The organism is Paenibacillus sp. SN-8-1, assembly GCF_050995535.1.
Taxonomy (GTDB): domain Bacteria; phylum Bacillota; class Bacilli; order Paenibacillales; family Paenibacillaceae; genus Fontibacillus.
The window spans coordinates 3798358-3855749 of record NZ_CP194782.1; the positions used below are offsets into that span (position 1 = coordinate 3798358).

Annotated in this window: 58 protein-coding genes and 2 pseudogenes (2 of these 60 only partly in view); 17 read left to right on the forward strand and 43 right to left on the reverse strand. The window is 47.9% G+C overall.

What is annotated here, in order from left to right; all coding sequences use genetic code 11:
- From ACRRNK_RS18650 to ACRRNK_RS18665, 4 genes are all read left to right on the forward strand, one after another.
- A protein-coding gene (locus ACRRNK_RS18650; RefSeq protein WP_433944145.1) for an ABC transporter permease crosses the window boundary here: on the forward strand, window positions 1-362 show its final stretch. The gene continues 379 nt to the left of window position 1, outside the view; 362 of the gene's 741 nt are visible here — the last part of the coding sequence; the start codon falls outside the window, past its left edge; it ends in the stop codon at window positions 360-362.
- A complete protein-coding gene (locus tag ACRRNK_RS18655) occupies window positions 363-1508 on the forward strand; it encodes a sensor histidine kinase (RefSeq protein WP_433944146.1) in 1146 nt (381 codons plus the stop codon).
- Window positions 1502-2107, forward strand: coding sequence for a response regulator transcription factor (locus tag ACRRNK_RS18660; protein ID WP_433946947.1), 606 nt, complete (start codon window positions 1502-1504; stop codon window positions 2105-2107). Before ACRRNK_RS18655 ends, ACRRNK_RS18660 begins: the two co-directional genes overlap by 7 nt.
- Window positions 2108-2245: 138 nt before the next feature.
- Window positions 2246-3145, forward strand: a complete 900-nt coding sequence (locus ACRRNK_RS18665; protein WP_433944147.1) for an NAD(P)/FAD-dependent oxidoreductase — start codon at window positions 2246-2248, stop codon at window positions 3143-3145.
- An 87-nt stretch (window positions 3146-3232) separates the two neighbouring features.
- Here ACRRNK_RS18665 and def read toward each other — a convergent pair whose 3' ends face one another.
- A complete protein-coding gene (gene def / locus ACRRNK_RS18670; RefSeq protein ID WP_433944148.1) occupies window positions 3233-3814 on the reverse strand; it encodes a peptide deformylase in 582 nt (193 codons plus the stop codon).
- 256 nt (window positions 3815-4070) lie between these two features.
- Between def and ACRRNK_RS18675 the strand changes: the two genes are divergently transcribed.
- A complete protein-coding gene (locus ACRRNK_RS18675; protein ID WP_433944149.1) occupies window positions 4071-4697 on the forward strand; it encodes a LysE family transporter in 627 nt (208 codons plus the stop codon).
- A gap of 11 nt (window positions 4698-4708) precedes the next feature.
- On the opposite strand, the gene ACRRNK_RS18680 is transcribed toward ACRRNK_RS18675, so the two are convergent.
- A complete protein-coding gene (locus ACRRNK_RS18680; protein ID WP_433944150.1) occupies window positions 4709-6082 on the reverse strand; it encodes an amino acid permease in 1374 nt (457 codons plus the stop codon).
- A 296-nt stretch (window positions 6083-6378) separates the two neighbouring features.
- On the opposite strand from ACRRNK_RS18680, the gene ACRRNK_RS18685 reads away from it, so the two are divergent.
- Window positions 6379-6942 carry a type II toxin-antitoxin system PemK/MazF family toxin gene (locus tag ACRRNK_RS18685; protein WP_433944151.1) on the forward strand — a complete coding sequence of 188 codons (564 nt, stop codon included), beginning with the start codon at window positions 6379-6381 and terminating at the stop codon, window positions 6940-6942.
- Between the two features lie 397 nt (window positions 6943-7339).
- Here the strand turns inward: ACRRNK_RS18685 and ACRRNK_RS18690 are convergent, their stop codons facing one another.
- The 5 genes from ACRRNK_RS18690 to ACRRNK_RS18710 all read right to left on the reverse strand — a co-directional run bounded on the left by ACRRNK_RS18690 (window position 7340) and on the right by ACRRNK_RS18710 (window position 11670).
- On the reverse strand, window positions 7340-7906 hold the full coding sequence (locus tag ACRRNK_RS18690; RefSeq protein WP_433944152.1) for a TetR-like C-terminal domain-containing protein: 567 nt from the start codon (window positions 7904-7906) through the stop codon (window positions 7340-7342).
- Entirely contained in the window at window positions 7899-8636 is a 738-nt protein-coding gene (locus ACRRNK_RS18695; RefSeq protein WP_433944153.1) for an MBL fold metallo-hydrolase, read from the reverse strand. Before ACRRNK_RS18695 ends, ACRRNK_RS18690 begins: the two co-directional genes overlap by 8 nt.
- Before the next feature lie 498 nt (window positions 8637-9134).
- A complete protein-coding gene (locus ACRRNK_RS18700) occupies window positions 9135-10115 on the reverse strand; it encodes a sensor domain-containing diguanylate cyclase (RefSeq protein WP_433944154.1) in 981 nt (326 codons plus the stop codon).
- 416 nt (window positions 10116-10531) lie between these two features.
- Window positions 10532-11167, reverse strand: a complete 636-nt coding sequence (locus tag ACRRNK_RS18705; protein WP_433944155.1) for an NAD(P)-dependent oxidoreductase — start codon at window positions 11165-11167, stop codon at window positions 10532-10534.
- A 245-nt stretch (window positions 11168-11412) separates the two neighbouring features.
- Window positions 11413-11670: a YqkE family protein gene (locus ACRRNK_RS18710; RefSeq protein ID WP_433944156.1), complete on the reverse strand. Its 258-nt coding sequence runs from the start codon at window positions 11668-11670 to the stop codon at window positions 11413-11415.
- A gap of 141 nt (window positions 11671-11811) precedes the next feature.
- On the opposite strand from ACRRNK_RS18710, the gene ACRRNK_RS18715 reads away from it, so the two are divergent.
- Window positions 11812-12552 (forward strand): YwaF family protein, encoded by a 741-nt coding sequence (locus tag ACRRNK_RS18715; RefSeq protein ID WP_433944157.1) that lies wholly within the window; start codon window positions 11812-11814, stop codon window positions 12550-12552.
- On the opposite strand, the gene ACRRNK_RS18720 is transcribed toward ACRRNK_RS18715, so the two are convergent.
- Window positions 12549-13319: an MBL fold metallo-hydrolase gene (locus tag ACRRNK_RS18720; protein ID WP_433944158.1), complete on the reverse strand. Its 771-nt coding sequence runs from the start codon at window positions 13317-13319 to the stop codon at window positions 12549-12551. The two genes, ACRRNK_RS18715 and ACRRNK_RS18720, sit on opposite strands and share 4 nt — an antisense overlap.
- A 141-nt stretch (window positions 13320-13460) precedes the next feature.
- Between ACRRNK_RS18720 and ACRRNK_RS18725 the strand changes: the two genes are divergently transcribed.
- On the forward strand, window positions 13461-13889 hold the full coding sequence (locus tag ACRRNK_RS18725; RefSeq protein WP_433944159.1) for an Lrp/AsnC family transcriptional regulator: 429 nt from the start codon (window positions 13461-13463) through the stop codon (window positions 13887-13889).
- Between the two features lie 23 nt (window positions 13890-13912).
- Here ACRRNK_RS18725 and ACRRNK_RS18730 read toward each other — a convergent pair whose 3' ends face one another.
- The 3 genes from ACRRNK_RS18730 to ACRRNK_RS18740 all read right to left on the reverse strand — a co-directional run bounded on the left by ACRRNK_RS18730 (window position 13913) and on the right by ACRRNK_RS18740 (window position 18029).
- The gene (locus ACRRNK_RS18730) at window positions 13913-15127 is read right to left on the reverse strand and encodes an MFS transporter (protein WP_433946948.1); all 1215 of its coding nucleotides are present in this window, start codon (window positions 15125-15127) and stop codon (window positions 13913-13915) included.
- Between the two features lie 12 nt (window positions 15128-15139).
- Window positions 15140-15592 (reverse strand): MarR family winged helix-turn-helix transcriptional regulator, encoded by a 453-nt coding sequence (locus ACRRNK_RS18735; RefSeq protein WP_433944160.1) that lies wholly within the window; start codon window positions 15590-15592, stop codon window positions 15140-15142.
- Between the two features lie 148 nt (window positions 15593-15740).
- Window positions 15741-18029: a PAS domain S-box protein gene (locus ACRRNK_RS18740; RefSeq protein ID WP_433944161.1), complete on the reverse strand. Its 2289-nt coding sequence runs from the start codon at window positions 18027-18029 to the stop codon at window positions 15741-15743.
- 216 nt (window positions 18030-18245) lie between these two features.
- On the opposite strand from ACRRNK_RS18740, the gene ytxJ reads away from it, so the two are divergent.
- Window positions 18246-18584 (forward strand): bacillithiol system redox-active protein YtxJ, encoded by a 339-nt coding sequence (gene ytxJ, locus ACRRNK_RS18745; protein ID WP_433944162.1) that lies wholly within the window; start codon window positions 18246-18248, stop codon window positions 18582-18584.
- Between the two features lie 213 nt (window positions 18585-18797).
- Here the strand turns inward: ytxJ and ACRRNK_RS18750 are convergent, their stop codons facing one another.
- The 13 genes and pseudogenes from ACRRNK_RS18750 to urtA form a co-directional block, all read right to left on the reverse strand.
- The gene (locus tag ACRRNK_RS18750) at window positions 18798-20681 is read right to left on the reverse strand and encodes an LTA synthase family protein (protein WP_433944163.1); all 1884 of its coding nucleotides are present in this window, start codon (window positions 20679-20681) and stop codon (window positions 18798-18800) included.
- A gap of 101 nt (window positions 20682-20782) precedes the next feature.
- On the reverse strand, window positions 20783-21607 hold the full coding sequence (locus ACRRNK_RS18755; RefSeq protein ID WP_433944164.1) for an urease accessory protein UreD: 825 nt from the start codon (window positions 21605-21607) through the stop codon (window positions 20783-20785).
- Window positions 21600-22220, reverse strand: coding sequence for an urease accessory protein UreG (ureG, locus tag ACRRNK_RS18760; RefSeq protein WP_433944165.1), 621 nt, complete (start codon window positions 22218-22220; stop codon window positions 21600-21602). The genes ACRRNK_RS18755 and ureG overlap by 8 nt, the downstream gene beginning before the upstream one ends.
- A gap of 28 nt (window positions 22221-22248) precedes the next feature.
- A complete protein-coding gene (locus ACRRNK_RS18765; RefSeq protein WP_433944166.1) occupies window positions 22249-22947 on the reverse strand; it encodes an urease accessory protein UreF in 699 nt (232 codons plus the stop codon).
- A gap of 226 nt (window positions 22948-23173) precedes the next feature.
- Window positions 23174-23617 (reverse strand): annotated as a pseudogene (locus ACRRNK_RS18770) (urease accessory protein UreE); the annotation flags it as partial.
- A gap of 31 nt (window positions 23618-23648) precedes the next feature.
- On the reverse strand, window positions 23649-25361 hold the full coding sequence (gene ureC, locus ACRRNK_RS18775; RefSeq protein WP_433944167.1) for an urease subunit alpha: 1713 nt from the start codon (window positions 25359-25361) through the stop codon (window positions 23649-23651).
- Between the two features lie 5 nt (window positions 25362-25366).
- Window positions 25367-25681 (reverse strand): urease subunit beta, encoded by a 315-nt coding sequence (locus ACRRNK_RS18780; protein ID WP_433944168.1) that lies wholly within the window; start codon window positions 25679-25681, stop codon window positions 25367-25369.
- Window positions 25682-25712: 31 nt separating this feature from the next.
- The gene (locus tag ACRRNK_RS18785; protein ID WP_433944169.1) at window positions 25713-26015 is read right to left on the reverse strand and encodes an urease subunit gamma; all 303 of its coding nucleotides are present in this window, start codon (window positions 26013-26015) and stop codon (window positions 25713-25715) included.
- Window positions 26016-26039: 24 nt separating this feature from the next.
- Window positions 26040-26738, reverse strand: coding sequence for an urea ABC transporter ATP-binding subunit UrtE (urtE, locus tag ACRRNK_RS18790; RefSeq protein ID WP_433944170.1), 699 nt, complete (start codon window positions 26736-26738; stop codon window positions 26040-26042).
- Entirely contained in the window at window positions 26716-27501 is a 786-nt protein-coding gene (urtD, locus tag ACRRNK_RS18795) for an urea ABC transporter ATP-binding protein UrtD (protein WP_433944171.1), read from the reverse strand. Before urtD ends, urtE begins: the two co-directional genes overlap by 23 nt.
- Complete coding sequence (urtC, locus tag ACRRNK_RS18800) at window positions 27449-28558, reverse strand: urea ABC transporter permease subunit UrtC (RefSeq protein WP_433944172.1); 1110 nt, start codon at window positions 28556-28558, stop codon at window positions 27449-27451. The genes urtD and urtC overlap by 53 nt, the downstream gene beginning before the upstream one ends.
- 15 nt (window positions 28559-28573) lie before the next feature.
- On the reverse strand, window positions 28574-29476 hold the full coding sequence (gene urtB, locus ACRRNK_RS18805; protein WP_433944173.1) for an urea ABC transporter permease subunit UrtB: 903 nt from the start codon (window positions 29474-29476) through the stop codon (window positions 28574-28576).
- A 72-nt stretch (window positions 29477-29548) separates the two neighbouring features.
- Complete coding sequence (urtA, locus tag ACRRNK_RS18810) at window positions 29549-30799, reverse strand: urea ABC transporter substrate-binding protein (protein WP_433944174.1); 1251 nt, start codon at window positions 30797-30799, stop codon at window positions 29549-29551.
- A gap of 282 nt (window positions 30800-31081) precedes the next feature.
- Between urtA and ACRRNK_RS18815 the strand changes: the two genes are divergently transcribed.
- Window positions 31082-32107: a HoxN/HupN/NixA family nickel/cobalt transporter gene (locus tag ACRRNK_RS18815; RefSeq protein ID WP_433944175.1), complete on the forward strand. Its 1026-nt coding sequence runs from the start codon at window positions 31082-31084 to the stop codon at window positions 32105-32107.
- 125 nt (window positions 32108-32232) lie between these two features.
- On the opposite strand, the gene ACRRNK_RS18820 is transcribed toward ACRRNK_RS18815, so the two are convergent.
- Together ACRRNK_RS18820 and ACRRNK_RS18825 are read right to left on the reverse strand one after the other, a co-directional pair.
- Entirely contained in the window at window positions 32233-33162 is a 930-nt protein-coding gene (locus tag ACRRNK_RS18820) for a manganese-dependent inorganic pyrophosphatase (protein WP_433944176.1), read from the reverse strand.
- A 108-nt stretch (window positions 33163-33270) separates the two neighbouring features.
- Window positions 33271-33741: a GNAT family N-acetyltransferase gene (locus ACRRNK_RS18825; RefSeq protein WP_433944177.1), complete on the reverse strand. Its 471-nt coding sequence runs from the start codon at window positions 33739-33741 to the stop codon at window positions 33271-33273.
- A gap of 477 nt (window positions 33742-34218) precedes the next feature.
- Here ACRRNK_RS18825 and thrS point away from each other — a divergent pair, with 477 nt between their 5' ends.
- A complete protein-coding gene (gene thrS / locus ACRRNK_RS18830) occupies window positions 34219-36141 on the forward strand; it encodes a threonine--tRNA ligase (RefSeq protein ID WP_433944178.1) in 1923 nt (640 codons plus the stop codon).
- Window positions 36142-36219: 78 nt separating this feature from the next.
- Here the strand turns inward: thrS and ACRRNK_RS18835 are convergent, their stop codons facing one another.
- Both ACRRNK_RS18835 and ACRRNK_RS18840 read right to left on the reverse strand, forming a co-directional pair.
- Window positions 36220-37080 carry a VOC family protein gene (locus tag ACRRNK_RS18835; RefSeq protein ID WP_433944179.1) on the reverse strand — a complete coding sequence of 287 codons (861 nt, stop codon included), beginning with the start codon at window positions 37078-37080 and terminating at the stop codon, window positions 36220-36222.
- 49 nt (window positions 37081-37129) lie between these two features.
- On the reverse strand, window positions 37130-37525 hold the full coding sequence (locus ACRRNK_RS18840) for a DoxX family protein (RefSeq protein ID WP_433946949.1): 396 nt from the start codon (window positions 37523-37525) through the stop codon (window positions 37130-37132).
- Window positions 37526-37744: 219 nt separating this feature from the next.
- Here ACRRNK_RS18840 and ACRRNK_RS18845 point away from each other — a divergent pair, with 219 nt between their 5' ends.
- Window positions 37745-38284 (forward strand): helix-turn-helix domain-containing protein, encoded by a 540-nt coding sequence (locus tag ACRRNK_RS18845; protein ID WP_433946950.1) that lies wholly within the window; start codon window positions 37745-37747, stop codon window positions 38282-38284.
- A gap of 658 nt (window positions 38285-38942) precedes the next feature.
- Here ACRRNK_RS18845 and ACRRNK_RS18850 read toward each other — a convergent pair.
- The 9 genes from ACRRNK_RS18850 to ACRRNK_RS18890 form a co-directional block, all read right to left on the reverse strand.
- Window positions 38943-39170 carry a hypothetical protein gene (locus ACRRNK_RS18850; protein WP_433944180.1) on the reverse strand — a complete coding sequence of 76 codons (228 nt, stop codon included), beginning with the start codon at window positions 39168-39170 and terminating at the stop codon, window positions 38943-38945.
- The gene (locus ACRRNK_RS18855) at window positions 39171-39491 is read right to left on the reverse strand and encodes a YbjQ family protein (RefSeq protein WP_433944181.1); all 321 of its coding nucleotides are present in this window, start codon (window positions 39489-39491) and stop codon (window positions 39171-39173) included.
- Between the two features lie 649 nt (window positions 39492-40140).
- Entirely contained in the window at window positions 40141-41115 is a 975-nt protein-coding gene (locus tag ACRRNK_RS18860; RefSeq protein ID WP_433944182.1) for a ring-cleaving dioxygenase, read from the reverse strand.
- 185 nt (window positions 41116-41300) lie between these two features.
- The gene (locus tag ACRRNK_RS18865) at window positions 41301-41888 is read right to left on the reverse strand and encodes an AAA family ATPase (protein WP_433944183.1); all 588 of its coding nucleotides are present in this window, start codon (window positions 41886-41888) and stop codon (window positions 41301-41303) included.
- Window positions 41889-41973: 85 nt separating this feature from the next.
- Window positions 41974-42726, reverse strand: coding sequence for a YheC/YheD family protein (locus ACRRNK_RS18870; protein ID WP_433944184.1), 753 nt, complete (start codon window positions 42724-42726; stop codon window positions 41974-41976).
- Window positions 42727-42838: 112 nt separating this feature from the next.
- Complete coding sequence (locus ACRRNK_RS18875; protein WP_433944185.1) at window positions 42839-44008, reverse strand: aminotransferase class I/II-fold pyridoxal phosphate-dependent enzyme; 1170 nt, start codon at window positions 44006-44008, stop codon at window positions 42839-42841.
- A gap of 72 nt (window positions 44009-44080) precedes the next feature.
- Window positions 44081-44638: a glutathione peroxidase gene (locus ACRRNK_RS18880; protein ID WP_433944186.1), complete on the reverse strand. Its 558-nt coding sequence runs from the start codon at window positions 44636-44638 to the stop codon at window positions 44081-44083.
- A gap of 182 nt (window positions 44639-44820) precedes the next feature.
- Window positions 44821-47253 (reverse strand): heavy metal translocating P-type ATPase, encoded by a 2433-nt coding sequence (locus ACRRNK_RS18885; protein ID WP_433944187.1) that lies wholly within the window; start codon window positions 47251-47253, stop codon window positions 44821-44823.
- 27 nt (window positions 47254-47280) lie between these two features.
- Window positions 47281-47481: a cation transporter gene (locus ACRRNK_RS18890; protein WP_433944188.1), complete on the reverse strand. Its 201-nt coding sequence runs from the start codon at window positions 47479-47481 to the stop codon at window positions 47281-47283.
- A gap of 283 nt (window positions 47482-47764) precedes the next feature.
- Between ACRRNK_RS18890 and ACRRNK_RS18895 the strand changes: the two genes are divergently transcribed.
- Window positions 47765-49141, forward strand: coding sequence for an alkaline phosphatase (locus tag ACRRNK_RS18895; RefSeq protein WP_433944189.1), 1377 nt, complete (start codon window positions 47765-47767; stop codon window positions 49139-49141).
- Window positions 49142-49342: 201 nt separating this feature from the next.
- On the opposite strand, the gene ACRRNK_RS18900 is transcribed toward ACRRNK_RS18895, so the two are convergent.
- Both ACRRNK_RS18900 and ACRRNK_RS18905 read right to left on the reverse strand, forming a co-directional pair.
- Window positions 49343-51028, reverse strand: a complete 1686-nt coding sequence (locus tag ACRRNK_RS18900; RefSeq protein ID WP_433944190.1) for a methyl-accepting chemotaxis protein — start codon at window positions 51026-51028, stop codon at window positions 49343-49345.
- 357 nt (window positions 51029-51385) lie between these two features.
- On the reverse strand, window positions 51386-51817 hold the full coding sequence (locus tag ACRRNK_RS18905; RefSeq protein ID WP_433944191.1) for a MarR family winged helix-turn-helix transcriptional regulator: 432 nt from the start codon (window positions 51815-51817) through the stop codon (window positions 51386-51388).
- Window positions 51818-51942: 125 nt separating this feature from the next.
- Here ACRRNK_RS18905 and ACRRNK_RS18910 point away from each other — a divergent pair, with 125 nt between their 5' ends.
- From ACRRNK_RS18910 to tnpB, 4 genes and pseudogenes are all read left to right on the forward strand, one after another.
- Window positions 51943-52530, forward strand: coding sequence for an NAD(P)H-dependent oxidoreductase (locus ACRRNK_RS18910; RefSeq protein ID WP_433944192.1), 588 nt, complete (start codon window positions 51943-51945; stop codon window positions 52528-52530).
- A 19-nt stretch (window positions 52531-52549) separates the two neighbouring features.
- Entirely contained in the window at window positions 52550-53113 is a 564-nt protein-coding gene (locus ACRRNK_RS18915) for a hypothetical protein (RefSeq protein WP_433944193.1), read from the forward strand.
- A gap of 137 nt (window positions 53114-53250) precedes the next feature.
- Window positions 53251-53655 (forward strand): annotated as a pseudogene (gene tnpA / locus ACRRNK_RS18920) (IS200/IS605 family transposase).
- A gap of 3 nt (window positions 53656-53658) precedes the next feature.
- Window positions 53659-54732, forward strand: coding sequence for an IS200/IS605 family element RNA-guided endonuclease TnpB (gene tnpB, locus ACRRNK_RS18925; RefSeq protein ID WP_433944194.1), 1074 nt, complete (start codon window positions 53659-53661; stop codon window positions 54730-54732).
- Window positions 54733-54924: 192 nt separating this feature from the next.
- Here the strand turns inward: tnpB and ACRRNK_RS18930 are convergent, their stop codons facing one another.
- The 4 genes from ACRRNK_RS18930 to ACRRNK_RS18945 all read right to left on the reverse strand — a co-directional run.
- A complete protein-coding gene (locus tag ACRRNK_RS18930; RefSeq protein WP_433944195.1) occupies window positions 54925-55923 on the reverse strand; it encodes an S-layer homology domain-containing protein in 999 nt (332 codons plus the stop codon).
- A gap of 77 nt (window positions 55924-56000) precedes the next feature.
- On the reverse strand, window positions 56001-56579 hold the full coding sequence (locus ACRRNK_RS18935; RefSeq protein ID WP_433944196.1) for an HAD hydrolase-like protein: 579 nt from the start codon (window positions 56577-56579) through the stop codon (window positions 56001-56003).
- Window positions 56580-56730: 151 nt separating this feature from the next.
- On the reverse strand, window positions 56731-57144 hold the full coding sequence (locus tag ACRRNK_RS18940; protein WP_433944197.1) for a cupin domain-containing protein: 414 nt from the start codon (window positions 57142-57144) through the stop codon (window positions 56731-56733).
- 21 nt (window positions 57145-57165) lie between these two features.
- Window positions 57166-57392, reverse strand: partial view of an aldo/keto reductase gene (locus ACRRNK_RS18945; RefSeq protein ID WP_433946951.1) — the 3' portion only. The gene runs 370 nt beyond the window's last position; 227 of the gene's 597 nt are visible here — the last part of the coding sequence; the start codon falls outside the window, past its right edge; the stop codon is at window positions 57166-57168.

The following is a 57392-nucleotide window of genomic DNA, read 5'->3' on the forward strand; positions in this document are numbered from 1 at the left end:
TTGATCTTAGCCTTGGAGAATGGATCACTTGCGGTCTGTGGATTTGGATCGGTGTACTGCCTTTCATGGCTCTCGGCACGCTCCTTGGCACTTTCAAAAGCGTTGAAGTTGTTCAGGTTGCGGCCAATATTGTCTACATGGCCCTCTCCGTCCTCGGAGGATTGTGGATGCCGCTGACTACGATGCCAAAAATTATGCAGGATATTGCCCAGTACCTCCCCTCCTACCGCTTCGGTCAAGGAGCATGGAACGTGCTTGGCGGGGTTGGGCCCGACTGGACCGGAATTGCCATCCTGGCTGCTTACGCCCTGATCTTTATGCTATTATCAACTTATATTCTAAAGCGACAGGAAGCGGTATAAATGTCCAACCCATGGGGATCATCTATTCCCAAAAGATTAAATTATTTCCCTCTGATCTGGCTGGTCTATCTCATCTATCCGGCCGTGAGCCTGGCTGATGAACCGCCCAGGGATATGCTCATTGGCTACGCTGTATTAGCCCTGTTCATCGCCAGCTATCTCAGAAGCTTCTGGTACGAACGCGGCAGACTGGCCTTCGCCATATTGAACATGATCCTCACAGGTTATTTCTGTATCTTGTTCAGTAGTCCCGGGTTCCTGACCATGAATTTCTTCACTACCGCTATGCTCAGCATGCTTCCATCCTCCAGACAGTTCTGGTCTGGAATGGGAGTCCTGATTGTCACCTCGGCCATCACGCTCTGGATCAGCGGCAGTCATACCGGTGCTTCTGAATGGGTGAACATCCTGCCTCCATTAATTGTCCTGTTCGTCTTCCCATTCTTCCTGCGGATGTTCCAGAATACGAGAAATCTGAAATCCGAGCTGAATGTAGCCCAGGAAGAAATCGCCCGGCTGAGCAAAAACGAAGAGCGCCAGCGTATTGCCAGGGACCTGCATGATACCCTGGGTCACACGCTCTCTCTTATTACACTCAAGAGCGAGCTCGCCGAGAAGCTCGTCGCGAAGAAGCCTGAACTGGCGATACAGGAAGTTAAGGATATCCAGGCTACCTCACGGGCTGCACTTAAGCAGGTAAGGGAGCTTGTCTCCGGCATGAATGCCTTATCCATTCAGGAAGAGCTGAATAACACCGAAGCTATTCTGACAGCAGCCGGGATAAGGTTATCCGTATCCGGCAAGCCTCAGCAGTTGGAGGCTCCGCCCTTGGTACAGAACATTCTGGGGCTATGTCTTCGGGAAGCCATTAATAATGTGGTCAAGCACAGCAAAGCAGACGCTTGCTCCATCTTTCTCAGTGAGGATACACATGAACTAACGCTATCGGTTACGGATAATGGACCTGGGGCGGAGATAGACAGACCCGCAGGGGTATCCTCGGGACGCGGTCTCCTCGGCATGAAGGAAAGGCTTGAGCTAATTCAAGGTACTTTAACCTATAGCTCCGTACCGGGTAAAGGAACAACCCTAAGTGTGAAGGTGCCTAAAGTCGTGAGGAATCAACAGCTAGGAGGTGTATCATGAAGGTAATTATTGCGGAAGATCAAAGTATGCTGCGCGGAGCACTGAGCGCCCTGCTTGATCTTGAAGACGATATTGAGGTCATTGGACAGGCCGAGAATGGCTCGAAGGCGCTCGATTTAATCCTGCAGCTATCTCCAGATCTATGCCTGCTGGATATAGAAATGCCGGAGATGACGGGGCTTGATGTGGCTGAGAAGCTTCAGGAACTGAAGCATCCGTGCCGGGTGATCATCCTGACCACTTTCTCCAGAGCCGGTTATTTCCAAAGGGCTATCCGTGCTGGAGCCTATGGGTACTTACTCAAGGATGCTCCGGTGAGCGAGCTTGGTGAGGCTCTTCGCCGGGTTAACGAAGGCGGTAGAGCGATCAGTCCCGAGCTGTCCATGAGTTTCTGGCAGACTGCCAACCCTCTTACGGACCGTGAGCAGGAGGTGCTCGGCCGCCTGGCCAGGGGTCTCTCCGTCAAGGAAATTGCCTCCGAGCTGTTCCTCTCGTACGGGACCGTGCGAAATTATGTATCTGAAATTATTCAAAAGCTCGAAGCCAAGAATCGGATCGATGCCATAAGTATTGCTGAAAAGATGGGCTGGCTGGGGTAATTCCTGCCGGCCCTTTCTGTTTGGCTCCGAAATCATCGTACTTATGACAGGAAAGCCCCGCTTCATCTTGTTGTCATCTTCTTCCCCGAAACCACATATGGAAGAAAGAATCTGTTCTTCGGAAAGGATGCTGATGACATGCTGGATTGTATGATTATTGGCGGTGGACCTGCAGGGCTGAGCGCCGCCCTCGTCTTAGGCAGAGCCAAGCGGAGGATTATTCTGCTTGATGATAACCGCCCAAGAAATGCCGTTACGCGGGAATCGCACGGATTCATTACAAGAGACGGAACGACTCCTGCTGAATTCAGGCGATTGGCCCATCAGGACATCCAAAAATATTCATCGGTAGAGTTCCGTACCGAGCGGGTCACAGATGCCGTCAGGCATACGGATTTTCTGGAGGTTACCACCGCTGCGGGGGCAGTGTACCACACGAAAAAGCTGCTTCTCGCCACAGGGCTCAAGGAAGTGCTGCCGGATATTCCCGGAATTCAGGAATACTACGGCAGGAGCATATTCAGCTGCCCTTACTGTGATGGCTGGGAGCTGCGCGATCAGCCGCTTGCCATCATCTCGAATGATGAGGTTCATGCCCGTCATCTGCTGGTGGTCCTATGGAATTGGAGCCATCAGCTTCTAGTCTGCACGAATGGCAAGTATGCTCTCTCTCTGGAATTCAAGGAAGACCTACAGAGGAAGAATATTTCCTTCAATGAGCATCCGATTATAAATTTGGCAGGCCATGGCGGACAATTGGAGCGGATTACTTTCAGCAATCATGAAGAGGCTACTCTAACGGGCGGATTCATTACACCTGATTGGTTCCAGTCCTCCGAACTCGGGGAAGCACTTGGCTGCGCCAAGAGTCATTCCGGCGGTATTCTTATCGATGAATTCGGCAGAACGAGTATCCCCCACGTTTATGCGGCTGGCGATACCTCGGCCATCGCCCCCTCCCAGGTCATCATTGCCGCCGGGGAAGGCAGCCGGGCGGCCATCGGTGTAAATACAGATTTAGCGCACGAGGAATTCTGAGTTCAACCGGCATGAAAAAGGGGCTATCCACGACAGATCTGGCCTTGGATAGCCCCTTTGCTCATGTTGCTATTACAGACGTATCACTTAATAAAGACTTGAGATTTGCACATTGGCCGGCAGCTTGAACGGATTGTCCGGGTTGATCCGATCATAGAACATGATGCCGTCGAGATGATCTAGCTCATGCTGCATGACTATAGCAGGAAAGCCCTTAAAGCGAAGCTTCAATTCATTGCCCTCTTCATCATAGGCCTTGAGCTGGATCTTCTCATAGCGGGGAACAAATCCCTGAATCATGCGATCCACGGACAAGCAGCCTTCGCTTTCAGGCAGATATGTCATCGCTGCAGAATGACTGATGACTTTAGGGTTGAACAAGGCATACTCCTTCGCTTGCCCCTTCTCGTCCGTTAAATAAGCGGCGAACATACGCTTGTTCAGGCCAATCTGGTTAGCCGACAAGCCAACTCCCGCCCGAAGCTTATATTTCTTCGCAATCTCCTCATCCTGACTGTTCTTCAGGAACTGCATCATAGCCGCCATCTCAGCGCGGTCCTCTTCACTTGGAGGTATACTGACCGGTTCTGTCTTCACGCGAAGAATCGGATCACCCTCACGTACAATATCATCCATTAATATGAAATAATCGCGGGTAAATTTACTCATAGAAACGACCTTCATCCACCTTTTCCTACTGTTTTTGTGCGGCAGCCGTATCATTCCAACAGCATCTAACGCCGCGTCTAAAGTATTTTAAACCTATCACTTCAAGCTGCCCATGTCAAAATATGCGGTTTGCCGGCAGCAGTGGGACGAATACTTTAATATATTCATTCGGGCTTTGTCCTATTTCTCTCTTGTCTTGAATAAGCTGTACAAGCACATTTAAGTTCATGTTCATGGCAGGAGGAATTATAACCATATGGATATTTTCAGCTGTTTGTTATTGGGACTGTCTTTATCAGCACCGATCGGGCCTATTAATGCGGCCCAGCTCGACCGCGGGATTCGCGGAGGCTTCTGGCCCGCCTGGCTGCTCGGTCTCGGAGCCGTTATGGCTGATATCGTCTACATCCTACTGGTCTATTTCGGGGTCGTGCATTTCGTGAATACCCCGTTCGTGAAATCCTTTCTCTGGCTCTTCGGGTTCTTCGTCCTCCTGTATATCGGGATTGAGAGCCTGCTTACCGCGCAAAAAATAACGCTTCAGGAAACCCGAAGCGCTGAGTCTTTATCCAAATCTTTTGCCGCCGGGTTCTTCATGTCCCTCTCGAATCCGATCTCCATCCTGTTCTGGCTGGGCATTTATGGCTCTATTCTTGCAGAGACGGCTGCCACCTACGCACCTAAGGAACTCATCATATTCAGCGCGGCTGTCTTATCCGGTGTCCTTATGTGGGATATCACTATGGCTTCGCTGGCCAGCGCATTCCGCAGATGGCTGACCGTTCCGCTTCTAAAGGCGATCTCGATCATCTCCGGTCTATCCCTGATCGGATTTGGTCTTTACTTCGGGTTCGAAGCGGCCAAGGTTCTATTCTTCCGGTGACACCCCGGAATTTAGTGGGCTCCGCCGCGCTTTCTCTTCAACATGACTCTGCGAGAATACCGCTTCTGCTTCTTCCAGACAGCAGCCTGCATGATCAGCGTTACGCAGCCGATTACCCCCACAAAGATAAGACTGCCCCAGAACCCGGGGCGGCTCGTCTCATGCAGCAGGGTTCCACATACAGCAAGCCCGATTAGAGCCATGCCTAAGAACCGTTTGATCTGTCCGAATGCTGTTAATTTCAACAGGTTACCGGATGTGATAAGGATGAATAACCAATTGTACAGCAGCAGCAGCCCTGCTGCTGTTGTTACGTATTCATAGATTTTGCCCGGCATGACCAGAGCCAGTATAATTGAAGCAACCAGACCTGCCGCTGTTAGAGAGATGGCATACAGCGGGTGCTTCTCTTTTACTTTCCTCGCGAACAGGGGCGGCGCATCCTTGTCTTCAGCGAGTGTGACCAGCATGGTTGTGACCGCGAATAGTGAAGCGACCATTGTGGAGAAGCCCGCAATAATCAGCACCGCATTGAACAGGTGTGGGATGAAGGGTAGCGGATAATTAGCCAGTGCCGTAATGAATGGACTTTTCTTGGGTGTGAATGCTTCCCAGGAGACGATTGTGACTGCGAGCCCGAGCGACAGAATGTAGAGAGTAGTGAGCAGCAGAAGCATGACTCTCCCTGCCTTCGGGGCATCCTCCAGATTTTTCAGCCGAACAGCCATCAGACCAAGCACCTCGATACCGCCGTAGGCATAGAACGCAAATATAAATGCCGACCAAAGACCTCTGAAGCCGTGTGGAAGAAAGCTCTGCATCGTATGCGGGAAGACTGGAGCTCTGCCTGTTCCCTTGATCCAGCCCATCAAAGCTATGACCGCTATCACGATGAACATGACAATTGCCGCGATCTTAATGACCGACAGCGTATTCTCGAGTGAATCAAAGCCTTTATTGCCAAGCATGATAACAATGAGTCCGAGTACCGCATAGACTGAGGCGAAGACCCACATTGGGACGGCTGGGAACCAGAATCTTGTGAAAATGGAGAGCGCCGTAAGCTGACTGCCCATGATGAGCAGTTCTGAACCCCAGTAGACCCAGCCGCTGCTGAACCCGGCCCACCTTCCAAACGCCTTTTTGGCATAAGAACGGAAGGAGCCCTTCTCGGGTTGTTCCGCCGTCATCTTGGCAAGCACATCATATACCGTGAACGTTCCAATAGCGGCCAGGACGAACACGATGAGAACCGAGGGCCCTCCCATATGCAGCGCCAGACTTGATCCCAGAAAATAACCGGTCCCTATCGTGCAGGCCACGCCGAGCAAAGAGAGCTGCCACCACTTTAGAGTGGCTTCTTCATTCGAACTTTGTTTAGTCATAATTACCTCTCAGTTCGTTTTATTTAATCTTTCGTAATCTGTAGTGTTGTGTAACTTGGGTATTTTTATGTACAGATCAGGGCTATTTCCGGACCAAGCTAAGTACAGAAGGTGAGGCGAAAGCCCCCCCATCGTCCGTGTACTTTCCTCCTATTTTGTCTATGCGTTAACCGTTTTATGATAAGAAAAGAAGGAATTTACAGATTTCTTGTTTAATAGCCCCATAAAGAAGTGTAAATCATATAGAAAAGCTCAAATATTCAGTCATTAACTAGATCGTACCAGGAGAGGATTAAATGAACACAGAACGGGAGAACAAAGCTACCCATGTCATATCTAAGTCTGCAGAGAACCGGATCCTCGCTGAGAAGGCGCTAAAGGAACAGCTAATCTTGGCCTGGATGCCAATCAAAGTGAAGATGGCCCATCATTGGATAGAGAATGAGAAGAAACAGCTGAGCCGCAAAATGGTTCGGGGAGCGATTCATTTCTGTCATTTCGGGGAAAATGTAGGATGTGAGCAGAATGAGGAACGTCCTGTAGTCATCATTTCCAATAACACTGTTAATTCGACTTCCGGCAATGTAATTGTCGTACCATTGACCAAAAATCTGAAAGCCAAAACAAACTTCAAAACCAAGCAGCCTGTCCTTACCCGCGATGGCAAGCCGGTGCCCAGATTTCAAAGTCATTACTTCTTATTCACCAGTAAATATGACTTTCTTGCCTTTGACTCGGCCGCCAAGACGGAAGAAACGACTTCGGTCAGTAAGGTTAGACTTAAAGAACATCTTGGAAATTTGGACGAAGAAGACATTAATCGGTTGGAGACTCGTATGAAATGGACGCTCGGACTTTAAAAAAAAACGTGAAAATTGTATTGACAATAACTTACGTATTAGGTTACTATAAGTGCAGTGATTGAGTTGTGACCACAGTAAATTATGTCATCCACCTCGTCGTGGATAAATTCACACGTTTCACGTGTCTTGAGTCTGAAAGAGGAGCCTTACGCGCTCCTCTTTCCCTTTTGCATGATTAAATAGACCTACTATCTGAACATAATTCAAGCAATGATCATTACATATAACTGGCATAAATTTCGAACCCATAGATAGGATAATAATATGTCGCCCACCCTGTCGTGGGCAAATTCACCCCGTCCGGGCTCCGGCCGGGGGTTATTTTTGTTCAAGGTCCAAACTAATATATTTCACGTAGATGCTGTTGCAATCTTTTTACCCGCTGGGTGGAGATTTAATCAGGTTTCGTAGGAAGTCCTTGCAAATAGGCGTGTAAAATATAACGCAGGCTGTCCTCAAGCGATGTTGGCAGACCAAAGGCCCCCTTCTGCTCCAGCGAGCAGAAGCCGTGCAGGATGCTTCGCAGCCCTCTCACCGCATGTGTCTGCTCCTCCTCATCCAATCCCCTTCCATTCAACAGTCCCACAATTAATTCCACCATCTCATGGCCGGCCTTCTGCAGCTCCATATCCTGCGGATCAGGCGCACGTAATGTGCTCTCATACAGGCCCGGGTGCAGGTGGGCAAAATCAACATAGGCCCGGCTGTAGGCAAGCAGTGCTGCATCCCCGGTCAGGTCTCCAGCTGCAGCTTCCAGCTTGGACTGAAGCAGCCTTAAAGAGTAGACGGCCAGTCTGTTCCGCAGCCCTGGCAGGCCGTCCACGTGATTGTACAGCGATGGCGAGCGAATGCCCAGCTTCTGAGCCACAGACGCCAGCGTCACGGCCTCCAGCCCGTGACGATCGGCAATCTCTGCGGCCGCCTGTGTGACGGCCGCTGCATCCAGGCCGGCCCTAGGCATGACGGCCGCCCCCTTCCTGGCCGCCCGGAAGCTTCCGGGCGGCGTCCCGGATGGCCCGGTCCATAGCTGGGACCGGGCTTTCAATCATCTCGCCGTGGCCCACGGCCAGCAGCGACGGTGCCAGGTCCCGCAGCTTCTGCGCGGACCCGAGCGAGGTGCTGCTGCTCCAGGTGCCCCAGGCGGGGAAAGGGAACAGCGGGCGAATCTGCCCGCTGACGGCCATGCCGCCGCGCACCTGGAGGGCATCGCCGGCGATAAGCGCGCCGCTGCGCGAATCCAGCAGCGCGATGGAGCCGGGCGTATGGCCCGGCGAAGCGATGACGCGCAGGGAGCCGACCGTATCTCCTTCGTTCAGCAGCATATCCGGACGCGTCTTCAGCTTGGAGGGTACACTACCGCGTATTTTCTCCTTGCTTTCACCCGGATCAAGGCTGCGGTCCCCCGCGAGGAGCCGCGCATCCCGGTTAGAGATGAGAACCTTGGCCTCTGGGAGAGCCTCCTTCAGCTTATCCAGCGCTCCGACATGGTCGTCATGCGCATGGGTGAGCACAATTCGGGTTATAGGCTTACCGATCCGCTGTGCGGCTTCCAGTATCCCCTTCGCACTATAGGGAAGCGCCGCATCAATTAAGGTAAGGCTCTCCTCCTCTTCAACAAGATAACAATTCACCGGGAACATTCGGGGCAGGAACGTTAATTGATATAAATATTGATTGCGCTTTGTACGCATAATATCACTCCATTCACAAAAGCTAATATCGTTAGTTTTATTATAACTAATGGTATTAGTTTTTCAATAGTCTCGTTCAATATTTTTTATTCTATATAAGCCCAGTTAAAATGTTCACATTTGTGGGTACAGTCGTAACTACGGGAAATGCTTGGACTTTCGGTCGCTGCCCGCATATGCTTCCGACGTAGCTTTCTTTCAGAAAGCCAAAGTATATGCTTCCGATGTAGCTTTCTTTCAGAAAGCCAAAGTATAAGGCTTCCGATGTAGCTTTCTTTCAGAAAGCCAAAGTATATGCTTCCGATGTAGCTTTCTTTCAGAAAGCTTTTAGGCGATCGCTTTCGCTCCTACAGTTCCAAGCTTCCCCTCCGTTACGCCTTACCCTCAAGTCAATTTTTAACTGCGTCTTATATATACACTCATCTCCCTGTCTATTTGAGTCTAACTTATGATTTAAGTTCATCTTATCCAGATACCAAAAAAAACTCGCAGTACCCATTAGGTTCTCGCGAGTCTCTTGGCATTCTTGGAGCGGTACATTTCCCGGTCCGCCTCAAGGAACAGATAATCCATCTGCTGAAGGGAATGCTCACTGTAGGCATATCCTAGGGAGATGTCCATATTCAGATCCGGACGCTCCCTCCGAAAAAGAACCACTCTCTGCTTCAGATCCTGAACCAGCTTGTTCACTTCATAGAGCGTCCTGCCAACAACTAATATGGCGAACTCATCCCCGCCCACCCGGCAGACCATAACATCTTCTGATATGAATTCATTGAGCAGGCCTGCAGCCTCCTTGATATATAAGTCACCCATGATATGACCAAAATTATCGTTAACATATTTCAGGTTATCCATGTCACAGACGATGATTGCCGCCTGGATATCTACCTTAACATCATAATGGGAGACCAGAATTTCAAAGTGCTCCCGGTTGAAGAGTCCGGTCATGGAGTCGTGGGCAATCCGATATTCCAGATGCTGCTGATAGTCAAGCCTGTCTTGAGCAGGTCTGACAATTCCCTGAATAGCCGAAAGCTTCCCCTGGTCATAGATCGGGGTTGCAAGCTCCTCATACCACACATACTGCCCATGGCAGTCCCTGATTCTATACAGAATGGGCTGTTCAAAATCCAATTCCCCATTCATCTTCTGATAGAACTGATTCAAATCCTCAGGATGTATCCTGAGAAACACCAGCTCCGGGGTATCCATATTTGAAATTAGATGCTCCGGCTCCATCAAGCGGTCCAGCGGGGCATATACATATCTGTATCTTCGTACAGGCTCAAGCTCCAAATAGTACACAATATCCCGGGTGCCTTCAACAAGTTCAACCGTTCTTTTATCACAAGCAGAATGGGCCAAGCTTCTTCCTGCCCGAATCCGCATCCCGATAATCATCAGCAGGACACTAATGAACATACCTGATAAAAAAGAGATCCACCACATTTCTTCACCTTCTGCAATCGATTTCACTTTTCACTTTCTCAAAGAACAATTCGCATATGACCGTGTCAGAGAATAAAGGTCATCTCATAAGACATCTTCTGCGGTTCCAACGTTGAAGTAACTGATCTGCATGAACTCGGCGGGTTATAATATTCAAACTTGTTCAACGAGGAGAATGAAATAGGTCTTTCAGAGGACTAAACGTCGTTCGTTAGGCATTACTTTTCGGCTTATTTTATAAAACTTTTGAACTAATTTATGGTTCTAATACTATATTCGACCTATAATCCTATAAACCCTTGTCCTTTTATCGCAAAAATAGGAAAAATATTAATTTTTTTAACTTTTCATCATTTTAGAATACAAACACAACAAAAAGAGGCTCTCCCGATGCGATCTGACGCAGGCGGGAGAGCCCCTCGATTGGCTGTGGCTTAAGAGAACTACAGATCGGATACCACAGTAAATCGCTCTTTAATATGCTGTGGATTCTCAATTTCGTCCACTACGGCAACGGCATAGTCCTCATAGGAGACGTAGCTGCGGCCAGCGGAGTTAACAAGAAGGTTATCCTTCCCTTTCTGATAAGAACCTGATCTTGATCCGATAGCAAAGTCCGCAGACGGGCTGATGAAGGTCCATTTCAGCGCCTCAGTTCCTTGAAGAATGCCGAGATTCTTAGCTTGGTTAAGGGCTGTGGGTTTAACGAAATCAGGGAAGTCCGGTGTATCTACAACCTTGATTGTCTGAGCTTCATCCACATACAAGCTGCCTGCTCCCCCTACAACTATCAAGCGAATATCCGTGCCTTTCAATGCTTCTATAAGAACGTTGCCGGCTTCCACATGAAGATGCTCTTCTCCCATAGATGCCCCAAAGGCATTAACAACGACATCAAATGGACTAAGGTCCTCCCTACTCAGTTCAAAAATATCCTTCTCCAACACAGCTCCACCGTGCTGATCCAGCTTGGATGAATCCCTAACAATCGCAGTTACTTCATGGCCACGATCTGCCGCCTCCTTGAGAATCCGGCTGCCTGCTTTACCGCTTGCTCCAATTACACCAATCTTAGCCAATGTATATTCCTCCTCATAAATTTACTTCAATCAAACCACTTGTAACAATAATAGTTACATCTTATACAAAAGTCAACACTGCCTGCATCCTTAGCTGTTTGAATCCATAGACGCCTTGCTTGGATTACAAAAAGAAAGACTGCCCTCCGGTGGAATTCATACTTACCGGATGACAGTCATTTCATTTATATCTATTATCTTCAACCCTAGTAATCCTTAATGGCATTAACAATACCAGTCCCAAGCTACTTGAATTTCTTCCAATCCATACTGCTGCTGCTCAGCAAATGCTCAAAGTCATTCTCCAAGCGCTTCTGCTCCGCTTTGCGGGCTTCTTCCGCCTGCTGCCGGGCTTCCTCTTGACGTTTCTGCTCGTCCGCTTTCATCTCGGCTGCTTGAGCCTGGAGCTTTCCTAAGACTTCACTGCTGAGAAGGTCCTTCAGTGTAGCCGGTTTGTCTTCCGTACGCGCGGGTACAGCCGGACGGCTTTTCTTTTTGGCCATCTTATTCACCTCGTTAACCATTGCTTTGATAACATTGTCCCATATCCGCCTGATTTTTTCAAAGAGGGGGTTTCACTTCCTCCTAAATAAAGTAAAATCTATTCTGAAGTCTATTCCTCTGCGGAAGGGAGTGTGTGTGAGATGAGTACTTATTTTAGCGTAGAAGAAGCGGGTTCATTCGTTGCATTTTCTGCTTCCCACTTGATCATTCTGGGTATATTCCTCTTCAGCCTTCTGCTTCTCTATGGATGCCGGAAATGGCTCCAGAAGCCTTCAAGAAGCCAGGCCGGGCGGTATATATTAGCCGGAATTCTGATATTGTGTGAGCTCTCGCTGAATATCTGGTACGTCTGGGGCAAAAGGTTCGATGTGAAGGATACTCTGCCGCTGGAGCTGTGCAGCATCTCGCTCTATTTGTGTGTATTCATGCTGCTGTTCAAGAACCGGTTTATTTTCCAAATCGTATATTTCACAGGCATTGGAGGCGCCCTACAGGCGATCCTGACTCCGGCATTGTCTTATCCTTATCCCCACTTCCGGTTCATCGAATTCTTCCTGGCCCATATTGCGATCATTCTGTCTGTACTGTATATGGTGTGGGTTGAGGGCTTCAAACCGTCATTAAGGTCGGTTGGTATCACTATGGTGTTCCTGAACATTCTGCTTGTATTGATTCTGCTCATCAATCATCTGACAGGCGGCAATTACATGTTCTTATCCCATAAGCCAGAGACCGCTTCCCTGATGGACTTCTTGGGTCCCTATCCTTGGTATATCGTCTCGCTTGAGACCGTTGCCTGCATTCTGTTCCTCTTGCTGTATATGCCATTCACGTTCTCGGCCGCCCGCGGCAAGAGGAACAAGCGGCAGTTGAATATCTAAGCTTTCTTGGCTTCCCTAAAATCCATCCACTCTCCATCCAGCGGAATGTGGAGCTGCGACCCGAGTCCCTGGGAGGACATCAGCATCCCTAAGTCTTCCCGGGTGACCAGGCAGTGGTTAATCGCTTCCATATGCACGGCGACAATTCGGGTATAGGATGCATATCTGGCTAGCTGGAGCACATCCTGCTCATTCATAATAATCGGGTCCCCCGTGATGAATCTGGCGCCGCCAGCATGAACTACCGTTACCTCAGGCCGGAATCTGCCAAGCGCCTCCTTTACTTCATCACACCAAATGGTATCCCCGGCAAGATACAGATCCGGCTCTCCCTCCGCTTGGAGAACATAACCGGATACATGCCCCATCATCACACCGATCTCCCCGGTTCCATGTTGGCCTGAAGTCCGGTGTATCTTAATCTTCTGATAAGCCGCCGAGGCTTCCACTGGCTGAACCCCGCTGAATCCGGCAGCCTCAAGCGTCTTCTCATCACCAGGCTGGCAGAAGACAGCTGCTGATTTGTTGATCGCCTTGGCAGCGGCTGGATCCCAGTGATCAAGATGCAAATGGCTGACCAGAACCAGGTCCGGATCAGACAGCAGGCTTAAATCTACTGGCAGAGGAACCAGAGGATTTCGCCTATCATTAGAGGAGTTCATAATGGGGGGATTCAGCCCTGCCTCGCTGAACATCGGGTCGACCAGGATCGTGTGCCCGGCATACTCAATCCATAGCGTTGCATTCCGGATCAGTTGTATTCGCATCTCCAATCTACTCCTTTTCGGTAGGTGATCTTCAATTATGCTAAGTATGCTTCAATTATAGGAATACGGACCAAGATGGCATATAACTTGCTGAAATGAATCCTCTGTATATTTTTTCATGATGAAAGGAATTTATCTTCTATGAACTTAAGCCCTATCGATGAGATTGATTTGAAAATTCTGAACTGTCTGCTTCACAATGCGACTCTCTCCCACCGTGAAATTGGAGAGTCTGTTCATCTTACAGGCCAGGCTGTTGGCGGCCGGATACGCAAAATGCAGGACCATGGAATTATCGAAGGTTATACCGTTCTCTGGAATCCAGAGAAGATTGGCTTGTCTGTTCATGCCTTTGTTACCGTATTCCTTAAATCCGGACCTGTCCATCAGAAGTTCCTTGAATTTGTCCAGCAGCGGGAGGACATTACCGAAATGCACCGGGTCAGCGGGGAGGGCTGCTACTGGCTTCGTGTGCGCACAAGAACCCAAGTGGAGCTTGGCGCGCTGCTCGATGACCTTCTGGCTTATGGGAATTACAAATTAAGTCTCTCCATTGGACAGATCAAATGACGTGAAAAAGCCCGGATATCCTCTTAGGATTCCGGACCTGGCTTTATGGCTGGCTGGATCGTCGCCCGTTGCTGCTTCTGGGCCGCTCTGAATACGACAAAAACCAGCAGAAATATGATCATAACGAAGGAAGAATACCGGTACATTTGCGAATAGCTCGTCGCGGAGGCGAGCACACCAAGCAGCATTGAACCGATCGCCACACCAAAGTCTATTGAATTGTAGTACAGACTGTTAACCATGCCGTGCTGCTGCGGTGAGGTCTCGCGGAGCATCCAGGCCTGTGTTGTCGGCTGGATGGCTCCGAAGCCAAGCCCGTACAAGAGCGCAGACACAATCAGCAGCGAAAGTGAATGCGTGAATGAGAGCAGCATCAGACTTGCGAAGACAACAAGCGAGGCGGGAATAAGCACAGCAGCAGGACCTTTGCTGTCAAACAGACGCCCGGATATAGGTCTAATCACAAGCACCGTAAAGGCATTGAATAAGAAGAACAGGCCAATTTGAGCCAAATGAATTTCTGCGCCAAATAATGCGAGGAAGCCAAGCAGCCCGCCGTAAGTAACGGATATGAGCATATTCAGTCCCGCCGGAAGAAGAATTCTCTTTGGGAATGGGAGCTTGGGCGCGTGAGCATCACTTGCCGCCGACGTAGCAGCTGGCTGAGTGGGTATGCTTCTTGTGAAGAGAAGCAAGGGGATAATTAGCCCAACAGCTACAGTACCCAGCAGAGTCAGCCGCGTAAATCCAAAGCCTGCAAGTACAGACAATCCAATCATAGGTCCAATTGACATAGCCAGACTCGTAGACAAGCCGAAATATCCTATACCTTCACCAATGCGGTTCTTCGGAATAATCTGGGATACGAGCGTAGGCATTACCGTGCTTGCCATCCCGAATCCGACTCCGAAGGCTATGCGAAGTAAAAGCAGCAGGAACATCGTATTGGCGAACGAATATAATGCTGTGGCCACTCCTGCAATAATCACCCCTGTAATGAGAATTACATTGCGGTGAACCTTCCTCATAACAGGAATCATGATAAACCGGGTTACAATTGCCGATAAGGCAAACAAGCTCGTCACCAGACTGACGGTGAAATCGTTAGGGTGAAACCGTTCCTTGGCGTACGTCGGGAACGGGGCCAGCAGCATTTGAAGACATAAGAACAACAGCAAATAACTTAGTGTCAGCATAATGAACGATTTCGTCCACAGTTTTTCTCTTTGAGGATCCATATTGTTCGTCACTCACTCCTTCTTCTCTCTCTCTATCATAAGGTCCGCTTGCATGGTAATCTGCCGGAGCAGCCTCAATAACAGCCTGGACTCTTCCGCTGTGATCCCTTCTGTCACTTCCTCCAGCACTTGACGCTCTATCGGTTCCGTAAGTGTGATCACATCTCTTCCCGCTTCAGTAATGAAGATGAAGAAAGACCTGCGGTCATTCTTCCCGCTTACCTTACGTATAAATCCTTTCTCCTCCAGAGCGGTAATGATCCGGGTAGTCGTAGGCTTATCCTTCCCTGAACGCTCACCAATCTCTTTCTGGATCTGACCATCCTTCTCCCATATCCGGTACAATACAGACCACTGCTCAGGGGTAATGTGGTAATCCCGCATACGCTGCTGCAGAACTTGAGACAGCTTGCGGTAAGCGATCCCCATGTGAAAACCGATAGATTCATCCAGCGGACTATTCAAGATATATCTCTCTCCATCCATATAGTTGTCATAACAACTATATGATAAAAATATGGTTATTGTCAATCCACCTTGCCTTTGCTACAGCATATCAAAGGCCGCATTCCTTAATGAAATGCGGCCTTCAATGTCGATTATTCAATCATTATCATTTCAGAAAGTATTTATCTATCACCTCGGAAATAACCTGACTCTTGATCGGCTTGGTGATATAATCCTGCATCCCCGCAGCTAAGCACTGCTCCCTGTCGCCCTTAAGCACATTCGCTGTTACAGCAATAATCAGGGGGATTTTGCCCGGAGGAAGCGTCTCATGTAATATCTTCGAGGCCTCAAGTCCATTCATTCCCGGCATGTGCATATCCATAAAGATAAGATCGAAGGCCTCATAAGCAACCGCCTGAATGACCTCAAATCCATTGTTCACGATCACTACGCTATGGCCCATCTTTTCAAGCATTTTTCTCAGAACCAATTGATTAATATCGTTATCCTCAGCTACAAGGATCTTCAGCTTCAAATGGGAGCGGACCTCTTCCGCGCCTTTCTCCCCGGAATCGTCTGCCTCGAGGCCGCTCTTCACTCGCTGAAAACTCATAGTAAACACGAATGTAGCGCCAGGTCCATCACTCGGTTCAACTCGGATCTCTCCTCCAAGCAGCTCAACCAGCTTCTTCGTGATCGCAAGCCCCAGGCCTGTACCTTCATACTTTCGGTTCATGAAATTATCCAGCTGATGAAACGGCTGGAATAAATACTGAATCTTCTCCTGAGGAATACCGATTCCTGTATCCTTAACTCTAAATTCAAGAAGTGTATGCTTCTCACAGCTTGATTGCAGATCGACATCCACTGAAACTCCGCCGTTAAAAGTGAATTTGACCGAATTACCTAACAGATTGATTAATATTTGCTTCAGCCGGTCAGGATCTCCGATCAGCTTGTCCGGAACATTTGCAGATATGGACAGGTTCATTCGCAGCCCTTTCTGGTCTGCTCTCGTCCGAAGCATGTCCATAGCCTCCATCATAATGTCCCTAAGTCCAAATTCGGATTGATGCAGCACCGTCTTTCCGGACTCAATTTTGGCAAAATCCAGAATATCATTAATAATGGCCAGCAGGGAATCTCCGCTCTTCCGAATAATTTCAACATACTCCCGCTGAGTATCGTCCAGATTGGTCGTCTCCAGCAGAAGATCGGTCATCCCGATAACGCCGTTCATGGGTGTCCGTATTTCATGACTCATCATCGCCAGGAATTCACTTTTGGCTTTATTCGTATTCTCAGCTGCTTCCTTGGCGGCGATAAGCCTCTTCTGCTCGGTCATATCCTTCGCAATAATATAGAATCCCACATTCTTGCTGTTGATAATAATTGGAGCAATCGTCGTCAGCACTTCGGTTGCATGGCCGTCTCTGTGAGCGATGGTATCAATCTTTTTCTCCACAGAGGTATCCTCAAGCGCATGTCGAAGAATGTCCTTAAGGTGCTTAAGACCGATGAAGCGGGAGAAGCTCGTTCCGGCTATCTCCTTGATCTTGTAGCCGGTTAACTTCTCGGCAACCGCATTGCAATTAATAATATTCCCCTCGAGATCAAGCGAAATCACAGCGTCGTGATTATATTTCTTCAAGGAGTTATACCGCTCCACGCTCTCCTGTAATTTAAGCTGGTCCTGCTTGCGCTCTGTAATGTCCTGAACCGTTCCCATAATAGTCCTGGGAAGCTTGCCCCCCTGAGCATACGTAACAATTCCAACTAAATCCAGATACTGAGTCTCCCCATCTGGCCGGACCAGGTTAAGCTCGAATTTAAATTCCCTGTTCCGAATCGCATCATTAAAAATCCCCTTGAAACGTTCACGCTCTCCTTCTGGTACAAGATCCATGACCTCATATACCTTCAGATGATCCTTGATACGGGGAATTCCACATATCGAATACACCTGTTCCGAACAGATGATGGTGTTCCTATCCACATTCCACTCCCAGCTCCCTATGGACGCGATCCGCATCGTCTGAGCCAAGAGTTCCTCTTTGTCTTGCATATTCTTACCTACATGATAATCTGATGACACGTAGATAATAAAATAAGACGGAAGCCCCTCTTCATCCCTGTTGATTAAAGAGACAACCACCTGAGCCAAAATAACGCTTCCATCTTTACGAATAAGCTTATGCTCCAGATTAAGAGAAGGCAGATTGTCATTGCAGAGCTTTCTCACCTTCGCGGAGCTGCTTGCATATTCCTCTTGATAAGTGAGCTCACTCATGCTTAAGTTAAGCAGCTCCTCTTCTGTGTATCCAAGGAGTTGGCAGAGTGATGGATTAACTTGAAGCCACTTTCCATCCGCCGAGACAAATGCGATCCCTGTGGGCGACAAAGCATATACCTGTTCATAATCGGGATACTGATGAAGCAAATCATTATGCATAACGCGCCTCCAGCCAATGAAGTATATTGAATGAGCTTGCGGGGCTAGACATGTTCACTTTTTCTAATAGATATCAGACAATTCCTGAATTGTCAATTTACATTTCCTATGTTAAAGCACTTCTCTCATCACTTGAATAACCCTATAGATAGATGTTACTATATAAAGGAAAGTAACTCGTCATAAAACAAGAAATCCGGAGGAGTGTGAAGAGAAATGAGTTGGACAGAAATTTCTACTATAGATGAATGGAATCAAATCCTGGAGCAATCCAGCAGCCGGGGTCAATTGGTTCTGAAGCATAGTACAACCTGCCCGGTTAGCGCGAATGCGCTCAAGGAATTCAATGCGTTCGTGGATGCCAATCCAAATGCGGATGTCGATTACTATCTCGTCAAGGTAATTGAGTCACGTCCTGTATCTAATCAGATTGCTGAGGATTTGGGTGTCAAGCACGAGTCTCCTCAGGTGATATTTGTGAAAGATAAAGCCAAGTATTGGACGGCTTCCCACTGGTCTGTAACGGATGCTCATATTTCAGCAGTCCTGAATTAATTTATAGCTTAAAGTTCATCATTACACATTTGAAAGCCATTGACCAGGATTTGTTAATTCCGGTCTTTGGCTTTCTTAATTTATAGAAAATAGAGAACATTAGATTAGACACTTTAATTCGCCCTTTCTGTAGACACAAAAAGCCCGGGCATCTGTGTAAGTGAGATGCCGGGCTTACCTATTATTGTTCTGTAGTTACTTACGATTCTTCCCCTATCGCTTGGGAAGCAGCTTGACATATTCATCAGATAGACTCATCAGCTTCAATATATAATCATAATCCTTCTTGTAAGGTGAGATGTCGCTGACCGGCTGCATCGTCTTCAGAGAGACCGCCGTCCCGTCATCAAACCCTTGTCCAGGAACGAAGAGAACCTCATTATTGAAGAAGGATCCCGTCGGCAGATAATATCTCATACCCACGACGTTCTTGTCGATATTCAGCAGATCATGACCGAAAGCAGTAAACTTCTCATCCTTCAGCGATATCCCGAGTAAATTGGCCACCGTCGGCATAATATCAAGCTGACCCCCAACCTGGTCAATCACTTTCCCCTGAGTCTCACCAGGCAGATGAATGATCAGCGGGATGTTGAACCGGGTGATTCGAGGATCATAGTTAATCCCGAGCTGCTGGCTCAAGACAGCTGGATCATTGTCCTGCGGCTGCAGGCCGAAATGGTCTCCATAGAACACAAGCACTGTATTATCCCACAGCCCATTTGCCTTCAAGCGGTCAATCAACGTACCCACCGCGTAATCGGTATAGTTCACGGCCTGAATATAATCACCAAGCTGGGTGCCCTTCATGGAATCCGGTACGGTTATCCGAACACGGTCTTCCGGTACCTTGAAAGGAAAGTGGCTGGACACAGTAACAAACTGTCCATAGAAGGGCTTGCCTGACTTACTAAGTGCTGACAGCTTGTCAACACCCACCCGGTACAATTCCTCGTCCGAAGCGCCGAACTCATTGAAATGGTCATTATTATAAAAAGGCTTATCATAATAACGATCAAAATTCAGCGCCGGATACAGCTTGATCCTGTCCCAGAAGCCGACATCATTCACATGGAAGGTGTTCGCCTCGTAATTGTACTTTTGGAGAAGTCTAGGCAGACTGGGCAGTGCCCTGTCACCATATCCTGTAGACATCGCTACAGTACCTGTCGGATAGATCGACGTATTAGACATAAACTCGGCATCAGAGGTATTCCCCTGGCCAATTTCCTGGAAGACATGGGGGAAATACATCCCCTCCGCAGCGAGCTTATTCAATACAGGGGTTACTTCCTGCCCCCCCAGCTTCAGATGGATCGGGAAATTCTGAAAGGCCTCCATCTGCACAATAATTACGTTCTTCCCCTTGGCGGCACCGAAGTAATCTGGCTTCTTTCCCGCTATCTTCTTGTCTGAGGACTGGTAAGCATAAGTCGATTGCAGCTGGTTGATCTTACTAATTGTGTCATTAATATTCCCGTTCGCAATCGCAAGGTTCTCCTCCCTTGCTTTCAGAGCAGCCGCAACCTGGTAATCGAAGAAGCCCAGATTCTCCGCTTGCACCAACTCATTCGTAATGGACTGGCCAAGCTGAATATATCTTGCTGATACGAGCAGGCTTATTAACAGGGCAAGAGCAACCCCTATCTTCCAGACCGGTCTTCGCCCCGGAACCCGAACTCCCCTTACCCGGTTCACCAACCATAGCAGAGCGAACACGAGCACATCCGCGAAATAAATAAAGTCGATCCAGCGGATCGTCGATTGAATGCTGGATTGAATTTTGGTTACCTGATGCAGCTCATTGAGTGCGGTATAGGTTGGCACGGAATTAAAGTGCTCAAAGTATAACGTGGATGAGAATAAAAGCAGGGAGAAGATCAGGTTAAACCCCCAATATACCGGCCCCTTGATTCTAGCGGGCGTGACAAGCTCCAATATAGAAAGCAGCCCCAGCAGGGCAAGTGCATCTGTTGTCAGTCTGGATACCTCAACACCGGCAAAGAAAAAATAGCGTAAAAGTACAAGCTTTAAAAATAGCAGGATAAATACGACAAAAAAAGGCGTTCTGTGATAGGCGCCTCTAGCTTTTTCCATACCAACTACCTTAACCTCTCTAATTAGGATGGAATCTAGTATACCACTAAATAGATCGCTAGGGCTACTTCCCAGTTTTTTAACAAAAAGTCGGTGTAGTACTATTTGCGGATTCGCAGCACAGGCTTACAAAGCCACTCCTGCCTCACTCTATCATGGCAGGCTTCCATCAACTGCTGGATCTCCTCCGTACTGTAAGCCATAACACGCATCACAAAACCCGGGACAGCTAATACGGTTAGCCCAAATCGGGGACACCCCTCGGAGAAGCTCTCCTCAAGCTGTTCATAGAGCAATTCTACCGCCTCCGGTGTTGCCTGCTCGTGAACCACAAGCAAAGAACCATAGTGCGTATAACCTTCCATTTCTCCAAATCCGAATTGCTCATCGGCAGGCTCCAGACAGAAACGGTCCACCATTTGCAGCCGCCCCCCCATATACAGCTCGGTTAGGGAATCTATTCGCCGATACCTAAAGTGGTCACCGGATGGACTCCAACCAGGTGTCCATGAATCGGCTGCAATGAGATGGGCTCCCTCTTCAAGATGAAACACAGTCTTCTGAAAATAACGGGCGTCCTCATACGCAATAATTGGGTCTGGCAGCATTTCCAAAAGGGCTCCCCCAGCCAGTTTGACCTTCGTATCAGAGCACACAGATCCGGTAGGAGTCCGATACACTTTCGTCGCCGATTGCGTAGTAAGTATCAGCTCCGCGCCAGCGTCTAAGGTAACGTCCATCGCGTACTGATCTCCGTCCACATACCCGCCACCAGGATTCATGAGGTACAGGAGCTTTTGCCCGGACTCATCAATATGGGTGGGAGGCGATATCTTGAACGCGCCGGAAGCATAGCTTTCGCGCATAACCGTCTGCATGTCCCTGTTCTCCAGCGAGAGGCGCAGGGTACCCGTTAGGTTACCCATTAGACCGCAGTCCTTCCAGCAGCACCTCACTGCGCAGCCATCCGACTACCTCTTCAAGTCCATGATCGATCTTCAGATTCGTCATGATGACAGGACGTTGGGACCGGGCTTCATCGGCTTCTCTCTGCATGACCTCCAGACTTGCGCCAACATAAGGGGCCAGATCTATCTTATTGATGACAAGCAGGTCGGACTTGATCATCCCATGTCCTCCTTTACGGGGAATCTTCTCCCCCTGAGCCACGTCAATGACATAGATAGAGAAGTCCACAAGCTCCGGCGAAAAGGTTGCCGACAGGTTATCACCACCGCTCTCCAGGAAAATCAGCTGCAGATCCGGATGCTTCTCTTCCAGCTCTTCTATGGCTGCAAAATTCATTGAGGCATCCTCACGAATTGCTGTATGCGGGCAACCTCCAGTCTCCACTCCAATAATGCGATCCGAGGTAAGAATGCCATTGTGAATGAGGAACTTGGCATCTTCTTTGGTATATATATCATTCGTAATAACTGCCATGCTGAATTCCTGGTGCAGTCTCCGTGTCAAACGCTCTACCAGCATGGTCTTCCCTGCACCTACAGGACCACCTACGCCAATCCGAATCGGTTTCATCTCTACATCTCTCCTCATAAATTAGATACTAAGACATGAACATTCTTCCTTCCAAACGCTCATGCCGGATGGAAGCGAGCTCAAGACCCGGCGGGCTGATTCCGAAATCCTCCACACTCAGCTGATTCACTCTGCGAGCCGCTTCGGCCATAACCGGGTTCAGCTCATACAGGAGCCGCTGACCTTCGGTCTGACCCAGCGGAATGGCTCTAACTCCATTCTGGACGAGAGATACGGCCGCCGCATATGCGGTATGCATAATTGCATCATGCATAGGGATGTTATGGTCGGCACAGATCAAGGCCAGCAGAATCGGCACTTGTCCGTACGCCTTCTTCTTCTCGATCTGCTGCATATACAGCTCCAGCTGCCCATTCGTTAGAAGAGCCCTCACAAGCTCCAACATGCGTCTTCCCATACGAATTCCACCTAGACGCTGTTCACGGGGAATGGTCTGAAGTGTCAATCTGCGGTCAAGGTCCCACAATGCTTCCATATCCCCTTGTTCTATACCCTCATAAGCAAGCCTTACGGCGAATCCTTCATTATAAACCCACTGTTTCTTGTAGAAAGCTTCCAACCATTGCTTGAATGAGGAGCCATCTCGGATCACTCCCTCCAGGATATAAGTCTCGAATCCAAAAGAATGAGAGAATGCACCTGAAGGGAAGCCGCTGTCGCAGAGCTGCAAAAGCAGATATTTAGCCTCTTCCATGGCTGTGCCCATGGGAAGGGAGTGGTTCATGAGCATAAAGGTGTCCCGGCTGCTGATCTTGAGAATGAGCATTAACTAGTAGTGCGGCTGCATCCCCGTTGGGTTGATCGTGGCCGCTTGGATGAACATGATTGTGGGCATGATCCTGTTTATCGTCATGACTGTGCGCATGGTTATGATCATGGTCATGACTATGATCATGACCATTACTGTGTTTGTGACTATGTCCCTCAAGATGGTCGTGACTATGCCCAATATGGCGGAATGCTTGGCGCACAGACCTTTCCTCGACCTTATAAGGAACTTCATGCTGCTCCAGCAGCTCAACGAGCAGCCGATCATACTGTACAAGCATGATATCGCCTTCAAATTGGGCAGGCACATGCCGGTTCCCGATTTGGTGAGCGATGAAGCCCATCTGACCGAGTGATTCCGGACTAATGACGATCAGCTGGTCCGGAAGAACACTTAGAACAATCAGCTGGTCATGGTCCTGATAGAGAATATCCCAGTTACGCAAATCTTTCGGTTCCCGGAGGCGGATGCCAACCTCTCTGCCGTGGTCTGTGACGACTCTTTGTATTCTTTTGACCAGATCATCACTTCGAATATATACAAGCTCAACATGCCTTGATCCGGGATCGACGGCTTCCATATTTCCTACCACCTGTTCGATTATCACGGTGATTCCTCCCTTATCTTCACAACTGTATTTAAAACAGGAAATACCGCTGCGCCATCGGCAGAATATCAGCCGGCTCACAGGTAATAAGCTCCCCGTCTACTTTCACTTCATAGGTCTGCGGGTCAACCTCAATAACCGGGGTCTCTTCATTCAGCTGCATACTCTGTTTCGTTAATTTGCGTACATTTTGAACAGGAAGAAGCGTCTTGGTAAGTCCAAGCTTTTCTCCTACTCCGGCTTCCAGCGCCGCTTTTGAGACAAATGTATAAGAAGTGCTCCGGGTCGCTTTGCCAAAGGAACCAAACATCGGCCGGTAGAATACCGGCTGCGGTGTCGGAATGGAGGCATTGGGATCCCCCATCAAGCTGTGGGCAATCATGCCGCCCTTAAGAACAAGTTCAGGCTTTACTCCAAAAAAGGCAGGGTCCCAGAGAATCAGATCTGCGTACTTGCCGATCTCAACAGAACCAACATAGCTGTCTATTCCATGAGTAATCGCCGGATTGATCGTATATTTCGCCACATATCTCCGGATTCGGAAGTTATCTGCTTCCTCATCATCTTCCGGCAGAGGCCCCCGCTGCTTCTTCATCTTGTCCGCCGTCTGCCAGGTTCTTATCACAACCTCACCTACCCGGCCCATTGCCTGCGAATCAGAACTGATTATACTGAACACACCCAGATCATGCAGAATGTCCTCTGCAGCTATCGTCTCTTTCCGGATACGTGAGTCGGCAAAAGCAATATCTTCAGGTACACTTGGATCCAGATGGTGACAGACCATCAGCATATCCAAATGCTCATCAATCGTGTTCCGTGTGTAGGGACGTGTAGGATTGGTTGAAGAAGGTAATACATTGGGGAAACTGGCCACCTTCATAATATCCGGCGCGTGTCCGCCTCCTGCTCCTTCGGTGTGATAGGTGTGAATGACCCTTCCGCCAATCGCTTCAATTGTCTCTTCGACGAATCCCCCTTCATTCAGCGTATCTGTATGAATTGCAACCTGTACATCATATCGGTCCGCAACACTAAGACAGGTATCAATCGCAGCTGCTGTCGTTCCCCAGTCCTCGTGCAGTTTAAGTCCAATGGCCCCCGCTTCAATCTGCTCGATCAAAGGGGCTTCATTCGAACAGTTCCCTTTACCCAAGAATCCGAGATTTACTGGAAAATGCTCAGCCGCCTCCAGCATCCGGTGCATATACCATTCACCAGGCGTACAGGTCGTGGCATTTGTCCCCGTAGCCGGGCCTGTTCCACCCCCAATCATGGTGGTTACACCAGAGGACAAAGCGCTGTCGATCTGCTGCGGACATATGAAGTGGATATGGGCATCGACTCCACCGGCCGTTACGATCTTGCCTTCAGCCGAAATAATCTCGGTGGATGCACCGATGTTCATCGTAACGCCGTCCATCAGCAGCGGATTACCCGCTTTGCCGATAGCGGCAATTTTACCATCCCTGACGCCGATATCCGCTTTGTAAATTCCGGTGTAATCCACAATCAGCGCATTGGTCATAACCAAATCCATCGCACCTTCAGCCCTCGTAATATGCGGATGCTGGCCCATCCCGTCCCTTATCACCTTGCCGCCCCCGAACTTCACTTCATCCCCATACACGGTCATGTCCCGCTCAACCCGCAGGAACAAGTCTGTATCAGCCAGCCTCACCCGGTCTCCCGTGGTGGGTCCGAACATATCGGCATACTGCTGCCGGGTCATTCTTAAAGTCATAACTCTCACTCCCTGCCGGCGAACCCATTTGTTTTATTGTTCAGGCCATATACTTCACGCTTACCTGCTAGCTCCACCAGTTCAACCGTTCTCGGATCCCCCGGCTCGAATCGAACGGCGCTTCCCGCAGGAACATTCAGCCTCATCCCCATTGCTTGTGCGCGGTCAAAACGAAGAGCCTTATTCACTTCATAAAAATGAAAATGGGAGCCTATCTGTACCGGGCGGTCACCCGTGTTCAGCACAGACAGACTAAGTGTTCGCCTTTCCTTATTGCACACAATCTCCTCCCGCTGAAGCCTCATTTCCCCAGGGATCATAGTCTCAAGCCTCCTATCATTCGGTTCATCTTTATTGGATGGGTTGATGCACGGTCACGAGCTTCGTTCCATCAGGAAAAGTAGCTTCCACCTGAATGTCTGTGATCATTTCCGGCACACCCTCCATGACATCCTCCCTGGTCAATATCCGGATTCCTGAGTCCATCAGTTCGGCCACGGTTCTTCCATCCCGGGCCCCTTCCATCATTTCATACGTAATCAGAGCAACTGCTTCCGGATAATTGAGCTTCAGGCCCCGATCCTTCCGCCGCCTGGCCAAATCAGCCGCGACGACAACCAGAAGCTTCTCCTGCTCCCTTGCGGACAGCTTCATTCGATCTCCCCCAAATGCTGTTTCTCAAACTGCTAAATAGCGGTGAAGCTCATCTTCATTCATCTCATCGATGGCTCCTGCTGCCACGACGGTTCCTTTGTCAATCACATATACATAATCAGCGACGCTTCTAACGAATTCGAGACTTTGCTCCACGAGCAGAATAGCAGTATCCCCTTGATTCTTAATGTTCGTAATGACATCCCGAATTTCTTGAACAATGGAAGGCTGTATTCCCTCGGTCGGCTCATCCAGCAGCAGCAGCTTGGGCCGTGATGCCAAGGCTCTGGCAAAAGCGAGCTGCTGCTGCTGACCTCCGCTCAGGTCCCCGCCCTTGCGTGTATACATGGTCTCCAGCACGGGAAACTTCGCCAGCGCTTCCTCTGGAATCCCCCGCTTTCGGCTCTCCTTGGAAGACTCAAGCCCCAGGAGCAGATTCTCATATACACTGAGCTGAGCAAAAATCTCCCGGCCCTGCGGCACATAACCGATTCCCGCTGCCGCCCGTAGACCTGGTGCCTTCCGGGTCATATCGGCATCCATGAAGCTGATTGATCCGCCGCGGGTCTTAAGAACACCCATAATGCTCTTTAACAAGGTTGTCTTACCTACCCCGTTACGCCCCATCAGGCATACCACCTGTCCAGGCCTTACTTCCAAGCTGATGTCCCTGACAATGATGCTCTCCCCATAACCGGCTTCAAGCTTGTGCACCAACAACATCGGCATCCCTCCTCTTGCCCAGATAGACTTCCGCCACACGGGCATCTGCCTGTACTTCATCCATTGAGCCTTCCATCAGCAGCTTGCCCTCATGCATAATGGTCACTTTGTCTGCGAACCGCCTAACGAAATCCATGTCATGTTCAACCACCAGCACGCAGTGTTCTTCCGAAATTCGCTCGAGCAGCTCCCCGGTCTTCTCCGTCTCGGCATCGGTCATCCCGGCGACGGGTTCATCCAGCAGAATAACAGCCGGTTCCTGAACTAACAGCATCCCGATCTCCAGCCACTGCTTCTGACCATGCGACAGCCCGCCAGCACGGCGGCCGGCATCTTCACGGAGGCTGATCGTATTCAGCATGTAATCAATCTTCCGCTGATCCTCCTTGGACCGCTTCCCGAACAAGGTGTTGAACACCCCTTTCTTCTTCTGGAGCGCAAGCGCGATATTATCCTCCACGCTTAGCTCTGTGAAGATAGAAGGCGCCTGGAACTTCCGGCCAATGCCGAGCAGGGCAATCTGGTATTCTTTTTTCTTGGTCAGATCGATCTCTCCTTGAAAAACAATACGGCCCGCCGCAGGCTTAACCTTGCCGCACATGACATCCAGCATCGTCGTCTTCCCGGCCCCGTTCGGGCCGATTAGAAAATGAACTTCATTCTTGCGAAGCTCAAGATCCATGCCATTCACGGCTTTGAAGCCATCGAACTCAATGGTAATCCCTTCTAACAATAGAACGGCTTCGTCCTTTGAACCAGACATGTTCCAGACCTCCCTTCATCCGCTGACCGAAGCGGGATACAAGACCGAATAATCCTTTTGGCAAGAAGACCACCACAATAATGAACAGAGCCCCAAGCAGGAAGGTCCAGAAATCCGGGTACGTCTCACTGAATACGCTCTTCGATGCGTTAATCAGCAGTGCCCCGGCGGCTGCTCCAATCAGTGAGCCCCGGCCTCCAATGGCAACCCACAGCACCATCTCTATAGAAGGAACAATATCCATCATGGATGGGGAGATAATGCCTACCTGTAGGACGAACATGACACCGGCCAAACCTGCAAGACCTGCCGAGATGGTGAAGACGAACATTTGATACTTGGAAGGATCATACCCTAGGAACCGCAGTCGGTTCTCCCCGTCCCGCACAGCTTGGAGCACTTTGCCGAACTGTCCGCGCACGAGCCAGCGGCACAGCAGAAAGCTTCCGATCAGAACAGCCACGGTAACGAAATACAAGGCCAGCTTTACATCCGGGGAACCCAGCGAGAAGCCCAGAACTTTCGTGAATCCGGTAAGACCGTTCGTGCCCCCTGTATATGCCTGCTGCCCAATCATTAGGGTAACCACAATAAGAACAAGCGCTTGGGTCAAAATCGTGAAATATACGCCCCGGATTCGATTGCGGAAAGTGAAGAATCCAAGAAACAGGGCCAGCAGCATCGGAAGCAGAACTGACAGCAGCAGGGCAAGGCCGAAATATCGGAACGGCTCCCAGAACCAGGGCAGCGATTCCACTCCGCTCCACTGCATAAAGTCAGGGAGTGCATCCCCTCCTGCAGCCGTCAGCTTCAAATACATCGCCATACAATAAGCGCCAATGCCGAAGAATATCCCATGCCCAAGACTCAGAATTCCGGTGTATCCCCAGATAAGGTCAAGTCCTAGAGCTACAATCGCGAAGGCAAGAAACTTCCCGAGCAGATTCAATCGAAAGTCGGATAAAAAGAGCGGAGCACATATGAGAAGGGCGACAATAACAGCGTATATAATTGTGAATACAATCCTTTTCTGTGTTGAAGCGTTTTTTAACAGCATTCGTATCCCTCCTTCCTAATCCAGGCTGCGTGTACGCATGGCTACAAGTCCGAGCGGCTTCCACTGAAGGAAGGCAACCACACAGGCGAATACAATCACTTTACCAAGAGAAGCATTCGTCAAATATTCGAAGAACGTATTGAATACTCCGATACCCAGCGCCCCCGTTACGGTTCCCAAGAGCTTGCCTACGCCTCCAAGAACTACGACCATGAATGCGTCGACGATATAATAGGTCCCGAGTGAAGGCCCGATCGGCCCAATCAAGGAGAGTGCACAGCCGGCAATACCGGCAATACCCGAACCGATTGCGAAGGTGACCGCATCCACCCGTCTTGTTGAAATGCCTAGGCACGCCGCCATCTGCCGATTCTGCATGACCGCACGCATCCTTCTGCCTGCAGCGCTTCGGTAAATGTAGAGATACATGGCCGCGAGCGTCAGAATGACAAGAGCAATAATGAAGATCCGTTTGTAAGGCAGCACCATCGTACCCAGCGTTAGGCCGCCATCCAGCCACTGCGGACTTTTCACGCCGACATTCGGAGCGCCGAAGATCGTTCGCGCAAGCTGCTGCAGAACCATGCCGACTCCCCAGGTCGCCAGCAGACTATCGAGCGGTCTTCCATATAGGAAGCGAATCAAGACGACTTCTAGCAGCAGTCCGACAAGGAATGAAACGCAGAATGCAGCCGGAATTGCCACGATGAAATAGGCACCGAACCAGTCTGCGGGGAAATAATCCGTAAAAATATTTTGCATGACATAGGCACAGTAGGCGCCAATCATAATCAACTCACCGTGCGCCATGTTGATAACATTCATCAGACCGAACGTGATGGCTAGGCCCAACGCAATCAGCAGTAGAATGGAGCTTATACTGAGCGAGTTGAATAGCTGTAACAAACCCTCCGCCATGGAGCAGTCCCTCCTTTGCACACTCTTCTTATAGAAGAGAAGGAGGCTGCGAAGAGCCTCCCTGCCTTCTTGTTATTTCTTACCGCCGCTTAAGTTTGCTGCCCAATCATAAGTTGATAAATAAGGGTCCGGCTTCACAGGCTCACCCGATTTCCACAGTTCCTTGAACTGTCCATCCGGCTGAGCTTCGCCGATCCGGGCAATTTTGTATAAATGCTGGTTATCGCCATCAATCTTCACTTTGCCTTCCGGAGCATCAAATTCGATTCCCTTAGCGGCTTCTTTCACTTTGGCCACATCCGTAGATCCCGCTTTCTCAACTGCAGCTTTCCAAAGGTAGACCGCTGTATATCCTGCTTCAATCGGATCATCCGTAACGCGGTCCTTGCCATATTTAGCTTTGTAACTTTCTACAAACTTCTTGTTGGCAGGGGAATCTACCGATTGGAAATAATTCCACGCCGTCAAATGACCAGCCAGCACATCCGCCCCGATTCCTCTTGCTTCTTCTTCCGCCACACTTACGGACATGGTTGTCAGGTCCTTGCTTGTAATTCCGGCATCCTTCAGCTGTTTGAAAAAGGCCACGTTGCTATCCCCGTTCAGCGTGTTGAAGACCACATCCGGCTTAGCCGCCTTGATCTTACTGATGATCGTGCTGTAATCCGTATAACCAAGCGGCGTGTACTCCTCACCAACCAGCTCGCCACCCTTGGCTTTAAGCTGTGCTTTGATGATCATGTTCGCCGTTCTCGGGAACACATAATCGGAACCAAGCAGGTAGAATTTCTTTCCTTTATTCTCAAGAAGCCAGTCAACCGCGGGCACAATTTGCTGATTCGTCGTTGCTCCTGTGTAGAAGATGTTCGGAGATTTCTCCATTCCTTCATACTGCACCGGATACCAGAGCAGGCCGTTTAATTCTTCGAACACAGGCAGCATGGCTTTACGGCTTGCTGAAGTCCAGCCTCCAAATACCGTTGCCACCTGATCCTTCGTCAAAAGCTTGCGTGCCTTCTCGGCAAATGTCGGCCAGTCGGAAGCTCCATCTTCAACAACAGGGATAATCTTCTTACCCAGGACCCCTCCGCTGGCATTGATCTCCTCAATCGCCATAAGTTCCGCATCCCGCACCGACACTTCACTGATCGCCATCGTTCCACTGAGTGAGTGAAGAATACCGACTTTAATGCCGTCTCCCGAAGCATCCGCGGCAGCACTTGTCGTACCGCTGTCCGCCGTCTTGCCGCCCGCACATCCTCCAAGCACCAAACACAACGATACCGCCACAGCCGCTAAACCTTTTGTACTTTTTAACCTCATTTCTCCACTCCCCCTCTTTATTTGTTATACCTGACACCAATCGTTATGTATTCATTTCACGAACGTTAGTGTTGGTGTAATTATAAATGTTCGTCATTTTCATGTCAATATACCTGACAAAAATATATTTTTATCCCTCTATTATTTAAATTTAGAGATAATCATCTTGATATTCGATTTATTATGTTATGTTACTTAACATATTTTAAAATACCTGTTATATTGTTCAAAAGCTTAATAATTTGCATTATATAACTACTACTCTAGAGAGGAAGAACAAGAATGAAAGCAACAAATCTGGGACAAATGAAATGGAAACGTTATGGATTAGGAGTAATACTGCTGCATGTAATAGGAATTGGTCTGCTGCTGTTCTCGGTAAAAGATCACCCTTCACTGCTTGGACTCAGCATTCTTGCTTATACCTTGGGCTTACGGCACGCTTTCGATGCTGACCATATCGCTGCCATAGATAATACAGTCCGAAAGCTGCTTCAGCAGGGTACCAACCCGACGGGCGTCGGTTTCTATTTCTCCCTTGGACATTCGAGTGTGGTCTGCTGCATGGCCATTATTATTGCGGTTGCAGCGAATTGGGCCGGAGCCAATCTTCCTCAAATGCAGGAAATCGGGGGAGTAATCGGGGCCTCTATATCCGGGATATTCCTGGTACTCATGGGTCTGCTCAATCTGTTCATCCTGCTTCAAATCTATCAAGTGTTCCGGGAGATGCGAGGTGCAGGCCATAATGAACAATATTTGGAGGAACTTTTGCAGTCGAGAGGAATCATGGCTAGAATCATGAAGCCGTTATTCCGGTTCGTTAACCGGAGCTGGCATGTGTATCCTATCGGTTTTCTATTCGGTCTCGGGTTCGACACGGCCAGTGAGGTAGCCCTGATGGCCCTATCTGCAGGCGCCGCCGGTAACGCAATTCCTATATCCGGAATTCTCGCCCTTCCATTTCTGTTCGCTTCCGGTATGAGTCTGATGGACACGGCCGATGGAGTATTTATGACTACCGCCTATCGCTGGGCATTTCGCACTCCACTTCGTAAGGTCTACTACAACCTGAGTGTGACCGCCATTTCCGTAGTCGCTGCCCTGTTTATTGGTCTCATTGAGCTTGCTCAGGTTCTGACACCGAAGCTTGGGATGAATGACCCCTTATCCCTCTGGATTCAGAACCTCGATCTTGGAAGCTTAGGTTATATGTTGGTAGCATTATTCTTACTGTCGTGGGTAATTTCTTACGGCATCTGGAGATATATGAGGATTGAGGAGCGCTGGAGTCCGCCTGCTCTTTGATGGGGGGCGGTCGTATCGATCCGTAGAACCAAACATCTATTACAAAACAGCAAAAAAGCCCCTTCTATCCGGCTGACGCAGAGGTCTGCCAAGGATAGGGGGCTTTTGATTATATGCTGGATTAATTACTTGCTAAGAACGTCTGTGAGAACAGGAACGATCTGGGATTTACGGGATACTACACCTTTCAGCACAGCCTTGTTGTCGTCCAGCTTCACATTGTAAGCTTTCTCAACAGCGGCAGCCTGCTTGCCGAGTGCAATACCGACTGAATCATTGTTCAGAATGTCAGTTACAACGAACAGGAACAGATCAAGACCTTTTTGCTCGATTACACTGTTCAGTGCAGCCTCTACTTCCGCTTGACGGGACAGTACATCGTTAGTGTCTACGGCATTGACTTGAGCAATTTCAACCTTGGAGCTGCCCATTTGGAACTCCTTGGAGTCAATGGTAATCAGCTGATCAATCGTCTTGTCGCTAAGATCCGCACCGGCTTTGAGCATATCAAGACCATACTTGTCCGCATCCACACCAGCAATCTCAGCAAGCTCACGGGCAGCAGCCACGTCTTGTTCAGTGCAAGTAGGCGATTTGAACAGCAAGGAGTCAGAGATAATGGCAGACAGCATAAGACCCGCGATTTCTTTCTTAATTGTCTTGCCGTTCTCCTTGTACAATTTGTTCAGAATCGTTGCTGTACAGCCAACTGGCTCTGCACGGTAGTACAAAGGACCGCTTGTCTCAAAATTGGCAATACGGTGGTGGTCGATAACTTCAACAACGCGAACCTGATCGATGTCGCTTGCACTTTGCTGACGCTCATTGTGGTCAACCAGGATCACTTCTTCAGCTTCATTCGCCACAGTCTCTACTTGGCGTGGTGCTTCCACTTTGAAGAAATCAAGCGCATACTGAGTCTCCGAGCTAACAGCTCCAAGACGCACAGCTTCAACTTCAAGGCCCAGCTGCTGCTTCAGATCAGCGTAAGCAATTGCGGAGCAGATTGTATCTGTGTCCGGATTTTTATGACCAAAAATCAAAGTTTTTCCCATTGTAAAATACCCCTTTGTTAGTTATTAGGCATCATTTTGTGCCCCAGTCTTGCATATCTATATAGATTATAGCGATAAATCCGCCTTATTCCAATGCCTTTACCCATATTACTTCACAATCTGCTTCTCCATGCATAGACTGCTCTCACAATCTACATATTCTCCGTACCTTTCAATGACCAAATACCCATGCTTTTTGTAAAAGTTAACCGCCTCCACCTGCGGCTCCCCCGTCTCCAGCCTGATTGTACGAAAGCCTCTTGTTCCGGCTTCTTCCTCCAAATGGGTGAGCAGCTGCCGGGCAATGCCCTTGTTTCGGTGTGCGGAATCTACGAAAAATCGCTTCAGCTCGGCAAATCCCTCTTCGGGATAGGGAAGAAATCCCCCGCAGCCCACCGGGGTCCCGTTCTCGTAGGCCACGGCAAAGTACCCCTTCTGGATCGACGGATCGCTGAAATCTATTTTGAAAATTTCTTCTGGAGGATATTTCGTCAGCAGATACTCATCCAGCTTCAAAATTAATGCAGCAAGATTCTCATCAGGTGGCAGCACCTGTCTTATCAGAGCTCCAGCTCCCATATTCGTCTTCCTCTCCTCTATGTATCACTCAGACTATTTATGCTCAGTATTATACATTGCTAATCTAAGTCAATCACCTACTTGACGGCTTCCACTCCCTTCACTATAATAAAAAACCAAATACAGGAAGAAGCGAGTATCAAAGACATGATTCGTTTCAAGGACTGCCCAGAGAGAGAAGTGAGTGGTGTAAGCTTCTCCTGAGACCGGAAGCGAGTTACCCCTTTGTAGCCGTGAATTGGAACCTGCCGATGCGTATGCGGTGGTATTACATTTCACCGATTAATCCCCGTTAACGGATTCTAATAAGGATCTGCATATTCATGCGGCTACGGTAGATGCCGGGCGTAATGGACTGATGCAGATTGAATTAGGGTGGAACCACGAGCTGAACGCACTCGTCCCTTTTTGGGAAGAGATGTGTTTTTTTGCGTTCAAACCTTGTTGTATCCAAAAAAGTTATTGGAGGTATCCACCATGGACAAGAAAGAAATTCAAGTATCCCTGCCGGACGGTTCGGTCCGAATCTACCCAAGTGGCATCACGGTTGAACAGATTGCTGCTTCAATCAGTCCGGGTCTTAGAAAGGCAGCCATTGCGGGAAATGTGAACGGGCGGGCGGTTGATCTATCCTGGCCAGTTAGCGAGAATAGCGGAGTGGAAATTTTAACTTTAGAGAGTCCCGCGGGACTCGAAATATACCGTCACAGCACGGCTCATCTGATGGCACAGGCGATCCGGCGCATTTATGGTTCCGAAGCGGTAAAGCTCGGAATTGGTCCGGTTATCCAGAATGGGTTCTATTACGATATCGACCTTGCGAAGCCGCTGTCTGTCCATGATCTGGAGCAGATCGAAAGCGAAATGGAGATGATCATCCGGGAGGATCTGCCGATTAAGCGCCGGGTAGTCAGCCGCGAAGAAGCCTTTCAGCTGTTCAGTGAGCTTCAGGAGCCGCTAAAGCTTGAACTTATTCATGACCTGCCTGCGGAGGCCATCATAACGCTATATGAACAAGGCGAATTTGTGGATTTGTGCCGCGGCCCTCATCTTCCGTCCACTGGCCGGATCAAGGCATTCAAGCTGCAAAGTGTAGCCGGTGCCTACTGGCGCGGAGATTCCAAGAATAAGATGCTTCAGCGGATCTACGGCACGGCTTTCCCGAAGAAGAGTCAGCTGGATGAGCATCTGCATCTGCTCGAGGAAGCGCGCAAGCGGGATCACCGCAAGCTTGGCAAAGAGCTGGAGCTGTTCATGTTCTCAGAGGAGGCTCCGGGCATGCCTTTCTATCTGCCGAACGGTATGGTCATACGGACCGAGCTTGAGAATTTCTCCCGCGAGGCCCAGCATCAGTATGACTACGATGAGGTCCGGAGTCCCTTCATGATGAACAAGATGATGTGGGAGCAATCGGGCCACTGGGATCATTACAAGGACAATATGTATTTCAGCAAGGTGGATGAGACCGAATTCGCCCTGAAGCCGATGAACTGTCCCGGTCATATGCTCATCTTCAAGAACAGCCTGCGCTCTTACCGCGAGCTCCCGATCCGGCTCGCCGAGTTCGGTCAGGTTCATCGCCACGAATTCTCCGGGGCGTTGAACGGTATGATGAGAGTTCGGACATTCTGCCAAGATGATGCGCATATCTTCGTTCGTCCAGACCAGATTGAGGATGAGATCAGTCGGGTCATCGCACAGATCGGCCATGTCTATCAAGTGTTCGGATTTGAATATAGGATTGAATTATCTACTCGTCCCGAGGACTCTATGGGTTCGGAGGAACTGTGGAATCAGGCTGAACAATCCCTGCAGAATGTACTTGTTGGAAAAGGTATAGACTACCGACTTAATGAAGGAGACGGCGCCTTCTATGGTCCGAAGATCGATTTCCACATCCTCGATGCCCTGGGGCGCAGCTGGCAGTGTGGCACCATTCAGCTGGATTTCCAAATGCCTGAGAAATTCGATCTCACTTATATTGGGGAAGATAATCTGAAGCACCGCCCTGTCGTGATCCACCGCGCTGTGTACGGCTCCATCGACCGGTTCATGGGCATACTGACTGAGCATTACAGCGGCGCCTTCCCGCTGTGGCTGGCACCGGTTCAGGCCCGGATTATACCGGTCTCCGAACCCTTCACGGATTATGCCCTCCAGGTAAAAGCTGCGCTTGCAGCAGCCGGCATCCGTGCCGAAGTGGATGTCCGCAATGAGAAGCTCGGCTACAAAATCCGCGAAGCCGGAATGAAGAAGATCCCTTATACGCTCGTTCTTGGAGAGAAAGAGCAGAACTCCGGGACGGTATCCGTGCGCCAGAGAACGGCATGTGCGATTGGGGAGACTCCGCTTGATTCTTTTATCCAGCAGATGAAAGAGGAAATTGCCTCCAGGAAATAAGCCTACAGCATAAAAATAACGGTACCTTCGCCTTCATGCGAAAGTGCCGTTATTTATGTTAACCGCAGTCCGTTAGTGTCAGCTTAGAGCTGTCAGCTTAACCTGAATGTTGAACGGATCCTTGGCGAACCATTCCCCGTTCTTCTGCTGCAATTCATTTCCGGATTCCTTAAGCCTTTGAACCACGGCCTCCACTTCGGAGAGACTAGGAAGAATGAGCTCGTAATAATCCAGACCAGCCGCATTCTCAGGAACCGGCGGGGCTCCTACGCCTGCCCACGTATTAAGACCAATATGGTGATGATAGCCCCCCGCGGAGACGAACAGAGCAGAACCTCCATAGTTAGCTACGATATCGAAGCCCAGAACCTGGCAGTAGAATTCTTCCGCTTTCTTCAGATCAGACACATGAAAATGCACATGACCGATTCGCGTACCCACCGGCAATCCAGTCCATTCCATACCTTCCGATGCGGCAAGGAGTCCGTCTATATCTACCGGATCTGTCGTCATTACATAATGACCTTGTTCATCACGCTGCCAGGTCTCCCGTGGACGGTCCGCGTAAATCTCGATACCGTTATTGTCCGGATCATTGATATAGAGCGCCTCGCTGACCAGGTGATCCCCCTGTCCTACAGGAATTTGATGCTGGATCAGGTTGCGTACGGATAGCCCCAGTGAAGTCCGATCTGGAAGAAGAATGGCGAAATGATAAAGTCCCGCCCCTGCTCTTCTTGGCAAAACATCCGCTTGATCCAGCTCCTGCAGAACCACAAGTGGATGAATACCGTCCACCGTAAGTTCTGCTGTATTTCCTTGCTGATTAAGTACCTTCAATCCTACAACTTCCTGATAAAAAGCAACTGATCGCTCAAGACCGCTTACCTTTAATTTGACGACTCCAATGTTAGTAGCTGGGTGTATTTGTGCTGTCATCTCTCTCATCCTTTCAGGTCATGTCAATTGAATACATCCGATTCGTCTATTAATCACGATTTCTTGAAAATAGAGCATCCAGCGACAAGGGCGTTGTCTCTGTAAAGACCAAATGCAGGGCAATCAAGGCAAATGCGATATCAAGCTCATACCCCGGCATTTGTCCGTTTCCGAGAAGTCCGACAGATAGCTTGGCGGTAAATATGGCACCGATCATAATGACGATCACAATCGCGGATACATACCGCGTCAAGAAGCCAAGAATAAGGGCAATTCCTACGATAAGCTCCGTATATGCGATAACATACCCCAGAGCACCGGGTAAGCCTAAGCTTTGGAACCAGCCTGAAATATTCGGAAGCCCTGTCTGGAATTTGTTGATGGAATGAGCAACGAACATGATGCCCAAAGCAATACGCAAAATAGTAGATACACTTTTGTTCATCATAATTAAATCTTCCCTTCTGACATTTTATTATTTGAATAATTAATTCATATTACTAATATCTAGGATGCGAAAAACCTTTAAAATTATTACTAATACAAATAATTATTTTGTATTAAGAATTTATCATACAAGTTGTGTTGATGTCAATCATTTATTTGATATAATAAATATATATTTAGTATTTGTAATACAAGGAGTTGCTTAACTATGGATAACATGGACATTGGCTCTAATATTCGATCAATCCGGAAAAGCAAAAAGCTGTCGATCGGACAAATATGCGAGAAAACAGGATTATCCCAAGGCTTTCTGAGCCAGGTGGAGAACAATAAAACTTCTCCTTCTATCGCCACTCTCGATAGCATTGCTGGTGCGCTGGATGTTCCTCTTGCCTTCCTGCTGCTGAAGAAGGATGAGCGTATGCATATTATCCGCAAGGAAGAGCGGCGCAAAACGATCTACGGGAAGGAAAAGTTCCAGGTTGAGCATCTTAGCGACAGAGGCAATGTTAAAATGATGCTCGTTGAAATGCCACCAGGCGCTTCAACCGAGGAAGCTCATGCGCATGCCGGTGAGGAGATTCATTTCGTCATCCAGGGTACTCTCTATGTGGAGCAAGGCGATGTCTCCGCTACCTTATATACCGGCGATGCTTTCAGCTGGAAAGCCTGCTTCCCTCATTATGTGAAGAACATAGGGGATGAGCCTGCGATTGTGCTAATTTCGGTGCACCGAGATGGGGGCAGTGAAGATTAGGAAATAGTGAGCATAGTGAGGACACTTTATGAGTACACTGAGAGCACTGATGGTCGCTGCGCTGCCAGATCGCCTTTCGATCGCTGTTATCCCCGGATTCTTTGAATTGGCTAGGTTGGTATGAATCCGGGGATAGCGTATGCTTCCGAGGTAGCTTTCTTTCAGAAAGCTTTTAGGCGAGCGCTCCGCTTCTACAGGCGATTCCGGCCGTTCAGCTGGGTCTGTGCTCAAGGTGGTACGATCCCTAACCTCACTTAGGTTTGGATAGCAGTAAGAAGGCTGACCTTTAATAAGGGTCAGCCTTCTTTAGTTAAGTTACTGTTCTGTCTTGTTGTTTGGTTCTTTGTACTTTTTTGTTCTGTTCTCTTTGTTCTGCTCCTTGTGCTTTGCCCTTTGTGTTCTCTTGTTCTCTGCATTGAGCTTTATGTCTTGTTGTTCTGTTCCCGTGTTCTGTCTTAGTTTGGACTATGCATTATGTTGGAGCTTGGGCAGTTGCGGACATCCTCGTCATTAATGAATATCAGATTCTTAGTCACCGAACCTTACTAACGTACTTTAAAAAGTGGTGTAAATCAAAGAAAAGCCGTGGTTGGCATTTGGCCAAAATCACGGCTTTTCTTCAATTGCTTCACGAAGCGAATTAGACGCTTATGGGCAGTTATTTATCCTTTTTATAAAAACGTTCACCTGTAACAGGATTATAATACACTCTTGTTTTTTCACCCGTTACGGGGTCGATATTTATTTCTTCTGTCGACTGATAACCATTGGGGACTTTCACACCGTGATTGCGATTAAACCGTTTGTCATAAATAAAATACCCAAGCAATATGCATACGAAGAGTATTATACCTTCTAAAATATAATAACCTATGACGAATTTCATTTAAATCGACTCCACCACAACAGCAGTTCCGTATGATACAATTTCACTCATATTATTACCGATTTCCCCAGAGTCAAACCTCATCATAACGATTGCATTCGCACCCATTTGATTAGCATTTTTTATCATACGGTCCAAAGCTTCTTTTCTCGAATCTTCCAACATAGCTGTATATTGTTTGATTTCTCCACCTACCAAGGATTTTAATCCTGCCATAATGTCACCGCCGATGCCTCTACTTCTTACAATTAGACCAAATACGGGTCCCTTTACCTCGACAATTTTGTAGCCTTCAACTTTTTCTGTAGTAACAACTAACACATTTACCGCCTCCAGCAAGCTTACTTTAGTATTTTAAAACTTCACTTGTTATTTTCTATATTTTTTATATCGTAAGAATCCATTCTTTTTTATTGTAGTATCTCACCATAAACTGAAGGAGTAAACAAATGATTTAATGGCTATATACCAATAAAAGAAGACCTACCCGCTTTTGCGAATAGGTCATCAATTTTAATTTATAGAAGACTGTCTTTTTCCCCTCATTATATGAGTGAATTGATAAGATAAATAGCTAATAAAACAAAAACAGAAGCAAATGCTATTTTATAAATAGCTTGGAGAGGTTTGTTGTCTTTCTTCTTTATCCAATAAAGAATCAGATAACCGATAGATAACAATATTATGAATATCGCTAGTATCGTAGATAATGTAGGTGACATCGCTTATTCTCCTTGCAATTGAAGTACTAGCTGATTATCAATACCATCATATGATAACTGTTGCGCCTTCGCGCATTGTGCAAAAAAACCAGGGGCAATAATCATTAGCCTGGGGAGTCAATATTCCACCACCGTTTACATAATTAATAACCCCTGTAAGATGCAATAGTTGGGATTTTTATTTTTATTTAGAACCTGCATATATCTATGCGCGAAGCATAGATAAAAGAATCATTTGATACCGGCTTTTACTCAGGCTTGGTATTCAAAGGCTTAAGATTCGCCTCGATCTGAGCGCGCTGGGGCTCAAGGAATGGCGGGAGGGCGAGGGATTCACCCAAGTGCTCCATTTCCTCATCCGTGGCGAAACCAGGTCCGTCCGTAGCGAATTCGAACAGAATGCCGTTCGGCTCTCTGAAGTACAGCGAATGGAAGTAGAAGCGGTCAACATAACCGGAGTTCGGAAAACGTCCTTCGCTGATTTTGGAGATCCAGGCATGAAGTTCCTCATCGTTGTCCACCCGGAAGGCCACATGATGTACTCCGCCCCGGCCGAGCCGTTCGCGGGAAAGATCATTCCTCTCCTCAATATGCACCTCTGCTCCGCTGCCGCCTTCGCCTGTCTCAAATACGAGAATGTCAGGCTGGCCAGCTACATCGGCTGGATATCTTCCTTTGGCACGGAATCCAAGCAAGTCCTGGAGTACGGCAATCGTCGGCTGCGGCTCTTGAACTGTCAGCTTAACCGGGCCTAAGCCTACAATTCCGTAGGCCTTCGGGACAGGGCTTTTCACCCATGGATTACCGCCCGCAACACCGTGATTGTTCTCATCGGATACCAGAATGAAACGCTGACCCTCCCCATCCCTGAACGCCAGTCCAGAGCGGCCGGCTACCTGCTTAATCTCATCATGCTCCACGCCGAATTGATCAAGCCGATCCTTCCAGTACACAAGCGCCTCATCACTAGGGACGCGCAGGGACAGAGCCGATATACTGCTGACTCCTTCACGATTGCGCCCGGCCATTGGAATCTCGAAGAAGGTTAGCTCTGTGCCCGGGCTCCCCTCTTCATCTCCGTAAAATAGATGATATACGCCGGTATCATCCTGATTGACTGTTTTCTTAATAAGACGAAGTCCAAGCACTTCGGTATAGAATTTAAAATTCTCTGCTGCGTGAGCTGTTATGGCAGAAACATGGTGTATACCTTTGAGTTCCATAACTGCACCTCCGATTTTTATATGATAAAGTTGTTAGGTTTATTATATACTAAAAATAAGTAATTTACAAAATGTAAGTTACTGAGCATTGAAGAAAGATAACTAGTTCCCGCCTAGTTATCTTGTCAGTGAATGGATGAAAATATCCTGCAAGTTCAATCCATAAAATTCATACAATTCTTGAACTAGCGGATATGCTTTATTTGTGTAATCATCCTGTCCGCAGCCTTCCTTATCCGACTTCGGCCATCAGGCTGCAGCTCAATGTGCAGCAACGAAGCAATAACCTCGGCTGTCTGTGGAACCGTAAGGTGATCGGTGTGCACATGCTCCGCGAAGACTTCAAGTGCCAAATCACGAACGCATCTATCGATCTGTTGAGCCGCCCAGGAACCTTTGCCCTCAAAGCGGCTCCTCAGTCTGCGTATAAGCGTGTCCTTAGTTACAGTTAAGGTGAAATGGCGCAGGCTCAGGCCATCACGTCTTAACTGCCCAACGATCTCATCCCAATACTCAGGATTTGTTATGGTCATCGGAACGATAATTGTTCCCTCATACTTGGAAGTAATGTAGGTCAGCATCTCATAATTAAATGTCCGCCACAATGAATGCTCTTGGAAATCACTCCTGGCAACCTCTATAGGTATATTATCTCGAATATAATAGCCCGCATTCTCTGGATCGAACACGAACGAGTTCGGTATTCGCCGGTGCAGCTCGTAGGCTGTCTGTGTCTTTCCAGCTCCAAATGCTCCGTTTAGCCAAATAATCATTGCCTTTACTCCTTCCTTCTACTTGCCTTCTGCCCCCAAATAAAAAAACAACTCAAAAGATCGAGTTGTTAGAATTATAATATAATCATTTCTTTATGGTTTGCTTCTTCGGCGGCACAATTCTCGCATACTGGATCATTTTCCGAAACATCCGTTTATCCTTAAGCGCGTTGAAAATGTACTTATCCGGCCGGCTATTTACCTCGATGATCCAGGGTTTGTGATCTTTATCCATCCCTATATCCACTCCATAAGCCCGAAAACTTGGGAAGATGCCGCTAAGATGGCTGCTTACCCGAATACCGAGCCGATTCAGCCGATCGATATAACTGCTAATCTCCGCCTTGGACATTAAAGGGGCAAGCAGCTCTTCAATCGGCTTGGGCTGACCGCCATTATGGTAGTTCGTTACGACTTTGTTAGGCTGTGCTACCCGCCCCACAATACCGGTGACCTCCCACTTATTCTGCGGATTCCGCTGGACCATCACACGCAGATCGAACGGTCTGCCATGATATTGAAGCAGCGGGATTCCTTTTTGGACCAAGTAAAATCTGCGTCCCTTGCCCTTCTCGAATGCAGCATAAGCAGCATCTAACGTCTTGAACGTGCGGCTCTGAGTCCCGCTCTGCAGCCGGTAACCTTCAGGCGTATGAGACATCCTGTAGATTCCATATCCCCCAGTCCCAAGACTGGGCTTGAGGTAGACCGTGCGGTACTGCTGCACCATTCCTCGCACATCCTTTTTCGTTGCAGGAGCAGTCGGGGGCAAGTATTTGGCCAGCTCCTTATCATTACGCATCGCCCGGTATTTGCCAAACTTATTGTTCCAGTACACCCAGGATCACCTCATTATCTAACATCATTTCAAATTAGATATATGCGCGATCCTCTTTCGTGGATTGGATATTATAAGTTAACCCGTGAATATACGTCTTTGGGGCCTCCACTCATACTTTCAGAATTCCGCTGGCTTTCACTGCTTGAACCGCATGATTAAGCATGTCTTCATCCTGTACCAAAGCCAGCCGTACATGTCCCTCACCAGATGGACCAAATGCACTCCCCGGGGTAACAATAACCCCTGCCTTGCTCACCATATCCATCGCAAAATCCTCTGATTTCTCATAATGCGCGGGAATCCTTGTCCAGATAAACATTGTGGCTTCCGGCTTCTCCATATTCCACCCGATGCTTGCGAATCCCTCGCAGAGAATATCTCTGCGTCTTTCATAGGCCTTTGCCGTCTTCTCTACACTGCTCTGGTCGCCAGTTATTGCCGCAATGGCTGCTTGCTGAATGGGGATGAACATTCCATAGTCCATGTTGGATTTTAATGTTTTTAGCTGGGACACGACTTCTGAATTCCCCAGACAAAGGCCGATTCTCGCACCAGCGAGGCCATAGGTCTTGGATAACGAATTAAATTCCACACCCACATCCATCGCTCCAGGAAAAGCAAGAAAGCTGCCGCCGGTTCTGCCATCAAACACCAGCTCGCTGTAAGCATTGTCATGCAGGACGATAATGTCATATTTCTTCGCGAAATCAATCAAGTCATAATAGAAGCTGTCCGGGGCCAGCGCCGCGGTAGGATTATTGGGGTAAGATACGATCATAAATTTGGCTCTTCTCGCGATATCCTCTGGAATGTCCTGAAGACAGATCACATAGTCATTCTCTTTCTTCTGCGGCATGAAATAAAGCTCGGCGCCTGCCAGCAGCGGCCCATCCGCGAACACGGGATAACAAGGATCGGGGACAAGAACCAGATCGCCCTCATCAATAATGGATAATGAAATATGCGCAAGACCTTCCTGTGAACCTAATAAAGAGCATATTTCCGTCTTCGGGTCCAGCTCCACTCCATATCTGCTCCGATACCAGCTGCTCGCCGCTTCCAATAAAGCACTTTGATCGTTGACTGCATAAATATAATTTCTCTCATCGGCCGCCGCCGTGCATAATGCTTCTATAATATGGGATGCCGGAGGAATGTTAGGAGTTCCCACACTTAAGTCAATGACAGGCTGTCCCTGTTCCAGTCTCTTTCTCTTGATCTCCAGCAATTTAGTGAAGATACCCTCTCCAAAATGGTCCATTCTTCTAGCAAACTTCATGATAGCCGCTCTCCTACTTTCTTTTAAGCCTATAACTAAATTATAGCGGATACGGGAACTGGCAAGAAAGCACTAAGTTTGCTTGTGAAGAAGTGATTCAATCACTGGTTCGATATCCATGGGCTCCATTGTGGTTTCAAATCTCCCACTCACCTGACCTCGGCGGTCGATCAGGAACTTGGAGAAGTTCCATTTCACCCCGTTTCCGGCATAGATGTGCGGGTGTTTGTCCCGTAGGAAATGATCCATCCACTGGCCTTCCTTCGTCCGGATATCAAAGCCTTGAAATGGGGCCATCTGCGTTAAATATTCAAATAAAGGGTGTGCGGACGACCCGATAACCTCTGTCTTCTCAAATAGCGGGAAAGTTACCCCATGCTTTGTCTTGCACACTTCAACAATTTCAGCGCTGTTTCCAGGCTCTTTCTCATTGAATTGGTTGCATGGAAATCCAAGTACCTCGAATCCCTGCTCCTTCTTGTGTTCGTACAGCTGCTGCAGATCAGCAAATTGACGGGAATAGCTGCACTGGCTGGCTGTATTAACGATCAGAAGCACCTTTCCCCTGTACCTGGAGAGGGGAATCACTTCTCCTAGAATTGAGGTGGCCTGAAAATCGTAAATAGACATATCTGCATTCCTCCCTGGGTAGGATAATCGAATTTATAATTTAATTCATCATAACGCTCCTCCTCTTATTGTTCTAATATATAGTTCGAATAGAGTTTATAGGCTAGCGATATAGTTTGAATACAAAAAGAGACAGCTATGAACGGATTCATAACTGCCTCTGATTATTCTACCAAGTACCCTTATAATTTAATTCTCTGCAGACGCAGCGCATTCAGCACGACCGAGACTGAACTTAGCGCCATAGCGGCACCCGCGAGCCACGGGGCCAGGAAGCCGAGCGCTGCAACCGGAATCCCGATTACATTGTAAGCCAGTGCCCAGAAGAGGTTCTGCTTAATGTTCAGCATAGTCTTTCTGCTCATAAATATGGCATCTGGTATGCTGTTCAAATCCCCGCGCATCAAGGTCACATCCGCAGCTTCCATGGCAACATCCGTCCCTGTACCCATCGCCATACCAATATCGGCTGTTGCCAGAGCAGGCGCATCGTTGATGCCGTCTCCAACCATGGCTACCTTGCGTCCACCCTCTTGAAGCTTCTTCACCTCAGCAGCCTTGCCTTCAGGCAGAACCTCAGCGAGTACACGGTCAATTCCTACCTGCGCGGCAATAGCCTTCGCCGTACGCTCGTTATCTCCCGTGATCATCACGACTTCGATGCCCAGATTCTTCAGTCTTGCAACAGCTTCGCTAGAAGTCTCCTTAATGGTGTCGGCAACAGCCACCATTGCGGCATACTGACCGTTCACCGCTACCAGCATCGCCGTCTTCCCCGCCTCTTCCAGCTCACTCATTTGTGTAAAAGCAGCCTCGGCAGCAACCTGGTGCTTATTCATCAGCTTGCGGGTACCGATCAGCAGCTCCTTGCCTTGTACGGTGGCACGAATTCCGTAACCCGGAATAGCTTCAAAATGCTCTGCATTAGGAAGATCGATACCTTTCCGGCGAATTCCTTCCACAATCGCTTCCGCGAGAGGATGCTCCGAGTTCTTCTCGGCAGCTCCAACCCATGTAAGCAGTTCGGTCTCCGAATAGCTTGGATCCGCGATAAGTACATCAGTAAGTTCAGGTGTCCCTTTGGTCACTGTACCTGTTTTGTCGAGAATGATGGCATCAATCTTGTGGGTAGCCTCAAGGTGCTCCCCGCCTTTGAATAAAATCCCCAGTTCAGCCGCCCGTCCCGATCCGGCCATAATGGAAGTCGGTGTAGCCAGACCGAGCGCACAAGGGCAGGCAATGACAAGCACCGCGATCGCCTTCTCAAGAGCACTTGAGAAATTACCTGGCTCTATAGCGAAATACCATACAAGGAACGTTACCACGGCAATGCCGATAACAATTGGAACAAAGATCCCCGAGATCACATCAGCTACACGCTGAATTGGAGCCTTCGAGCCCTGAGCCTCTTCCACCACACGGATAATCTGGGATAATGCTGTCTCTCTGCCGACTTTGGTCGCGCGGATTCTAAGCAGCCCGTTCTTATTGATCGTGGCACCAAATACCTGGCTGTCCGCACTCTTCTCAACCGGAAGGCTCTCCCCGGTGAGCATCGACTCATCCACCGAGGAGGTTCCTTCGGTAACTACACCGTCCACTGGGATTTTCTCGCCGGGCTTCACGATGATTAAATCGCCCTTGACCACCTGCCAGGTAGGCACCGAGATCTCCTGATCTCCACGAACCACGAGGGCCGTCTTGGCCTGCAGGCCCATTAACGTCTTGATCGCTTCCGAGGATCTGCCCTTCGCAAGAGCCTCGAACAGCTTCCCGAGCAGGATGAGGGTGATCAGTACACTGCTGGTCTCGTAGTACAGCTCGACCCCGCCATGTCCATGCATGTTAAGACTTTCAATAGACAGGTACAGACTATAAAAGAATGCCGCCGAAGTGCCAAGCGCAACCAGCACATCCATATTCGCGCTGCCATTACGCAGAGCCTTATAAGCGCCTTTATAGAACTGAGCTCCGATGATCAGCTGCACGGGTGCAGCAAGGATAAGCTGAAACCAAGGATTCATGAACAGTTCCGGCACCCAGATGAAGGAGGTAAAAGAAAAGTGGCCCACCATCGCCCACAGCAGAGGGAATGAGAGAACTGCCGAGATAATCAGCTTGGTTCTCTGCCGTGCAATTTCCTGCTTGCGATGGTCACCGGATTCCTGCTTCTCGGTCTTCAGAGCCGCCGAATAACCGAGCTTCTCCACCTTCTGGATAATCTCCTCCACTGTGACTTCACCCGGAGAGAATTCGACCTGCGCTGTCTCCAGCGCCAGGTTCACCGAGGCCCGGGATACCCCGCTAAGCTTATTCAGTCCCTTCTCAATCCGGGTTGCGCAAGCTGCGCAGGTCATTCCGCCGATCTGGAAATCTGCCGTCTCCTTAACGGTGCCATATCCCAGAGCTTCAATCTTCTTCTCCAAATCTCCGGGATTAAGTACAGACGGATTGTAGGTTACCGAAGCCTTCTCAAGCGTGAAATTCACGTTCGCTTCAGACACTCCCTCCATTCTACCGAGGCCCTTCTCAATCCGGCCGGCGCATGCTGCACACGTCATTCCAGTAATCTGCAATACGGCCTGTTCCTGTCCTGATTGCTTCAACTTATCCATCCTGCTTCACCCTCCCATCCTCAACGCTTATATAACTTCATACCCCTGATCTTCAATAACTTCTTTCAATGCCTGCAAGGAAATTTGAGCTTCGTCATACTGCACTTCCACCGTCTTGGAGGCCAGATCCACCTGGCCGGATGCCCCTGCACCTTCAAGTGCCTTCTCAATGGAATTCACACAATGACCACACGACATACCTTCGACCTGCAATGTTGTTGTTTTCATTTTATAACTCCTCCTAAATTAATTTATTTATTTGTTTCGTTACGTATACTATACCCCCCTACTGTATAATTGTCAACGGCTTATTTTATATTTTTTTCCAACTACTTATCCATTAAGCTTAAGCGCGGCAATGACCATCTAGAGAACGAATCTGCAATTCCTGCGGCTTTACAAAACTTTTACACAAAACGCCCCTGCCCCTGATGTTTGAATACTACCCTAGGTAAGTGAGTGCCTGGCAAACCTGTCACCACCTAGAATAACCATTATGGGGAGGAAAACCATGACCAGCAAATTTTCAAAAAAAATTATACCTACCGCATTACTAGCTTCGCTAGCTGTTACAACCCTGCTCTCGGGAGGCGTTGTGAACTCAGCTGCCCAAGCGGACAAGAAGCAGGACAATAACGAGATCCGCAATGTGATCTTCCTGATCGGGGATGGCATGGGTGTCTCCTATACTACGGCATACCGTTATCTTAAAGATAATCCGGCTACTCCTCTAATGGAGAGAACGGAATTCGATAAATACCTCGTGGGCAACCAAATGACTTATCCGGAAGATGAGCATGAGAATGTAACCGATTCAGCATCAGCCGCTACTGCGATGTCAGCCGGGGTGAAAACCTACAATGCCGCGATCGCGGTAGATAACGATCATACCGAAGTGAAGACCGTACTTAAAGAAGCCAAGAAGCAAGGCAAATCTACAGGTCTCGTAGCTACGTCAGAGATTACGCATGCGACGCCTGCCGCATTCGGGGCTCACGATATCAGCCGTAAAAATATGGATGCGATTGCGGATGACTATTATAATGAGAAAATTAACGGCCAGCACAAGGTAGACGTTCTGCTTGGCGGCGGACTGAGCAACTTTGTGCGCAAGGACAAGAATCTTACGGATCTGTTCAAAAAAGACGGCTACAGCTTCGTGACCACCCGTGAGGAACTGCTGAAAGACAAGAACAAGCAGGTGCTTGGACTCTTCGCCCCTGGCGGATTCGACAAAGCTATCGACCGGGGTCCACAGGCTCCTTCGCTGGAAGAAATGACGAACACGGCGATTTCCCGTCTGAATACCAACAAGAAAGGCTTCTTCCTCATGGTTGAAGGAAGCCAGATTGACTGGGCCGGCCACGATAACGACATCGTAGGCTCCATGAGCGAGATGCAGGACTTCGAGAAGGCCTTTAAAGCAGCGATTGATTTTGCCAAGAAAGACGGCCATACCCTGGTTGTAGCTACCGCAGACCATTCCACTGGCGGACTATCGGTTGCTGCGAATGGCAAATACAATTTCGATGCCAGCCCGATCAAAGCAGCCAAACGCACACCTGACTTCATGGCAGCGCAAATCTTCGGTGGCGCTGATGTAGAAGCGACTCTGAAGCAGTACATCTCTCTGGATCTGACTGCTGAAGAGATTCAAGCTGTTAAAGATGCGGCAGCCAAGAAGGATAAGGATGCCACCGGCATTGATAATGCGATTGAAGCCATCTTCAATGCGAGAACGAATACCGGCTGGACTACGGGCGGACATACCGGTGAGGACGTACCTGTCTACGCCTTCGGACCAGGCAAAGATAAATTCGCCGGCCTAATCGACAATACCGACAATGCCAAAGTTATTTTCCAAATCCTCAAGAACGGCAAAAAGTAAACTATACCCGCACGAAAAACAGCGGCAGCCTTGGACGAGAAATGATGTCCAAGGCCGCCGCTTTCCTTCTTCTCTATAAGTTGAGCTTAGAGATTACTTTTTAGGCAAGAGTGTGAAATGATTCTGGAGAAGCGCAGCGTTCGTAAGAACATTTCACACGGCTGACTAAATGTAAATCAATTGTTCAACTTATATAGTCTTCTATATTTTAAATTTATCCACCTGTGACTGGAGATTCTCGGATAATCCGGCCAGGATATCAGCTGAACTGGACACCTGCTCCACCATAGCCAGCTGCTCCTCGGACGCTGAGGATATAGTCTGGGTTCCCCCTGCTGCCTGCTCTGCCAACTGTGCAACATACCGGATAGAGGTCACGATCTCTTCAGCGCTTGCCGACATCTCTTCTACTGCCGCAGAGACCTCCTGAACTTGGGAGGCTACTCCATTTACAGACTGTTCAATGCTCTCGAACGACGCACCCGCCTGGGAGATAATTACCGTCCCCTCCTTCACATCCCGAATGCTTAATTCCATCGATTGAATGGCCTCTGCCGTGTCTGATTGGATAGCCCGCACCAGCTCCGTGATTTGACTTGCCGAGATTTTGGATTGCTCTGCCAGCTTCTTAACCTCCTCTGCCACAACCGAGAATCCGGCTCCATGCTCTCCGGCCCGGGCAGCCTCAATCCCTGCATTTAATGCTAATAGGTTCGTCTGTGAAGCGATTTGAGTGATGACGGATATAATCTTATCAATCTCTCCCGATCGGACATCCAGTCCCTTTACAACTTCAGATAAACTGTGAATGGACAGCGTAATTGAATCCATCTGTCTCATGGCACTTTGAATGGATAGATTGCCTTCAGAAGCCAGGGATAAGGAAACATGAGAGGAGTGAGCCACACTCTGCGTACTCATGGCGATCTGCTTGATTCCTGTTGACATTTCGCTCATGGTTGCCAAGTTATGATGAAGAGCATTCACCTGCTTCTCCGTTCCCTCTGCAACCTCTTCAAGGAAATATGTAATCTGTTTGGCAGCTTCCCGAGTCTGATTGGAGCCTGATCTCAGCTCTTCGGCAGAGGTCGCAACTTGATAGGTGGAGGTCCCTACCTGTCCAATCAGAGAGCGCAGGTTCCCCAGCATCAGATTGAAGTACCTGGCAAGCTCACCGATTTCATCCTTCGAAGTGACCTGAATCGTCTGGGTTAAATCAGCTTCTCCCTCGGCAATTTCCTTGAGCTGCTTGTTCACCTGCTTAATGGTTCTGGCCATTTTACCGGAGATAAAGATAGCGATAAGGAATCCAAGCACCGTTGTGATGGAGGCAACGGAAATGGTCATTTTGGAAGTGGTGCCGAGTTGACTATCCATCTCATCTTGGAGCTTCGCAATGCTTGTCTCTGCGCTTTTGTGCAGCTCGGCTAATGAAGAAATGTCAATTGAAGCTTTGGCGTAGGAAGCTTGGGCCAAGGTCATATTCCCTTGCTTTGCGGCCGATACGACCTTGTCAATTTGAGCGAGATAGGTATTCCACTGTGCCCTAAATTTGCTGATTACTTTCTTTTCGCTATCCGATGCGGTCTTCTCGGTCGTATCCATCACCTGTGACACTCTTAACACATTATTCTCGTACTGCTCAAGAAGAGTATTTTGATTCTGCACATCCTTGCTAAGTAAATAAGAGGCTACCGTTTGCTCCGTACTTACGATAGATAATCCCAAAGACTCTACATTCAGCAGATTCGACTTTTGCTGACTCACCGTTTCACTCAATGTGTTCAGTATCCCCTGGCCATTGGTTTGGCCCACAATCGCAACAATGAACAGCATAATAATTAAGGACATACTTGCGAATAACTTCGTGCGGATCGACTTTCTCATTATGTATTCTCCTTCGGTGTGTATGTACTCTCTATTTGTGTAAACCAAGTATAGAAGCTGAAGCTGAATGCTTACTGAGGGGAAGCTGAGAGAACGTTGAAAGTTGGCTTTGTGGATACTATCTTGAAGCAATCTATGTTGAGCTAGATGTGTTCTAAGTGCACGCACAGCATATAAAAAGGCGTTAAGTCCACCGTATGGGTTGAACTTGGCGCCTTTAACATACATATTTGGAATGTAATAAGATAATCTATATGGAATGAACTAAAGAAAAAACGTTTGGGTTAAAGCTAACGCATGTGGCCAAAAAAATTTGATCACGCAGTCTTAGTTCAATCCATCTGCTAATCATATGCCTTAACGCAAAATCGTGGATCCCAGGACTCCCATCGCTTCAGAAATCTTGACCAGCTCCGTATCCGGCATTTGCTCAATCCTCTGCATAAAAATCTTCCTCATATGCTCTAACGCCGCATTCACCCTTTCCCCTCCAAGTGGTGATAATCTGATATACTGCTTTCTTCGATCCTCGGCATCTTCGGTTCCTTCGCAAAGCCCTTTTAACCGTAACTTTCGGACCTCCCGGCTCATATTCGGCATCGAGATGCCTTTGCACTCGCTTAACTCACTTATTGTGACCGGCTGCTTAACTGACAAAAATTCCAGAATCTCATATTGCAGCGGGGTAATATCGTCCATCGGCATATCCTTCGTCAAATCGTAGTGCAGTTGATGGACGGAGGCAATAATGGTACCCAATTGATGAAACAAGTTTTCTTTAGTCACCATCTCAAACCGTCCTCCTCTTTAGCTGATTTATTCTAAATAAAATAGTTATCAAAAAATAATTATCATTTGACAAATAGTTTTAACCCATGTACTTTATTATCAAATGATAACAAAGTAGGTGTGATATGAAAACCCTGATTATCTTCACGCATCCGAACCATCAAAGCTTATCCTATTCTTTTCTCCAGACAACGATTCAAGGCCTGCAAGACAACCCGAACACACATGAAATTGAAGTATTGGATTTATATGCTGAATCCTTCGATCCGCTCCTCGTATTCAATGAACACAAGCGGAGAAGGGATATGCACATCGATCCTAACTTGGAGAAGTACCGTAAACAGCTGCTTTGGGCTGAGAAAATCGTATTCATTTATCCGATCTGGTGGGGACGCCCTCCTGCCATGCTCCTAGGCTATATTGACCAAATGTTTGCTTCCAATTTTGCTTATCGCGACAAAGGTGGCCTCCTCCCGGAGGGGTTACTGAAAGGGAAGTCTGTCGTCTGTATTTCGACCATGAAAGGGCCTGCACTTTACCCGCTATTCTGGCTTAATAATGCGCACAAAATTCTTATGCGAAAAGCGTTATTCAACTTTGTCGGAATCAAAAAAGTCAAATTTTTTGAATTCGGGAATATGGAGAAGTCTGGTGGCAATCAGACGAAAAAGCTCAAGCAAGTCTATCAATATTTCAAAACTATCATACGATGAAATGGAGAGAAATGGCATAGTGAAAACAGAAAACAAGCTGTTCTCGCAAGGAAGAATCGCTGTCTCTCTATTTTTTCTAACCATACTTGCCATGTTCGTCATAAATGTTGTACCCGTACCGAATTCTGCAGCTTACATACAAGAACTATCCGAACCAGGAGCCCATCTCCCCGATACGTTGTTCTATTACGACAGTCATCGGCTATACGACGCGCTGATCTCTCTTGGAGTCCCTGGCCGGGAAGCTTACCGGGCATTCCTGCTTACCTTCGATGCCGTATTCCCTGTGCTCTACTCAAGTGCGTTAGCACTAAGTATCTGGGTGCTCCTCCGCCTGGCTGCACCAAGGTCAACATATACGGCCAAGCTCTATTTCCTTCCCCTACTTGCCGGGCTCTTCGATTACATGGAGAACATGTCCATGCTAATGATACTGCATTATTATCCGGAACACTTAGTCACATGGCCAACAATAGCAGGCTGCTTGACGCTAGCTAAATGGTTAATATCCTTCATCTCGGTAATGATTCTAGCAATTGCGGCCATCTTGGCGTTATGGAAGAAGCGAGGATCAACCATTTAACCTTATAAGTTGCCAAAATTCCCCCACTTCTAAAGTGGTGGGATGAATAGCAACGGTCCACTCTTCTTTTACTAATTCCACCAAATTTGTTAATATGGGATTAATCAGTCGTAATTCAAAAAAGGGCGGACATACCAATGAAATTAGACTCAAATAACCACTCAGTGTTCCTACTCAATTATCATCTGATTCTAGTAATCAAATATCGTAGGAAAGTAATTACTGCTGAAATATCAGAACGTCTGAAAGAGATATTCGAATACATTCAGCCTACTTACAACGTGACTTTGCAGGAATGAAATCATGATCGGGATCATGTTCACGTTCTCATGAAGACTCACCCTAATACCGACATTTCCAAATTTCTCAACGCTTATAAGAGTGCATCATCTAGGCTTATCAAGAAGGAATTTGCTACCGTTCGAAAATCACTCTGGAAAGAGTGTTTTTGGTCACGTTCCTATTGCTTACTTACAACTGGCGGAGCGCCAATAGACGTAATCAAAAAATACATCGAAAACCAAGGCATGAAAGGACGATAGGAATTGCTGAAAGCTTACAAATATCGCATCTATCCAACTGTCGAGCAGCAATTGTATCTAGCTAGAGTATTCGGTTGCGTGCGATTTATCTACAACAAAATGCTTGGAGATAAGATTGAGCATTATAAGCAAAAGGGAGCGATGCTTAAGAATACTCCTGCTCAGTACAAAAAGGAATTTCAATGGCTGAATGAAGTCGATAGTCTTGCGCTTGCCAATGCCCAATTAAACTTAGACAAAGCTTATAAGAATTTCTTTCGTGATCCGAAAGTTGGCTTTCCTAAGTTCAAGAGTAAGAAGATGAATAACTATAGCTTCACAACAAATAATCAAAATGGAACAGTGGCCATTGGGGGCGGGTATATCAAGATTCCAAAACTAAAAACTAGAATTAAAATTAAGTTACACCGACAATTTATGGGGACTGTCAAATCATGCACCATTTCTAAAACTCCAACCGGAAAATACTTTGCTTCCGTCTTGGTTGAAGCAGATATAGAGCCATTACCTAAATCGGTCGCCAAAATAGGCGTTGACCTTGGACTGAAGGATTTTGCTATTACTTCAAATGGCGAAGTTGTTCCCAACCCGAAACATCTGCGTAAGTCTGAAAAACGATTAGCCAAGTTGCAAAAGAGCTTATCACGCAAGAAAAAGGGAAGTAATAACCGTCATAAAGCTCGGTTGAAAGTTGCCAAACTATATGAAAAGATTAGCAATCAGCGTAAAGACTTCTTACACAAAACGTCTACCAAAATGATAAGCGAAAACCAAGTAATCATTATGGAAGACTTGCGTGTAAAGAATATGATGCAGAACCACAAGTTGGCTAAAGCAATTTCCGAAGTGTCTTGGAGCATGTTTCTTTCGATGCTTGAATACAAGGCTTCGTGGTATGGCAGAGAATTGGTTATTGCCCCGAAGAATTATGCAAGTAGTCAGCTATGCTCATGCTGTGGATACAAAAATGCAGCAGTAAAAAAGCTTGCTTTGCGTGAGTGGATTTGTCCGGGGTGCAATACATGCCATGACAGAGATATAAACGCTGCTCAAAACCTACTGAAACTAGCAATGTAAATTGCATCTATATATTGGGCTAGGGACTAGCCTGTAAGCTTGGGTAAACTTGGAGCGCTAGCTCCATTGACCAAGAAGCACCCACCTCTTAGGTGGTGTGTGGTTCACTAATTTATATCAAATGTACACAAAAAGAAAATGGCTCTCCCGATAATTTCGGAGAGCCATTTATTACTTTTTAATTACGCACGATTACAGGTACCCGATATATTGCAGCAGCCTTCTGATTAAAGTGACCGCTTCCGCTCTAGAAGCATCCTTCCGTGGGCGGAATTCATCATTCGGATAGCCCTCCATCAACCTGGCATTCACCAATTGGGCAGCCTCAGCTTTGAACGAATCTCCGATTTGGTCGGCGTCTTTAAACCGTCTCAAACTGGTCAAATCCGAATCCGGGGTGATTTCCGGGAACTGCTCTTCAATCACTCTGGAGATGATGACTATCATTTCTTCCCGGCTTATACTCTGGTTCGGTTTGAAAATTCCATTCCCATAACCCTCTATAATTCCGGATAGAGCCGCTGACTGAATCTCTTCATAATACCAGTCGCCTGAGGACACATCTTTAAATTGCTGCTCCGGTGAAGACTCATCTTCCAAACCAAGAATACGTACTAACAGAGCCGCAAATTCCGCTCTTGTTACAGGTTTGTCCGGACTAAATAACCTCTCATTCTCTCCAACCACGACTAACCTTGATGCCATATTCTCGATATCACTTTTACCCCAGTTGGTGCTTATGTCATCAAAAGTTTTCGAGTATTGAATCACGCCGGAAATGCTGTTATTACGCAATATGAACAATTGGTAAGAATCGGATCCCGGTGCTGCCATGCGCCATGGAGCATAGCTCAATTGACCTTTTGATGTTAATACTGTCCCGGTCGTTTGGTCGAACTGCCCCTTTACTGCCGGCGAAGCCAGCCGCAGCACTCTTTTGCCGGTCTCGAAACGGTAAAGAATACGTTTCTGCTGTAAGTCCGTATAAATGGAGAACTGCGTTAACGGCTGAACCACGGTAAAATCTTTTGCCTGCTGTTCGGACGATATCGCCTCATTCTCTTGGTCATTCGTAGTCCGAATATGATACGTCAAATTCAAATTCGCGGAATCATCTCCAAGCCGTTGATTAATTTGAGATTCGGAAATAATCCCCCATGGGATTTGATAACGCTGATCTGTCAATTTCATCTCAAAGTTTATTTTCTTATCGATACTATAATGCCGTACCAAGGACCACGGAATATGGACATTGTACTCGTCTGCTTTCAAAACAATATCGAATATAATCCGATCACTACCAAACCATGATCTTTTGCCGCTTTTATATCCGAAAGGCGGTCCCCTACTACAGCGCCGCTTGTAACATTATACTTTTCAATAATTGTTTTAACTAAGTCGGATTTGTTCAATGATTCAATCTGCTGGATACTAAATGTCTCAGTGACCCAATGATCCAACTTATAATAATTCACAATCGCATTTAAATATTCTGATAAGCCATTACTTGCTATGTATATTGAACAATTTTTCTCCTTTAGGTAACTGAAGACGTTCTCCACATTAGGATATAGAGCACCTTTCCCACTTCTTATATTCTCAATTAATCTTCCCAGAAAATAAGCATCTGTTCGTTCTCTTAACGCAATGGAATGATTGGGTAGCAAAGCTTCCCATACCTTGGGCAAAGGTACACCCATGATTTCACGGTATTGATCAATAGGTGTTTCTTTATCCCATTCATTGTGTGACCTCAATTGATCGAAGGTATCTTCGAGTGATATTTCTAAAATCCTATTGGTTTGAAAAAGAGTTCCATCCATATCAAAAATAATTGATTGTACCACCGAGTTCCACTCCATTTCTAGTTCCAGAGAAAGATTATGTTTTCTCTAAGACTACCAATATGAACCAGATTTGTACATACATACAATAAAGTGAAGCAGCCTGTCCTGTTAGCTTAAACCTGGCTAACAGGACACTTTCAACCTAGGCGCCTCACATATGAATTTTGTTATATTCCTCATCGGATACGGGTTCTAACCATTCCGGTCTACCCGCAGTGATGGCAATGTGTTCAAACCAACTATCTTTTGCAGCTCCATGCCAGTGTTTAACACCATCGTGAGTGACAACAACATCACCCGCTTTCAGGAACTGTGCAGGTTGTCCCTCTTCTTGGTACCAACCCTCGCCGCCTGTTACCAGCAAAAGCTGAAATCCATCACGATGGATATGCCAGTTATTTCTGCATCCTGGTTCAAAGGTTACGTTCCCAACTCCAACATTCACTTTGGGATCGGCAACCAACGTCTGCAGGTAACTTTGTCCTACAAAAAATTGTGCAAAGGCCTCATTCTTGTCTCCAAACGGGAAAATAACGCCGTTTTTAACCTCTTCATGTTTTGCCATTTAAATCCCTCCTATAAGTGTTTATTTTAATTTCCCGCCAAATACCGGGAAGAAGCTATGCTCACCATAATTCTGGATCTGCTCTACATTCTTCAAAGTCTCCATATCTGCATCGCTGATCACAAAATCAAGCTCTGCATTGATTCTTATGTGATCTGGATTTGCCGTCTTAGGAATGACTACAAGACCAAGCTGGATATCATAACGCAGGCATAGCTGCGCAACAGATACACCATACTTATCAGCTA

Bases quoted from the DNA above. Each gene is read 5' to 3' on its own strand.
- ACRRNK_RS18655 (WP_433944146.1), top strand. From the start codon at position 363: ATGTCCAACCCATGGGGATCATCTATTCCCAAAAGATTAAATTATTTC.
- ACRRNK_RS18665 (WP_433944147.1), top strand. From the start codon at position 2,246: ATGCTGGATTGTATGATTATTGGCGGTGGACCTGCAGGGCTGAGCGCC.
- def (WP_433944148.1), bottom strand. From the start codon at position 3,814: ATGAGTAAATTTACCCGCGATTATTTCATATTAATGGATGATATTGTA.
- ACRRNK_RS18675 (WP_433944149.1), top strand. From the start codon at position 4,071: ATGGATATTTTCAGCTGTTTGTTATTGGGACTGTCTTTATCAGCACCG.
- ACRRNK_RS18680 (WP_433944150.1), bottom strand. From the start codon at position 6,082: ATGACTAAACAAAGTTCGAATGAAGAAGCCACTCTAAAGTGGTGGCAG.
- ACRRNK_RS18685 (WP_433944151.1), top strand. From the start codon at position 6,379: ATGAACACAGAACGGGAGAACAAAGCTACCCATGTCATATCTAAGTCT.
- ACRRNK_RS18690 (WP_433944152.1), bottom strand. From the start codon at position 7,906: ATGCCTAGGGCCGGCCTGGATGCAGCGGCCGTCACACAGGCGGCCGCA.
- ACRRNK_RS18695 (WP_433944153.1), bottom strand. From the start codon at position 8,636: ATGCGTACAAAGCGCAATCAATATTTATATCAATTAACGTTCCTGCCC.
- ACRRNK_RS18710 (WP_433944156.1), bottom strand. From the start codon at position 11,670: ATGGCCAAAAAGAAAAGCCGTCCGGCTGTACCCGCGCGTACGGAAGAC.
- ACRRNK_RS18715 (WP_433944157.1), top strand. From the start codon at position 11,812: ATGAGTACTTATTTTAGCGTAGAAGAAGCGGGTTCATTCGTTGCATTT.
- ACRRNK_RS18720 (WP_433944158.1), bottom strand. From the start codon at position 13,319: ATGCGAATACAACTGATCCGGAATGCAACGCTATGGATTGAGTATGCC.
- ACRRNK_RS18725 (WP_433944159.1), top strand. From the start codon at position 13,461: ATGAACTTAAGCCCTATCGATGAGATTGATTTGAAAATTCTGAACTGT.
- ACRRNK_RS18730 (WP_433946948.1), bottom strand. From the start codon at position 15,127: ATGGATCCTCAAAGAGAAAAACTGTGGACGAAATCGTTCATTATGCTG.
- ACRRNK_RS18740 (WP_433944161.1), bottom strand. From the start codon at position 18,029: ATGCATAATGATTTGCTTCATCAGTATCCCGATTATGAACAGGTATAT.
- ytxJ (WP_433944162.1), top strand. From the start codon at position 18,246: ATGAGTTGGACAGAAATTTCTACTATAGATGAATGGAATCAAATCCTG.
- ACRRNK_RS18750 (WP_433944163.1), bottom strand. From the start codon at position 20,681: ATGGAAAAAGCTAGAGGCGCCTATCACAGAACGCCTTTTTTTGTCGTA.
- ACRRNK_RS18755 (WP_433944164.1), bottom strand. From the start codon at position 21,607: ATGGGTAACCTAACGGGTACCCTGCGCCTCTCGCTGGAGAACAGGGAC.
- ureG (WP_433944165.1), bottom strand. From the start codon at position 22,220: ATGAAACCGATTCGGATTGGCGTAGGTGGTCCTGTAGGTGCAGGGAAG.
- ACRRNK_RS18765 (WP_433944166.1), bottom strand. From the start codon at position 22,947: ATGGGCACAGCCATGGAAGAGGCTAAATATCTGCTTTTGCAGCTCTGC.
- ureC (WP_433944167.1), bottom strand. From the start codon at position 25,361: ATGACTTTAAGAATGACCCGGCAGCAGTATGCCGATATGTTCGGACCC.
- ACRRNK_RS18780 (WP_433944168.1), bottom strand. From the start codon at position 25,681: ATGATCCCTGGGGAAATGAGGCTTCAGCGGGAGGAGATTGTGTGCAAT.
- ACRRNK_RS18785 (WP_433944169.1), bottom strand. From the start codon at position 26,015: ATGAAGCTGTCCGCAAGGGAGCAGGAGAAGCTTCTGGTTGTCGTCGCG.
- urtE (WP_433944170.1), bottom strand. From the start codon at position 26,738: ATGTTGTTGGTGCACAAGCTTGAAGCCGGTTATGGGGAGAGCATCATT.
- urtD (WP_433944171.1), bottom strand. From the start codon at position 27,501: ATGTCTGGTTCAAAGGACGAAGCCGTTCTATTGTTAGAAGGGATTACC.
- urtC (WP_433944172.1), bottom strand. From the start codon at position 28,558: ATGCTGTTAAAAAACGCTTCAACACAGAAAAGGATTGTATTCACAATT.
- urtB (WP_433944173.1), bottom strand. From the start codon at position 29,476: ATGGCGGAGGGTTTGTTACAGCTATTCAACTCGCTCAGTATAAGCTCC.
- urtA (WP_433944174.1), bottom strand. From the start codon at position 30,799: ATGAGGTTAAAAAGTACAAAAGGTTTAGCGGCTGTGGCGGTATCGTTG.
- ACRRNK_RS18815 (WP_433944175.1), top strand. From the start codon at position 31,082: ATGAAAGCAACAAATCTGGGACAAATGAAATGGAAACGTTATGGATTA.
- ACRRNK_RS18820 (WP_433944176.1), bottom strand. From the start codon at position 33,162: ATGGGAAAAACTTTGATTTTTGGTCATAAAAATCCGGACACAGATACA.
- ACRRNK_RS18825 (WP_433944177.1), bottom strand. From the start codon at position 33,741: ATGGGAGCTGGAGCTCTGATAAGACAGGTGCTGCCACCTGATGAGAAT.
- thrS (WP_433944178.1), top strand. From the start codon at position 34,219: ATGGACAAGAAAGAAATTCAAGTATCCCTGCCGGACGGTTCGGTCCGA.
- ACRRNK_RS18835 (WP_433944179.1), bottom strand. From the start codon at position 37,080: ATGACAGCACAAATACACCCAGCTACTAACATTGGAGTCGTCAAATTA.
- ACRRNK_RS18840 (WP_433946949.1), bottom strand. From the start codon at position 37,525: ATGAACAAAAGTGTATCTACTATTTTGCGTATTGCTTTGGGCATCATG.
- ACRRNK_RS18845 (WP_433946950.1), top strand. From the start codon at position 37,745: ATGGACATTGGCTCTAATATTCGATCAATCCGGAAAAGCAAAAAGCTG.
- ACRRNK_RS18850 (WP_433944180.1), bottom strand. From the start codon at position 39,170: ATGAAATTCGTCATAGGTTATTATATTTTAGAAGGTATAATACTCTTC.
- ACRRNK_RS18860 (WP_433944182.1), bottom strand. From the start codon at position 41,115: ATGGAACTCAAAGGTATACACCATGTTTCTGCCATAACAGCTCACGCA.
- ACRRNK_RS18865 (WP_433944183.1), bottom strand. From the start codon at position 41,888: ATGATTATTTGGCTAAACGGAGCATTTGGAGCTGGAAAGACACAGACA.
- ACRRNK_RS18875 (WP_433944185.1), bottom strand. From the start codon at position 44,008: ATGAAGTTTGCTAGAAGAATGGACCATTTTGGAGAGGGTATCTTCACT.
- ACRRNK_RS18880 (WP_433944186.1), bottom strand. From the start codon at position 44,638: ATGTCTATTTACGATTTTCAGGCCACCTCAATTCTAGGAGAAGTGATT.
- ACRRNK_RS18885 (WP_433944187.1), bottom strand. From the start codon at position 47,253: ATGGATAAGTTGAAGCAATCAGGACAGGAACAGGCCGTATTGCAGATT.
- ACRRNK_RS18890 (WP_433944188.1), bottom strand. From the start codon at position 47,481: ATGAAAACAACAACATTGCAGGTCGAAGGTATGTCGTGTGGTCATTGT.
- ACRRNK_RS18895 (WP_433944189.1), top strand. From the start codon at position 47,765: ATGACCAGCAAATTTTCAAAAAAAATTATACCTACCGCATTACTAGCT.
- ACRRNK_RS18900 (WP_433944190.1), bottom strand. From the start codon at position 51,028: ATGAGAAAGTCGATCCGCACGAAGTTATTCGCAAGTATGTCCTTAATT.
- ACRRNK_RS18905 (WP_433944191.1), bottom strand. From the start codon at position 51,817: ATGGTGACTAAAGAAAACTTGTTTCATCAATTGGGTACCATTATTGCC.
- ACRRNK_RS18910 (WP_433944192.1), top strand. From the start codon at position 51,943: ATGAAAACCCTGATTATCTTCACGCATCCGAACCATCAAAGCTTATCC.
- ACRRNK_RS18930 (WP_433944195.1), bottom strand. From the start codon at position 55,923: ATGAAATTGACAGATCAGCGTTATCAAATCCCATGGGGGATTATTTCC.
- ACRRNK_RS18940 (WP_433944197.1), bottom strand. From the start codon at position 57,144: ATGGCAAAACATGAAGAGGTTAAAAACGGCGTTATTTTCCCGTTTGGA.